We start from the raw sequence: 56123 nt of genomic DNA, 5'->3' as shown, positions 1-56123 counted from the left end.
GCGGGCCGTGCGGTCTCGGAGCCGGACGGCTCGTACTGGCGCAGGAAATCGAGGTCGTCGTCGGTGACCGAGCCGTCGGGAGCGTCGGTCTCGAACGAGATCCGCCCCTGGGAATCCATCCGGCCAGGGCGATGTGCGGAATAGGACATCCCTACAGAGTAGGAAATCCCGGCTGTGCGACTCCCGGATGATCCCTGCGAGCGGTTCACAGAAAGGCGTGCGGCGAGTGGCCGCAGGTGCCAGGCTGGACGCCATGAAGACGCTGCTGCTCGCCCGCCACGCGAAGTCCGACTGGGGCGATCCGTCGGTGCGCGACCACGACCGCCCGCTCAACGCCCGCGGTCTGCGTGATGCGCCGGCCATGGCGTCCCGCCTGCGCGACGAGGGTGTGCGGCTGCGGCACATCGTCTCGAGCACGGCGCTGCGCGCCCGCACCACCGCCGATGAGTACGCGGCCGTCTTCCATCTCGAGGTGGCCGATGAGCCGGCGCTGTACGCCGCGTCGCCGCGCACGATCCTCGCGGTCGCGGCCGAGCTGCCCGACGAGGCCGAGGTGGCGATGCTCGTCGGTCACAACCCCGGGATGACGGATGCCGTGGCCGAGCTCACCGGTGACCACGTCGAACTGCCCACGTGCGCGGTCGCCGAGTGCGCGATCGACATCGACGCGTGGGCCGAGTTGATCGAGGGATCGGGGCGCCTGATCGCCCTGCGCACCCCTCGCATGTAGTCGGGAGTCAGACCAGTGCGGCGGCCTCGGCCTCGTCCTCGCTGGTGGCGACGAGCTGGCCGCAGGCCCCGTCGATCTCCTTGCCGCGGGTATCGCGCAGGGTGGTCGGGATGCCGGCGTCGTTGAGTCGGCGCACGAACTCGTTCTGCACGTCGACCTCGGATGCCGTCCAGATCGACCCCGGTGTCGGGTTCAGCGGGATGGGGTTCACGTGCACCCAGCCGCGACCGCGGGAGTTGAGCTTCGAGGCGAGCAGATCCGCACGCCACGGGTGGTCGTTCATGTCCTTGATCAGGGCGTACTCGATCGACACGCGACGGCCGGTCTTGTCGAAGTACTCGCGGGCGGCATCCAGCGCCTCGCCCACCTTCCAGCGGGAGTTGACCGGGATCAGCTCGTCGCGCAGCTCGTCGTCGGGGGCGTGCAGCGACAGCGCGAAGGTGACCGGGATGTCCTCGTCCGCGAGCTTCCTGATGGCCGGCACGAGGCCGACGGTGGAGACCGTGATGCCGCGGGCGCTCATGCCCAGGCCGTCTGGCTGCGGTGCGACCATGATGCGCACCGCGTCCATCACGCGCTTGTAGTTGGCCAGCGGCTCGCCCATGCCCATGAAGACGATGTTCGACACCCGCTCCATCGAGTGATCGTTCGCCTTCTTGCCGCCGAGCTCGCCGTCGGCGATGGCCCGGTTGGCCCGCACGATCTGCTCGATGATCTCGGCGGTCGACATGTTGCGCGTGAGTCCCGCCTGTCCGGTGGCGCAGAACGGGCAGTTCATGCCGCAGCCGGCCTGCGATGAGACGCAGAGGGTGATGCGGCCGGGGTAGCGCATGAGCACCGACTCGACGAGCGCCCCGTCGTGCAGGCGCCAGAGGAACTTGATCGTGTCGCCCTTGTCGGTCTCGAGGCGCTTCACCTCGGTCATCAGGGGCGGCAGCATGCCGGCGACGAGCTCGTCGCGCTGCGCGGCCGGGAGATCGGTCATGTGCGCCGGGTCGGAGGTGTAGTGCGTGAAGTAGTGGGTCGACAGCTGCTTGGCGCGGAAGCCGGGCAGGCCCAGCTCCTTCACCTTCTCGACGCGCTCGGCGGGCGTCAGGTCGGCGAGGTGCACCGGTGGCTTGCCGCGCTTGGGGCTGGCGAACTGCAGGAGCGGGCGCCCCTCGGCATCCTTCTGCTGCGTCCATCCCTCGGTCGCGGGGCGCACCTGGGTGCCGCGGGCGGGCCCGGTCTTGCGCACGGGCGTGCTGCGGGAGGGCGGCGTCTTGTCGGATGCGGGCATGAGTCCAGGGTACGGCGTGCCGGCTGGGAGACTGGAGGGCATGGAGATCTGGGCGTGGGTGCTGCTGGCCTTCGCCGCACTCATCGCCGGACTCGGCAAGACGGCGCTGCCGGGCAGCTCGACCCTGGCGGTGGTGATCCTGGCATCCGTGCTGCCCGCCCGCACGTCGACCGCGGCGATGCTGCTGCTGTTCATCGTCGGCGACGTCTTCGCGCTCATCGCATACCGGCGGCACGCCGACTGGCGCACGCTGCTGCGGCTCGCACCTGCGGTCGTGGTCGGCCTGCTCGTCGGCGCCGCGTTCCTCGCCTTCAGCACCGACGGCGTCGTGCGCCGCACGATCGGCGTGATCCTGCTGGTGATGGTGGCGATCACCCTGTGGCGCAGACGGCGAGCGAGCGCCCCGGCATCCGGTCGGCTGGCCGCCGGCGGCTACGGGACGCTCGCCGGGTTCACGACCATGGTGGCGAACTCCGGCGGTCCGGTGATGTCGATGTACTTCCTCGCGACCCGCACCCCGGTGAAGGTGTTCCTGGGCACCTCGGCGTGGTTCTTCGCGATCGTCAACCTCACCAAGGTGCCGTTCCTCGCCGGCATCGGACTGCTCACACCCGAGGTGCTGCTGCTCGATCTCACCCTCGCGCCGATGGTCGTGATCGGGGCGCTGCTCGGCATCCGGATCGCCAGGCGGATGCCGCAGCGGCTGTTCGACCGCCTCGTGATCGCGCTGACGATCGCCGGGTCGGTCTACCTGCTGTTCTGACTCCGCCGGCGCTGGTCGCGACCCACCCCCTGAACACCCTCACCCATGGTTCAGGTCGCGATTCGTCCCGGAAAGCCGGCGGGAAAGCGGGACGAATCGCGACCTGAGCGGCGTAAAGCACGCCCTCAGTCGAGGAAGATGTCGGGGAACAGGCGGTCGTCGGGGGTGCCGGCGACGGCGGCGTACTTCGAGAAGTCGGTGACGCCGTCGGCCTCGAGCACATCCTCGACGATCAGGGTCTGGCCGGAGTACTCGCGCGCGGGCTTGGTGATCACCGAGTACGCCGCGTCGGCGTAGATGTCGGCGGTGCGGCTGGCCGCCATCACCCTATCGCCGCCCAGCAGGTTCTGCACGGCGGCGGTCGCGATCGTGGTGCGCGGCCACAGCGTGTTGGCCGCGATGCCGTCATCCGCGAACTCGGCCGCGATGCCCAGCGTCGCCATCGTCATCCCGTACTTCGCGAGCGTGTACCCGGTGTGCGCGCCGAGCCACTTCGGCGAGAGGTTCAGCGGCGGCGACAGCGACAGGATGTGCGGGTTCGCAGACTCGCGCAGCACCGGCACGGCCGCGCGGGAGAGCATGAACGTGCCGCGCACGTTGACGTCCTGCATGAGGTCGTACTTCTTCGCGGAGAGGTCGAGCGAGCGCGACAGGTCGATGACGCTGGCGTTGTTGATGACGATGTCGATGCCGCCGAACTCGCCCTGCGTCTTCAGCACCGCCTCGGTGACCTGGGCGTCGTCGCGCACGTCGCCGACGATCGGCAGCGCCTGCCCACCCGCGGCACCGATCGCGTCGGCCGCCGAGTGCACGGTGCCCTCGAGCTTGGGATGCGGGGTGTCGGTCTTGGCCAGCATGGCGATGTTCGCGCCGTCGGCCGCGGCACGCAGCGCGATCGCGAGGCCGATGCCGCGGCTGCCGCCCGACATGAGGATGGTCTTGCCTGCGAGGGACATGTTCTCTCCTTACTTCGGCGCCATGCGGATGGCGCCGTCGAGACGGATGGTCTCGCCGTTGAGGTAGCCGTTGGCCACGATGTGCTCGACGAGCGCGGCGTACTCGTCGGGTCGGCCGAGCCGCGACGGGTACGGCACCTGCTGGCCGAGCGAGTCCTGTGCGGCCTGAGGCAGGCCGGCGAGCATCGGGGTCTCCATGATGCCGGGGGCGATGGTGCAGACCCGGATGCCGTGGCGCGCGAGCTCGCGTGCGATCGGCAGGCTCATGGCGTGCACCCCGCCCTTCGACGCCGAGTAGGCGGGCTGGCCGATCTGACCGTCGAACGCCGCCACGCTCGCGGTGTTGACGATGACGCCCCGGTCGCCGCCCTCGGTCGGCTCGGTCTGCGCGATCACGGCCGCCGCCTGGGAGATCACGTTGAACGTGCCGACGAGGTTGATGCGGATGACGCGCTCGAACGCGTCGAGGTCGGCGGGGTTGCCGTCGCGGTCGAGCACCTTGGCGGGCGGGGCGATGCCCGCGCAGTTGACGACGACGCGAAGCGGTGCGACGGCGTGGGCGGATGCCACGGCCGCCGCCACCTGCTCGGAGCTGGTCACATCGGCCGGCAGGAACAGCCCGCCGAGCTCGGCGGCGATCTCCTCGCCGGCGGAGGTCGGCAGGTCGATGATCGCGACCCGCGCTCCCGCGCCGGACAGCCGGCGTGCCGTGGCGAGGCCGAGTCCGCTGGCGCCGCCCGTGATGAGCGCGCCCTGTCCCGTGATCTGCATCGTGTTCTCCTTCGAACGGCTCGGCGCCGGTCGGACGCCGAATGCGACTGAGTCTCAGCATACGTGGTTCTGAGTATCCACCTGGCGGGCGACCGCGAGCGGGTGGATGCTGAGGTCATGGACCTTCGTCGAAAACGAGCCTACGACAGCGCCTCCCCGGACGACGGGTACCGCGTTCTCGTCGATCGGCTGTGGCCGCGCGGGGTGTCGAAGGAGCGGGCGGCCATCGATCTGTGGGCGAAGGACATCGCCCCGTCGACCGCGCTCCGCCACGAGTGGCATGCACCCGGAGCCGACTTCGACATCAGCGCCGCCCATTACCGGGCGCAGCTCGAGGGTGAGTCGGCGGAGGCGCTCGCCCGCCTCGTGGACGAGCTGCGCGGGCATCCCGTCGTCACCCTCGTCTACGCCGTCAACGACACCGAGCACAACCACGCCGTCGTGCTCGAGAGCGTGCTGCGGCGGATGATCGACTGAGCCCTGGTCGGCTGCAGACGAGCCGGTCGACTCCGACGAGCCGGTCAGCTCCAGACGAAGCGGAAGACGCCTGCCGCGACGGCTGCGGCGATGGCGAGCGCCATGATCGCGACGCCGCCGAGCAGGGCGGCACCGTCTCGCAGGTGCAGGCGCGACGGCCGCGACCAGGTGCGCTCGATGCCCGACCCGAAGCCGCGCGCCTCCATCGCCATCGCGAGCTTCGTGCCGCGGCGCACGGCGAAGACCAGCAGCACGAACGCCATCGAGAAGAATCGGCGCAGCACGCCGTGGTCGCCCACACCGCGAGCGCGGCGCGCCAGCGCCATCGTGCGCCAGTCATCGAGGAAGAGCCCCAGCATCCGCGTCCCGGCGAGCGCGCCGAGCACGAACCGGCTGGGCAGGTGCGCGACCTGCGCGAGCGCATCGCCCAGCTCGGTGGGGTCGGTGCGCCCGAACAGCAGGATCGTCGGCAGCCCGAGCGCGATCACGCGCAGCGTCACCGCGACGGCGAGTGCGATCGACCCCTCGCTGATGGCGGCGAAGCCGAAGCTGAAGAACACCTCCCCCTCCGGTTCGGCGTACAGCAGCATGCTGAGCCCGGCGATCGGCGAGAACAGCGCGATCGGTGCCAGGCGCAGCAGCACGGTGCGCACCGGCAGCCCGGTCAACGGCAGGCACAGCAGCTGCAGAGCGATCGCGACGAGCGCGCTCACCGGGTCGATCGACGCGAACAGCGGCACCGACAGCAGCAGCGCCAGGACGATCTTCGTGACCGGGTTCACGCCGTCGAGCCACGCCGGGCGGGGGCCGGGGAGCAGCGGGGACGTCGGAGCAGATCGGTGCATGGTGTTCGTCATCGCCGCTCCCTCTCGATGCCGGCGAGCGGCGCCCGGTCGCCGTCTGCGGAAACCGTCCCGAGAGCGATGCGGTGCCCGCCCAGATGGTGCACCACGGCGTCGTCGTGACTGACGGCGATCACCGTGCGCCCCGCCGCGACCTCGGCCTGCAGCAGCTCGACGAGGCCGATCCACCCCCGCCGGTCCTGACCGAAGGTGGGCTCGTCGAGCACGAGCACCTCGGGGGCGGCGGCGAGCACCGTCGCCACCGAGAGGCGTCTCTTCTGCCCGCCGCTGAGGGTGAACGGGTTCGCGAGCGCGAGCGGTGCGAGCTGCAGGCGCTCGAGGAGGTCGTCGACGATGGCGCCGACCTGCGCATCCGAGAGTCCGAGAGCACGCGGACCGACGGCCAGCTCGTCGCGCAGGGTGCGGGCGAGGAACTGGTGCTCCGGCTCCTGGAACACCGTGCCGATGCGGGTGAGCAGCTCGCGGGACTTCCAGCGTGAAGGCCGACGGCCGGAGCGGCCGGCGAGATCGGATGCCGCGAGCACCGACCCCTCGAGCTCGGGGAGAAGACCCGCGAGGGTGAGCGCGAGCGTCGACTTGCCCGCCCCGTTGGGACCGGTGACGACCGTCGCCGAGCCGCGCGGGATCCGGATGCCGAGCCCGCTCTGCACGGCGAGGCGGCCGTCGCGCGACACCGCGAGGTCGACCGTCTCGAGGACTGAAGGCGCAGCGGGGTCGGCGGGTGGGAGCACGGGAACGTCGATCTCGTGATGCGGCACCCACACGCCCGCCGCGGCGAGCGCGTCGCCGTGCTGCGCGAACACCGTCGACGGTGGGCCGTCGGCGAGCAGCCCGCCGTCTGCGGCGACCACGATCACGCGTGTCAGCAGGTCGAGCCACACCTCGGTGCGGTGCTCGACGACGATGAAGGTGGCGCCGGTGGCATCCAGCACCCGTCCGACACTGTCACGCACCTCGCGCACACCCGCCGGATCGAGGTTCGCCGTCGGCTCATCCAGAAGCAGCAGTCCCGGCTGCATGGCGAGAACACCGGCGAGCGCGAGGCGCTGCTTCTGGCCACCCGAGAGGGCCTTGGTGGGGCGATCGAGCGGCACATCGAGTCCGACTGCGTCGAGCGCGGCATCCACCCGCGCGGCGATCTCGCCTGCCGGGACGCCGAGGTTCTCGCAGCCGAAGGCGACATCGTCGCCGACCTTCGACAGCACGACCCCGGCATCCGGATCCTGCAGCACGAGGCCGACGGCGCCGCGGCGCGACTCCGGGGCGGCCCCGTCGATGAGGAGGGTGCCGGTGCGCTCCCCCTCGTCGGCGTCGCCGAGGACACCGGCGAGGCCGGCGAGCAGCGTCGACTTGCCCGCGCCCGAAGCTCCGAGCAGCAGCACCCGCTCGCCGGGCTCGATGGTGAACGACACATCGCGCACGGCCGGCAGTCGTCGGCCGGCGTAGCGCCAGCCCCACCCGTTCGCGGTGACGCGAGCCGGAGACGACACGCTCAGACCTCCTGGCGGGCTTCCCGGCCGGCGGCGAAGCGGCTGAGCGCGCCGGTCGAGGCGAGCGCGCGCACGAGCAGCCATCCGACCACGCCGGCGAGCAGCGCACCCGAGATGACGAGTGCGCCGAGGTAGATGGCGTTGAACTCGATGCTCTTCAGGATGTTCGGCGACGAGCCGTAGAACATCTCGAAGATCCACGCGGCCACAGCCGCGCCGATGCCCGAGAGCGCGGCGACGACGACGCCGAAGCGGCGGTACAGGAACAGCGCGAAGATCAGCTCGGCGCCGAGTCCCTGCACGAGTCCCGACAGGACGGTCGAGACGCCCCACACGTTGCCGATGAGCATCGAGATGATCGCGGCGATCACCTCGACGACGAGGGCGGCGCCGGGCTTGCGGATGACCAGCCCGCCGATGACGCCGCCGATCAGCCAGATGCCGACGGCGATGCCCCCGAAGCCGGGGGTCAGCGCGTCGGCGGCTCCGAACCAGGCGCCGCCGATGATGTTCCAGCCCCAGAAGACGAGGCCGATCGCGACGCCGAGCACGGCGGCGACGACGATGTCGACGACCCGCCAGCGCAGGGTGCGAGGGGCGGGTGCGGGGGTGGTCTCCGCGACGGATGCGGACATGGACGTACTCATCTGAACTCCTCCCTGCGCCGGCATGATCCGGATCAGGTTCGACGGTCGAAGCGCGTGTCGCTTCCTCTCAGCCCGGCTTCCCGGACTCCCGTGGTGATGGCTCGATCATAGCTCCGCCGGCTGAGCCCGTGGCGGCTATTTCGTCCCGTGAAACACCGGCCTGTAGCGTGGTCGGGTGACACCTCCCCCCGAGTCGACGCGCCCTCTGACGCGCCGCGCAGTGCGCGAGCGCGGCCGGGTGCGCGGTGACCGTTCACCCGGTGCCGCCGCAGCGCTGCCGAAGTTCGGCGACAGCCTCGGCCCGGAACTGGCCGCGACCAGGGATACTGACGCTGTGGATGCCAGGGGACCCGCTCAGCGAGACGCGCACGTCGGCGCTGCTGAAGAGGCTCCGCCGGCACCCGCCGAAGGCGGCCCCGCGCAGGCCGAGGAGGCGACGACGGCGTGGGCGGATGCCAGCCGTCCGCCGACGGCGCTGACCTGGCTGGAGGCATCCGCCGTGCTCGACGAGCACGCTCTCGAGACGCCGCCCCGGCCGCTGTTCGACGGCGCGCGGCTGACCCCCGAGTGGCGGCGCCCGCGCGTGCTGCTCCCTCTCGGCATCGTCGCCGCCCTGTGCGGTGCGTACATCTCCACCACGCTGCTGTGGCCACTGCACGAGGTGGCTCCGACGGCGCAGGCGACCACCGTCACGATCGCCCCCGCTCCCCCGGCATCCGTCGCATGGCCCGCGAAGGGAAGCGCGGCGGTCGGCATCCAGGGGCTGACCCCCGTGGCGTCCACCACCGCGGCCGACGAGATCGCGAGCATCTCGAAGGTCGTCAGCGTGATGATGGTGCTCGACGAGCTGCCGCTGGAGATCGGCGAGCAGGGGCCGAGCTTCTCCTTCACCTACGCCGATTCACGCGAGTACTGGCGCTACCGAAGCTCGAACCAGTCATCGCTCGACGTGCCGGTGGGCGGCAGCCTGACCGAGTACCAGATGCTGCAGGGCATCATGCTGGGCTCGGCGAACAACTACATCGACCGACTGTCCGACGAGCTGTGGGGCTCCGACCGCGCCTTCGCCGAAGCCGCAGCGCAATGGCTCAGCGACCGCGGCATCGAGGGCGTCAGCCTCGTCTCTCCGTCGGGCTTCAGCCGAGAGAACGTGGCATCTCCCGCTGCGCTGATCCAGATCGCCGAGCTCGCCATGGCGAATCCGGTGTTCGCCGAGATCGTGGGCACCCGCACCGCCGAGATTCCGGGGGTCGGCACGGTCACCAACACCAATCAGATGCTTGAGGATCGCGGTGTGGTCGGTGTGAAGACCGGCACCCTCTCGCACTGGAACCTGCTCACCGCGAAGGACGTCCCCGTCGGCGACTCGACCGTGCGCCTGTTCGCCGCGGTGCTCGGACAGGATGACAACAAGCAGCGCTTGGCGGTCACCCGCCAGCTGCTCGCCGGGGTCGAGAAGGACCTCGTCGAGCAGCCCCCCTCGGTTGCGGCGGGCACCGTGGTCGGGCACGTGAGCACCGAGTGGGGTGAGCGCATCGACATCGTGACGGATGCCGAGACCCGCGTGCTGCTGTGGAACGGCGCCGAGGCGACGTCGTCGACCTCGTTCTCGCTCGGTGACCGGACCGAGGCGGGCGCGAAGGTGGGCACGCTCACCGCTGAGGGGCCGCTCGGCACCGCGGCGACATCCGTGTCGCTCGCCGAGGAGATCACCCCGCCCAGCCCGTGGTGGCGTCTGACGCACCCGCTCGAGCTCTTCGGCCTCGACAACGACTGAGCCTCCTCGTCGCCGAGGCGCTCCCCCGCTCCCCCCGCCCCGCCCCGCCCCGCCCCGCCCCGCCCCGAGACTTCCGTTCCAGCACGAGACACGGTGCACGGGCGCAGGTCTCGTGCTGGAGCAGAAGTCTCGCGGCCGGTGGTTCGCATGCAGAAGCGCCCGCCCCGCTTCCGGGACGGGCGCTTCTGCGTGTGCGGGGTTCAGTCGCGTCGAGGGTCGGATGCCGTGGACTCGGCCTCCTTCACGGCTTCGCCGAGCTGCTGGGCGTCAGCCGCGGCGACGACCTGGTGCTCGGCGACCGCCTCGTGCGCGTTCTCGGCGTCACCGGTGACGATCACCGGCACGGAACCGGTCAGCGCCTCCTCCGCGTCGATGTCGGTGGCGGCCTGCTCGAACTGCGACTGATACAGCCGCCAGTACGCTCCCTGCGCGGCGATCAGCTCGTCGTGGTCGCCCTGCTCGACGATGTCGCCGTGCTCCATCACGAGGATGAGGTCGGCGTCGCGGATCGTCGACAGGCGGTGGGCGATCACGAACGACGTGCGCCCCTCGCGGAGGGCCGCCATCGCCTGCTGCAGCAGCAGCTCGGTGCGGGTGTCGACCGCACTGGTCGCCTCGTCGAGGATGAGGATCGACGGCTGAGACACGAAGGCGCGCGCGATCGTGATCAGCTGGCGCTCACCCGCCGACACGTTCGACGCGTCCTCGTCGAGAACGGTCTCGTACCCGTCCGGCAGGGAGTGCACGAACCGGTCGACGTAGGTCGCCTCGGCCGCCGCGGTGATCTGCTCGTCGGTGGCCGCGTCGTTGCCGTAGCGGATGTTCTCACGGATGCTGCCGGCGAACAGCCACGGGTCCTGCAGCACCATGCCGGTGCGGCTGCGCAGGTCGTCGCGGCGCATCTCGGAGATGTCCTGCCCGTCGAGCAGGATCCGCCCCGAGTTCAGCTCGTAGAACCGCATGATGAGGTTCACGAGCGTGGTCTTGCCGGCGCCCGTCGGGCCGACGATCGCAACCGTCTGCCCCGGCTCCACCCGGAACGACAGGTCCCGGATCAGCGGCCGATCGTCGCTGTACGAGAAGGCGACGTGCTCGAACTCGATGACGCCCTTGCCCTCCGGCGCCGACGGCGCGTCATCGGCATCCGGATCCTGCTCCTCCGCGTCGAGCAGGTCGAAGACCCGCTCGGCCGAGGCGGTGCCCGACTGCACGACGGCGGCCATGCCGCCGAGTTCGCTGAGCGGCTGGCTGAACTGCTGCGAGTACTGGATGAACGCCTGCACGTCGCCGAGACGCAGGTCGCCGCCAGCGACGAGCAGACCGCCGAGCACCGCGATGCCCACGTACTGCAGGTTTCCGACGAACATCATCGCGGGCATGATGATGCCCGAGAGGAACTGCGCCTTGAACGCCGCCTGGAACAGCTCCTCGTTCTCGACCTGGAAGCTCTCGAGGGCGTCCTTCTCGCGACCGAACACCTTCACCAGCGCGTGGCCCGAGAAGGCCTCCTCGACGCGGGCGTTCAGCCGGCCGACCTTGCGCCACTGCGTGCCGAAGGCCTTCTGCGAACGCGGCCCGATGATGCCGAAGATCACGCCCATCAGGGGCAGCGAGATGAGCGCGACCAGCGCCAGCTGCCACGAGATCGAGAACATCATGACCAGCACGCCGACCACCGTGAGCACGCTGGTGAGAGCACCCGACAGCGACTGCTGCATGGTCTGGGTGATGTTGTCGATGTCGTTCGTGACGCGCGAGATCAGCTCGCCGCGCTGCACCTTGTCGAAGTACGACAGCGGCAGGCGGTTGATCTTCGCCTCGACGTCTTCACGCAGACGCCACATGGTGCGCACCATGATGACGTTGATCACGTAGCCCTGCAGCCAGCTCAAGATGGCGGAGACCACGTAGATCGCGAGCACGGCGATGATGATCCAGCGCAGGCGCTCGAAGTCGACGCCGTCGCCGACCGCGAAGTCGTCCATCGCCGAGATCATGTTGGCGAACTCGTCCTGGCCCGCCCCGCGCAGCGCCTCGACGACCTGGTCGCGGCTGGTGCCCTGCGGGAACCCCGGTGCTCCGCCGAAGCCCTGGCCGAGCACGCTCGAGATGAACCCCTCGTAGACGACGTTGGTCGCCTCGCCGAGCACCTTGGGCGCTGCCACGGCGAGCACGACACCGACGGCGCCGAAGAACGACACCAGCGCGAACCACCACGCCGACGGCTTGAGCAGCCCGATCATGCGGAAGAAACTGGGGCCGAAGTTGTCGGCCTTGCCGGGCGCGGGGCCGTCCCACATGCTGCCGCCCTCGAGGCGCGCCTTCTCGGCGAGCTCGGCCTCCTCCTTCTCGGCGGCGGTCATCTCGGGCTCTGCGACGGCGGTGGCGGATGCCCGTGCGGCGAGCGCGCGCTCGCGACGCGACATCCGGTTCTGCTCCTGCTCGCTCATGCGTCCACCCCCAGCTGCGACTCGACGATCTCCCGGTACGTCGGGCTGGTGACGAGCAGCTCGTCGTGCGTGCCCACGCCGACCACAGCGCCGTCGTCGAGGACGACGATCCGGTCGGCGTCGGTGATCGTCGAGACGCGCTGCGCGACGACGATCTTGGTGACGTCGGGCAGCTCCCGCCACAGGGCCTGGCGCAATCGGGCATCCGTCGTCAGATCGAGGGCCGAGAACGAGTCATCGAACACGAGGATGCGCGGCCGGTGCACGATGGCCCTGGCGATCGCCAGGCGCTGACGCTGACCGCCCGAGACGTTCGTGCCGCCCTGCGCGATGCGCGAGTCGAGCCCATCGGGCATCGCCTCGACGAAGTCGCGCCCCTGGGCGATCTCGAGAGCCGCCCACAGCTCCTCGTCGGTGGCATCCTTCCGCCCGTAGCGGAGGTTGGACGCCACCGTGCCGGAGAACAGGAAGGGGCGCTGCGGCACGAGTCCGATGCCCTGCCACAGCGTGTCGAGGTCGGCCTCGCGCACGTCGACGCCGCCGACCTGCACCACACCGCCGGTCGCATCGAACAGGCGCGGGATCAGCGAGACCAGCGTGGTCTTGCCCGAACCGGTCGATCCGATGATCGCCACCGTCTCGCCCGGCCGGGCCTCGAACGTGATGTCGCTGAGAACCGGCACCTCGGCGCCCGGATAGGTGAACTCGACGTTGCGGAACGCGACCGCACCCGGCGCGGGGAAGTCGGTGACGCCGTTCTCGGGGCGGGTCATGGACGACTCCGCGTCGAGCACCTCGGTGACGCGCTCGGCCGAGACCGCAGCGCGCGGGATCATCATCGCCATGAAGCTCGACATGATGACGCCCATCATGATCTGGCCGATGTACTGCATGAACGCGAAGATCGTGCCGATCTCGGCGTTGCCGGCGTTGATCTCGACGCCGCCGAACCACACCACGGCGACGATGGTGACGTTGAGCACGAGCATGAACAGCGGGAACATCAGCACGAACAGCGATCCGATGTTGCGGCCGAGCACCATCAGGTCGGTGTTGACCGTTCGGAATCGGCGCTCTTCGATTCGCTCGCGCACGAAGGCGCGCACGACGCGCACGCCGGTGAGCTGCTCGCGCATGATGCGGTTGACATCGTCGAGCTTGGCCTGATTGCGCCGGAACAGCGGCACCATCCGCCCGATGATCACGACGGCGATGACCAGCAGCAGCGGCACCGACACGGCGATCAGCCAGCTGAGGCCGACGTCGGTCTGGATGGCCTTGATGATTCCGCCGATCGCCAGCAGCGGAGCGGTGACGAACATCGTCGCGCCCATCATCGCGAGCATCTGCACCTGCTGGACGTCGTTCGTGTTGCGGGTGATCAGCGAGCCGGCGCCGAACTGCGACACCTCCCGCTCGGAGAATCCGCTCACCCGCTCGAAGACGTCGGCGCGGATGTCGCGACCGGCGCTCATCGCCATGCGGGCGGCGAAAAGGGTGGCGAGGATCGAGGCGAGGATCTGCCCGAGCGACACGAGCAGCATGAAGCCGCCGCGGTTCCAGATGTAGCCGATGTCGGCCTTGGCGACGCCGTTGTTGATGATGTCGGCGTTGATCTCGGGCAGGTTCAGCGAGGCCATCACGCTGGCGAACTGCAGCACGACGATCGTGATGAGCAGCGGCCAGTATCTGGCCAGATAGCGCATGAGGAGTTTTCCGAGCACAGGTGGTCTTCCTTGTGAGAATTCGGAGGGCCGAAACGCGGCCATCACACATGGTGCCACCAACCGCCGACATCCGTATCCCCCTGAAGGCTGACCTTCGCTGTCAGCGGAAAGCCGCCGAGCGCACGAGCCCTGAATAGACTCGCTGTCATGCCCGCTGAGAACGCCGCCCACGTGCTGATGGTGTGCGACTACTCGCTGCGCTACCTCGGCGGTGCACAGACGGCTTTCATCCGTCAGGCGCAGGCTCTCGCCGGCGAAGGTGTGAAGGTCGTCGTCCTGGCGCCGGATGCCGATGCGCTGGCATCGGACGGCATCATCACCGTCTCCCCGCCCCGCCGCGGCACCATCCCGGTGCTCGACCTGCCGCTGCTCGGCCGCGCCCGCGACCTCGAGCCGCTGGTCGCGGCGACCATCCGCCGGCATCGGATCGGCGCGGTCGTCGTACATTCGGAGTTCGCCCTCGCGGCGGCGGCGATCGACGTGGCGCGGCAGCTGGGCCTCCCGTCTATGCACACGGTGCACACCTTCTTCTGGCGGGCGCCTGCTGCACTCGCCCCGTTCGCGCCGGTCGTGGCGCGCGTGCACTCCGCGCTAACGGGCATCCGGAGCGGCGGTCGCTTCACGGGCAGTCACCCGCTCAACAACGCACTGCGCACCATGACGCTGCGAATCGCCGAGCGGGCCGACATCGTGCTGTCCCCGTCGAAGCACCAGGCCACAGCTCTTCGCAACGCGGGTGCGGGGCGCGTCGAGGCCTTCTCGAACGTCGCGCAGCCGCTGCAAGTGGCCCCCGCTCCTGACGGCGGGCCCCTGCGACTGCTGTGGGTGGCGCGCTTCGCGCCCGAGAAGCGCGTCGAGGTCGCGCTCGACGCGATGCGTCTCGTGATCGATCGCCTGGGTGAGGGCCGGGTGCACCTCGACGTGGCCGGCGGCACGCACCGACCGGTGCCCGGCGTGACATTCCACGGGCCGGTTCCGGGTGGGCGGGTCGGCGAGCTGATGGATGCCGCGGATGCCGCGCTCATCACCTCACTGGGCTTCGACAACCAGCCGATGGTCGCGCTCGAGGCCTTCGCGCACGGGCGTCCGGTGATCGTCAGCGACCCCGTGCTGGCGACCGAGTTCGGCGACGCCGCGCTGGGTACCCCCAGTCCGGATGCTGAGGGCCTGGCCGACTTGATCGTCCGGCTCGAGGCCGACCGCTCGCTGCTCGCGGCTCCGCGTGAGGCCGCGGTCGCGTACGCGAGCGAGCGCGTGGCATCCGCCCATGTCGCCCGACTGCTCGAGCTCGCCGCCTCGATCTGATCGATCGCCTCCCGCGGACGACCGTGCTCGCACGGATGTCGGCAGATCGCACGCGTGCAGGTCGAATCGGCGGCTCCGCGCCGACATCCGTTCATTCCGCCGACATCCGTCCTGGTGCGGGATCGGCAGCCCTCATGACAGCGCCCGCCTCAGAACAGCGCCGGCTCCGGCACGTACGCGCGTGCCGGCGCACCGGCATCCGACGGCAGCTCGGCGACCGTAGCGGGGTACCACTTCGGGCTGCGGTCCTTGTCGACCAGCTGCGCCCGGATGCCCTCGACGAGGTCGGGGTGGTTGTGCCCGAACCACATGACCCGGCGGTACTCCCCCTCGAGCGCCTCCCGGACGCCGCTCATCGCCCGCGCCTCGCGGACCGCGTCGAGGGTGACGGCGAGCGCAGTGGGTGAGAGCTCTTCGAGAGTCGCGAGGGCAGTCGTTGCATCCGCGGCATCCGATTCCCGCAGCCGCTGCATGATCTCCCCCACGGTGTCGGCGGAGAAGGCCTCGTCGATCCACGCCCGCGCGGCGGGCAGTGCGGACGGCTCGGGCGTCTCGTCGAACAGCAGCGTCAGCTCGTTCGCGGTGCCGGGGTCGGCACGGGTCGCGAGCGCGTCGCGCAGGCCGTCGAGATTCTCCGACGGCACGTAGTGATCGGCGAAGCCCAGGTACAGGGCATCCGCCGCGTTCATGCTCTGCCCGGTGAGGCCGAAGTACTCCCCCAGCCGGCCCGGCGCCCGACCGAGCAGCCAGGTGCCGCCGACATCCGGGGTGAAGCCGATGCGCGTCTCGGGCATCGCGAGCCGCGAGCGCTCGGTCACGATGCGCACCGCGGCGTGCCCGGCGAGGCCGATGCCGCCGCCCATGGTGATGCCGTCGGCGAAGACGACGATCGGTTTCGGGTACTCGGCGATGAGCGCGTTCATCGCGTACTCGGCGCGGAAGAAGTCGGCGATGTGCTCGGGGTGGCCGGCCGTGATCGACTCGTACAGTGCGCGGACGTCGCCCCCGGCGCACAGGCCACGGTCGCCTGCGCCGTCGATCAGCACCGTCTGCACGTCGGTGTCGTCCACCCACGCGGTGAGAGCCCCGGTGATCTGCTGGATCATGCCGAGATCGAGGGCGTTGATCGCGCGGGGGCGGTTGAGCGTGATGCGCCCGAGCGAGCTCTCGGTGCGGACGCGGACGGTGTCGGCTTCGGTGTCGGTCACGCCTGTCAGGCTACTCCGCTTCGCGATCTGCCCTGATCTGGCCACCAGGATGGGCGCTTTCGGCAGGTGAAGCCGCGATTTCCGCGGATTTCCGAGAAGATGGAAGGAATTGTCCCGAAGAGGAGAGGTCGGCCATGCCCGAAGGACAGGTGCTCGAGTTCAGCCAGGTCACGAAGCGCTTCGGCGCGGTGACCGCCGTTTCCGACCTCTCCGTGCGCGTGGAGCCCGGAGCGGTCACCGGTTTCCTCGGACCGAACGGCGCCGGCAAGACGACCTCGCTGCGCATCCTGCTGGGTCAGATCCGCCCCACCTCCGGCAGCGCGACGATCGGCGGCGCCAACTACTCCGAACTGCGTCACCCGCTGCGCACCGTCGGCGCGGTTCTCGAGGAGTCGAGCTATCGTCCGCGCCGCACGGCGAGCCGTCAGCTGATGATCGCTGCGAAGGCGAACGGCATCCCGTCGGCTCGAGTGGATGAGGTGCTGCGACTGGTGGGCCTGCAGGATGACGCCGACACCAGGCTGGGCAGCTACTCGCTGGGCATGCGCCAGCGCCTCGCGGTCGCGTCGGCGCTGCTGGGCGACCCGGGCGTGCTCGTGCTCGACGAGCCGGCCAACGGGCTCGACCCCGAGGGCATCCGCTGGATGCGCCTGCTCATGCGTCGTCTTGCGGACGAGGGTCGCACGGTGCTGGTTTCGTCGCACGTGCTGAGCGAGATCGAGCAGGTCGCCGACGACGTCGTGGTGCTCTCGAAGGGCCACGCGGTTCACGCAGGCCCGATCTCCGAGCTGGCGGACTCCTCCGGCGGCGCCGTCGTGGTGGATGCCGAGAACCGCGCCCCCCTGATCACTGCGCTCTCGGCCGCCAAGCTCGACTTCGATGTGCTGCGCTCGGGCGTGACCGTGCGCGACTCCGACTCGGCGACGGTGGGTGCCGTCGCCGCGGCCGCGGGGGTGCCCCTGACGATGCTGCAGCAGCGCGGACCGAGCCTGGAGGAGGTCTTCCTCGACCTCGTCTACGGGCGCCGCGCCGACAGCCCCCGTCTCGACACGTCGGCCAACCCCGTCGCGCACGCGCCGCAGAGTTCGAGCGATGACCGCGGTGCGGCGGACGCTGCGCTGGTGGCGGGCGGCGTGCCGCTGGCCGGTGCCGCGGCGGTCGTCGCGGACGGCGGCATGGTCGTCGCCGCCGGCGCCGGGTACGGCACCGGACCGATCGAGACCGTCGCGGCGGACGACTCGGATGCGGCGGATGCGGATGCCGGGGTTGCGGCTGACGCGGAGACGGACGAGCCGGCCGAGCAGGTTTCGGCGAACGAGCAGGGCGAGCCGCAGCAGGAGTCGGACCAGGCCGACGAAGGCGACCAGACCGAGTCGGCTGAGGAGAGCGAGCAGGCCGAGCGCGACGAGTCCGGTGCGGACGCGTCCGACGATGCAGACGGGGACGAGTCCTCATCGTCCGACGAGGCGCGCGCTGCGGAGTCGAGCGATGACGACCTCGTCGACGGCCTGATCGAGGACGCGCCGATCGCGGACGGCGCTGCCGGCGACGACGAGAGCGGGGATGCCGCCGACACCCAGAACGACGCCGACGAGCCTGAGACCCCTGAGGCCGACGATCCGGCAGGCGACGACGCCGAGTCGGTTTCCGAGCATCCGGTCGCCGACACGGACACCGACACCGACGCAGACGCAGACACAGACGCAGATGAGGCGAGCACCGACGAGCCGTCCGACGAGACCCGCCGGCTGATCCTCCCGCTCGCGACCGAGGCGGTCACGCTTCCGGGTACGACGGTCGAGCCCACGTTCACCGAGCTGATCACTGGCCTGCCCGCATCGGTCACTGTCGAGGGCGCTGACAGCTCGGTCCCGGCCACCGAGGCCATCGCCATCGTGACGCCCGAGCTGTCGCACGACGAAGACGATGACACGATCGACGACGGTGACGACGACCCGCGTCTCGCCGCGATGCGCACCTCGCTGTCGGCCGCCGCCAGTCGCTTCTTCGACGGCCCCGCTCCGGACTACCCCTACAGCTCACGCGCCGCGCGACGCGAGGAGGGAGCCGGCGCGGCCGGCACCGACGCGTCCGCCGACGCCGCGGAACCCGACGCCACCGAGAAGCACGACGAAGAGCAGCAGCACGACGAACAGCACCACCGGCACGGCTGACGCTCTCGCGTGCCGGCCCGCGACGGGCCACCTGCTCAGGCCGTGCGCGGCCGGGGACGGATCACCGGGCGCTGACGCTGCTTCGGCACCGGCACCGATCCGGTCGCGATGTCGACGACGTCCTCAGGCTGGTCGCCGACCTCGAGGCGCAGGGCCTGGGTCAGGGCGAGTCCGTGACGCGTCGTGAGGATCAGCCGCTGGAACTGCGGGTCGCCCTCGAGGTCGATGACCACACCGGGCTTCCGGCGGCGGATCAGCACGAAGTCGGTCGTCTCCGCGGCCTTCCACGTGCCCGCGGCGAGGATGCCGGGGATGTGCGTGCCGGGGCCGGGAACCCCGCGAAGCCAGGTCCAGGCATCCTGAGTCAGCTGCACCTTGGTGATGTGATCGCGCTGAATCCGCACGTTCTCGCGGTGAAAGGTCGACGCTCGCTCGATCGGCGAGAGCACGACCTCGAGCCGTGTCTGATCCAGCAGCAGGGTGACCATGCGTCCAGTCTGCCAAAGAGCACCGACGACACGCACGCGACTTGCTGACAGGACGACAACGATCCCGTTGTGCTCATCCGGCAATCGCCGATGTCACGCCGTGACGACGGAAGGGCGGGTCAGGCGGATGCCGCTGCTGCCGCCGCCACGGGCAGCGCCGCCTCGATGGCGGCGAGCTCCTCTTCGCCGTGGGCTGCGGTGAGGAACCACGCCTCGAACACGCTCGGGGGCAGCGCGACACCCTGCTCGCGCATCGAGTGGAAGAACGGCGCGTACCGGAATGACTCCTGTGTCTGCGCGATCGCGTAGTCCCGCGGCGCTTCCGGAAGGAAGGCGACGCCGAACAGGTTGCCTGCTCGGGGCACGGAGTGCACGACCCCGGCGTCCGTCAGCGCGGCGTCCAGCGCCGCAGACAGCCGTTCAGCCGAGGCGTCGATCCGCTGGTACACCTCGGGCGTCGCCAGCCGCAACGTCGCGATGCCCGCGGCGACCGAGAGCGGATTCCCCGACAGGGTGCCCGCCTGGTAGACGGGGCCCACGGGAGCGAGCATGTCCATGACCTGCGCGCTGCCGCCGAGGGCTGCCAGGGGCATCCCGCCGCCGACGACCTTGCCGAAGGTGATGATGTCGGGAACGTAGTGCTCACCGCCCTGCTGCTGCAGACCCCAGAACCCGGCAGGGTGCACGCGGAAGCCGGTGAGCACCTCGTCGAGGATCATCAGGGCGCCGTGCGCGTGAGCCGTGTCGGCGATGAGCCTGTTGAACCCGGGCAGCGGGGCGACGACGCCCATGTTCGCCGAGGCGGCCTCGACGATCACCGCGGCGATCCGGTCGCCGTGCTCGGCGAAGACCGCGGCCAGGGCATCCGGGTCGTTGTAGTCGATGACGAGGGTCTGCGCGGCGATCGGCGCGGGCACACCCGCCGAGCCGGGAAGGGCGAGGGTCGCCACGCCGGAGCCCGCGGCGGCGAGCAGTCCGTCGGAGTGCCCGTGGTAGTGCCCGGCGAACTTCACCAGCAGGTCGCGGCCGGTCGCGCCGCGGGCGAGACGGATCGCGGTCATGGTCGCCTCGGTGCCCGTCGACACCAGTCGCACCCGCTCGACCGGTCGCACGTCGCCGTGGCGCACGCGCTCGGCGATCAGCTGCGCCAGCTCGACCTCCCCCTCGGTGGGGGCGCCGAACGAGAGGCCGCGGGTCGCGGCATCTTGAACCGCCTGCACGATCTCGGGATGCGCGTGCCCGAGCAGCGCCGGGCCCCACGATGCGACGAGGTCGATGTACTCGCGCCCGGCGGCGTCGGTCACCCGGGCGCCGGACGCGGATGCCAGGAACCGCGGCGTTCCGCCGACCGAGCCGTAGGCGCGCACCGGGGAGTTCACTCCGCCGGGGATCACAGAGCGGGCGGTGTCGAACAGGGAGTCGTTGCGGTCCATGCATCCAGCCTACGGATGCCGGCTATGAGCGGCTCCGGCGACGATCGCAGACGCGGATGCACAGTCATCCCCGAACAGCACACACCTGCAGCGAATCCGTGTGCAGAACGGGGAGAAGTGTGCGCGCGCGTCAGCGCAGCCAGCGTGCGGCTTCGACCGCCCAGTAGGTCAGCACGGCGTCGGCACCGGCCCGGCGGATCGACAGGAGCGACTCGAGCACAGCCGCGCGGCGGTCGATCCAGCCGTTGCCTGCGGCGGCCTCGATCATCGCGTACTCGCCCGAGACCTGGTAGGCCCACACGGGGACGTCGACGGCGTCTCGCACCTCGCGCAGCACGTCCAGGAAGCCCATCGCAGGCTTGACCATGACGATGTCGGCGCCCTCGTCCTGATCGAACAGGGCCTCGCGCACGCCCTCGCGTCGGTTGCCCGGATCCATCTGATAGGTGCGCCGGTCGCCCTGCAGCTGCGAGTCGACGGCCTCGCGGAACGGGCCGTAGAACGCACTGGCGTACTTCGCCGAGTACGCGAGGATCATGGTGTCGATGAAGCCCTCGTCGTCGAGCGCGTCCCGGATGACGGCGACCTGACCGTCCATCATGCCGCTCAGGCCCAGCAGCTGGGAGCCTGCGCGCGCCTGGGCGAGCGCCATCGACGCGTAGCGCTCGAGGGTGGCGTCGTTGTCGACCGCTCCGTCGTCGGCCAGCACGCCGCAGTGACCGTGGTCGGTGAACTCGTCGAGACAGAGATCGGTCTGCACGACCAGCGCGTCGCCGACCTCGGCAGCGAGCGCGGCGGTCGCGACGTTGAGGATGCCGTCGGGATCGTCGGCGCCCGAGCCGATCGCATCGCGTACAGCAGGCACACCGAACAGCATCACGCCGCCGACGCCGGCCTCGGCCGCCTCGACCGCCGCACGACGCAGAGAGTCGAGAGAGTGCTGCACCACACCGGGCATCGAGCCGATCGGCGCGGACTCGGTGAGCCCCTCGCGCACGAACATCGGCAGCACGAGCTGCCGCGGCTCGAGAGACGACTCGCGCATCAGATCGCGCACGGGTGCCGACTGCCGCAGGCGGCGCAGACGCGCCTCGGGGAACCGGCTCACGGCGCGAACTCGTCTGCCGCGTGCGGAAGCGTGAAGCGCGAGACCGTGTCGATTAGCGCGTCGACCGTCTGCTTGTCGGCGATGGCCGTGACCGGAAGGCCCACCTTCTCGGCATCCCGCGCTGTCCGCGGGCCGATCGCGGCGAGCATGGTCGTGTCCGGGATCTCGGGGAACTGCTCGCGCACCTGCTTGGCGACCGAGCCGCTGGTGATCAGGATCGCGTTGATGCGGCCGTTCTCGACGTCGCGTCGGATGCGGTCGGTGACCGGCACGCCCACCGTGCGGTAGGCGACGACGCTGTCGACGTCGTGACCCGCCTCGGTGAGCATGACCGACAGCACGGGCTTCGCGATCTCGCTGCGCAGGGTGAGGATGCGCTGCGCGTCGGGCTCGATCGAGATGATCTTCTCGGCCATCCCGGCCGCCGAGTTGTCGAGCTCGGGCATCAGGGCGACGTCGTATCCGACCGCTTGCAGCGCTGCAGCGGTGGTCTCGCCGACGGCGGCGACCTTCGTCTTCGACGGGATCTCGACGCGATGGGCGTACAGCACGTCGACGGTCGTGGCGCTGGTGATGGTCAGCCAGTCGTACTCTCCGGCCTGCAGGCGCTCGAGCGCCGCGTCGAGCGCGTCCTGGTCGGTGGTCGGGGCGAAGTTGATCAGGGGCGCCACCACGGGCACCGCGCCCATCGCGCGCAGGCTGGCGGCGACGCCGTCGCCCCACGGGCCGCCTCGGGGCACGAGAACTCGCCAGCCGTCGAGCGGCCTGGCGGTCTTGGTTTCGGAAGCAGTCATCTCGATCACTCTCAGGGGAGGAGGTCGGCCGCTCCCTGTTCGAGCAGCCGATGGGCCGCAGAGTCGCCGAGCTCACGAGCCGTGCGCATCGGGTCTGCACCATCGGCAGCATCCGCTCCGTTGCCGCTGCCGTTCCGTCGAATATACCCCCTGCTCAGGGACTCGGTGACGTCGAGTCCGATCCGGCGTCCGCCACCCGGCTCGTACACGACGGCGCGCACCCGGATCTCATCTCCGGTGACGACCGCGTGGGCGGCCATCGGCGCCTGGCATCCGGCCTCGAGCCCAGCGAGCACCGCCCGCTCCACCGTGACGGCGATGCGGGTGTCGCGGTCGTCGAGCAGGGCGAGAGCCTGCAGCAGCTCGGCGGGCGCGTCGGCCGTGGTCTCGACCGCGAGGGCGCCCTGACCCGGCGCCGTCGGCCACTCGGCGAGGCCCAGCTCTTCCCGGCGCAGGGTCGTCTCCGATCCGAGGCGGGTGAGACCGGCTGCTGCGAGGATGACGGCATCCAGCTCACCTGACGACACCCGCTCCAGACGCGAGTCGACGTTGCCGCGGATGTCGACCACCTCGGCGTGCGGCGCCCGACGCCGCACCTGGGCGATCCGGCGCGGAGAGCCGGTGCCCACCGTGCTGCCGCGGCGCAGCTCGTGCAGCGGTGTGCCACCGCGCGTGATGACGACGTCCCTGGCATCCGCGCGCGGCGGCGTGGCCGCGATGACCAGCTCGGCCGGAACGGCCGTGGGCAGATCCTTCAGCGAGTGCACGAGGATGTCGCACTCGCCCGCGATCAGCGCCTCGCGCAGACGGTTGGCGAAGATGCCGGTGCCGCCGATCTCGGAGAGGGATGCCCGGTTCGTGTCGCCCTCCGAGACGATCGGGACGAGCTCCACCGGCCGGCCGGAGACCGCGGCGAGCGCATCCGCGACGTGACCGGACTGCGCCTGCGCGAGTGCGCTGCGACGGGTGCCGAGGCGGATCGGGGCGGACGTGGTCACTGCGGCGCTGCTCACTGAAGCACTTCGGCGATCTCGTCCAGACGCAGGCGGCGCCCAGTGTAGAAGGGCACCTCCTCCTTCACGTAGCGACGGGCCTCGGTGTAGCGCAGGTCGCGCATCAGGTCGACGAGCTCGGTCGGCGAATCCGACTCGAGCGGCAGCAGCCACTCGTAGTCGCCCAGCGCGAACGCGGCGACCGTGTTGGCGATGACGCCGGTGAACGCGGCTCCCTTGCGACCGTGGTCGGCGAGCATCTTGCGGCGCTCGGACTCGTCGATCAGGTACCACTCGGGCGTGCGCACGAACGGGTAGAGGCACAGCCACTGCTTCGGCTCGACGCCGCGCAGGAAACCGGGCACGTGCGCCCGATTGAACTCGGCATCGCGGTGCACACCCATGACGTTCCACACGGGCAGAAGGTGACGCAGCAGGTCGGTGCGGCGCAGGCGGCGCAGGGCGCGCTGCAGGTCTTCGACCGTGTCGCCGTGCAGCCACACCATGAGATCAGCGTCGGCCTTGAGACCGCTGACGTCGTAGAAGCCGCGGACGGTCACACCGGAGTTCTCGATGTGGCCGATGAGCACCTCGAGCTCGCTCGTCTCGGCCTCGATCGCGGGAGCAGCGGGGTTTCGGCCCCAGACGGCCCACAGGGTGAATCCGGACGGGTTGTCATCGCGCATTTCCGACATGCTTCCAGTCTGCCCCTTCTCAGCGAGGGCGGCGAACCGAGAGCGTGATGCGGCGACGTCAGCGCGAGATCGCTCGGGCGATCACCCACACGAGTCCGCCGACCGTCGCCGCGGCGGCGACGACCGCGGCGCCGGCGCCCACCGGGTTGCGGTGCGCGAACGACCGAGCGCGCACGACACCCCGTGCGGTCGCCTTCTCGATGCGGCGCGGGAAGTTGCCCCGCACCTCGATCGCGGCGAGGGCTGCACGCAGCTCGGCACGGGCGGACTGGACCGGATCGGTGATCCCGTCCGGCACGACCGTGCGCGGCAGAGGGCTCTGCACGACGTCGGCATTGCGAGCGATCTCGGCGTTGCGTGCGCGCTCGTCGCGGCGTGCCACCTCGAGGTTCTCAGAGTCGGTCATGGTCAGGGCCCCCCTTGATGAGACGCACATCGGTGGCGACCGCCTGCCCGGGGTTCTCGCGCTTGACCACCTTGCGGAAGCGTGCGAGACCCATGAGCGCGAAGATCACGATGAAGACGAGCAGGAAGCCGAAGACGGCGAGCGCCGAGACCCATGCCGGCCACCAGGAGCTGAGTCCGATGATGCCGAACGCGAGCAGCACGGGAATCGACCAGAACAGCAGGAACAGGACGATGACGAACCACAGGCTGCCCATCCCGGCGTCCTTCGCCGTGCGCGACACCCATGCCTTGGCCGCGTCGATCTCAGCCGTGATGAGGTTGCGCACCAGCTCGGGCAGATCTCCGAGCAGGGTCAGCAGGCTGTCGTCGGCGCGGTCGCGGTATCCGCGGAGCATCCGTCAGGCCTTGTTCTTGGGCGTGGTGCCCTCAGAGCCGACCGGCTTGGCAGGAGGCATCGTGCCGCTCGCCGTCGTGCCGTTCGACTTCGCGTCGTGAGATTCCTTGGCGTCGGCGACCTTCTCGGCGGCGTCCTTCGTCGCGTCGATGGCGCCGTCGAGCTTCTCGCCCGGGGTGGTGCCGGACTTCGAGACGGCTTTGACCACCTTGACCGCACCGGTCCAGACGGCACCGGGAACCGCAGCCGCCTGGGACTTGGCGAAGTCCTGCACGCGCGACACCTGCTCCTGCACCGGGTCGAGGTTCCAGACCTTCAGCCACTGCGTCTTGATCTGCTCGTAGCGCTCGCGCCCTGCTCGACTGCCGAGGACGTAGCCTGCGCCGAGTCCGATGACGAGTCCGATCTTCCCCTTCATGAGGGCCTCCTGACGTTGGTTGCGGCCTCTTTCGCGTTCCAGGGTAACCGCATATTCCCGATTCGGCATCTGCCCTTGCGCCGGGCGGCAGTTCGATGTAACAGAGGGCTGTGCGGTCAGTCCCAGAGCAGACCGGCGCGCAGCCGATCGGCCTCGGCCAGGGCATCCGGAATCACCTGCGCCAGTCCGGTTCCGGCGACCCACGCACCCACGACCGCGAGACCCGGCACGGCGGCCACGGCGGCGCGTACGGCGGCGCGGCGCTCCGTCGCGCCGATCAGCGACGTCGGCTGCGCCTGCACGTAGCGCGCGCGGTGGGCGGCGATCAGCTGCGGTGCGCTGAGGGTCACCCCGAGCAGGGCGGATGCCTCGGACAGGGCGAGCGCGGCCGCCGCGTCGTCATCGAGGTCGGCGGTCGCTGCCGGTTCACCCTGGCTGCCGAACGACACCCGCACGAGGTGACGGCCCTCAGCCGCCTCGCGCACCCAGGCCCACTTGACGGTGGAGTGTGTGAGGGCCTTGGCCGTGTGGCTGCCCGGTACGGTCAGCACCCCGCTGCCGCGCGGTGCGGCGTCGAGCTCGGGGGCGTCGAGCAGCAGCGTGACGATCTCGATCTCGGGCGCCGCCCCGGCGTCGCCCAGGCCCGTCACATGCGGGTCGATGAGGTGGCGTGCAGAGGGCTCGGCGGTGGCGACGACGACGCCGCCGGCGGTCAGGAGGGTCTCGCCTTCGGCATCCGGGTCGTCGGCCGACGGCGCGATCTCGACCGTCCACGCCTCGCCGTCGCGATCGATGCGGGTGACCGCGGTGCCGGTGCGCACGTCGACCCCGTACGCGGCGAGGTCGGCGCGCAGCGCCTCTACCAGCCGCCCCATACCGCCGACGAGACCGAGCACCGCGGCCCCGGGAGCTGCGCCCTTGCGCTCGGCTGCGAGCAGGCCCACCGCTCCGGTCAGCGAGCCGATGCGGGTGAGCGCGGCGTTGAGTCCGGGCGCGGCGACGTCGGTGTCGACGTCGTCGGGGTCTGCAGAGTAGACCCCGGCCGTGACGGGAGCGACGAGGCGGTCGCGCACGCGGGCGCCCATCTGCGAGCCGACGAGCTTGCCCAGGCTGCGCTCGTGGCCGATCGTCAGCGGCGGGCGCAGGCGGTCGAGGTACGCGCGCCAGGCCCCGCGCCAGCCGATGATGCGGCGCACGTCGTCCTGGAAGGGGTTGGCCGGGATGCCGAGCAGGCTGCCCTTGGGCAGGGGCGCGTCGGGGGCATCCGGGATGCCGCTCAGCCACGCGCCACCGCCCTGCGGGGGAACCACCGCGTCAGCGAGGCCCAGCTCGTCGACCAGCGCGCGCACGTGGCCTCCGCGGGTGGCGAAGCTCTCGGCGCCCACGTCCACGGTGATGCCGTCGAGCTCGGCCGTGCGGATGCTGCCCCCCAGGGCCTCGGATGCCTCCAGCAGCGTCACCCGCATGCCGACCTTCGCGCATTCGCGGGCGGCGACCAGACCGCCGATCCCTCCGCCGACCACGACGACATGCTGCTGCGCCGCTCGCGCGGCGAGTTCGGGGGAATGCTCGGAGGTCATGCTGCGATTCTTCCATCGCGCCCTGTGCGGGTCAGATCTCGCCGTGGGCGAGCTGCACGATGCGGGTCAGCTGATCAGGGTCGGTCTCCGGCGGCACGCCGTGACCGAGGTTGAGGATGTGCCCCTTCGCACCGCGGCCGCGCGCGATCACGTCGCGCACGTGCGCCTCGAGCACCGGCCACGGGGCCTGCAGCATCGCGGGGTCGATGTTGCCCTGCACGACGGTGTCGGGTCCGACGATGCCGATCGCCTCGTCGAGCGGCATCCGCCAGTCGACGCCCACGGCGTCGGCCACACCGTCCAGCCGCATGTCGGCGAGGAAGGGTCCGGTGCCCACGCCGAAGTGGATGCTCGGCAGGCCGATGCCCTCGAGCGCCGCCTTCGAGTGCGGGGCGATGTGCGCGCGGTAGTCGGCTGTGCTGAGGGACCCTGCCCACGAGTCGAAGAGCTGCACGACCGAGGCACCCGCGTCGCGCTGGATCTCGAGGAAGCGACGTGAGATGCGCGACAGCCATCCGGCGAGCGCGTTCCACGCCTCGGGGTCGGCGTGCATCATGGCCCGGGCGCGCAGGTGCTCCTTCGACGGGCCGCCCTCGATCAGGTAGGCGGCGAGCGTGAACGGCGCTCCGGCGAAGCCGATCAGCGGGGTCTCGCCAAGCTCGGCGACGGTCAGGCGCACGGCCTCGGCGACCGCGGTGCCGTCGAGATCGGCGGGGTCGATCTGCGTGATCTTCGCGACATCATCGGCGGTGCGCACGGGCCTGGCGAAGACCGGACCGCGGCCGGGCTCGATCTCGACGTCGACGCCGGCCAGTCGCAGGGGGATGACGATGTCGCTGAAGAACACCGCCGCGTCGACCTTGTGACGGCGCACCGGCTGCAGGGTGATCTCGGATGCCAGGTCGGGGGTGAGGCAGGCATCCAGCATCCGGGTGCCGACGCGCAGCTCGCGGTACTCGGGCAGCGACCGCCCGGCCTGACGCATGAACCAGACGGGGGTGCGCTCGGGGGTCTCACCGGCGAGCGCGCGCAGCAGATCACTCATGCCGCCATCCTCGCATCGAGCGCCTATGCACCGGCCGGGATGCCGCGGTTAGGTGGCCCTTGGATGCCACCCACAGCAACGCGGCGTAGACTCGGTCTGTGCTGCTCTGCGTGACGGCGAGTCACAAGACCGCCTCTTTCGAACTGCTCGAACGCCTCAGCCGCCACCCCGAGACCGTCGCCCCCAGCCTGATGGCTGCCGGCGTGCAGGGAGCCGTCGTGCTCGCCACCTGCAACCGATTCGAAGCCTATGTCGAGGCCGATGAGGTGGACTCGGAGGCGGTGATCGAGACGGTCGCGCAGGCCACCGGCATCCCCTCCGCAGACCTCGACGGGTCGTACCAGGTCGTCGCCGACCCGCACGTCGCCGAGCACCTCTTCTCGGTCGCATCCGGCCTCGAGTCGGTCGTGTCGGGCGAGGGCGAGATCGCAGGTCAGGTGCGTCGAGCTCTGAGCGGAGCGCGCGAGCAGGGCACCACCTCGCCACAGCTCGAGCGCCTGTTCCAGCGCGCCAGCCAGGCGCAGCGCAAGGTGAAGAACGTCACGGCCCTGCATCGCGCCGGACGCTCGCTCGTGCGCCTCTCGCTCGATCTCGCCGACAGCCGCATCGCCGACTGGAGCACCGAGCGCGTGCTGCTCGTCGGCACCGGTTCGTACGCCGCGGTCACTCTCGCGTCGCTGCGCGAGCGCGGCGCCGTCGACATCTCGGTCTACTCGCCGTCGGGTCGCGCCGTGCCGTTCGCCAAGAAGCACGGCATCCGTCCGGTCGCATCCGAGGACTACGCGGCGATGGCACAGCGCTCATCGCTGCTGATCACCTGCACCTCCACCGAGATGGTGCTGGGTCCTGCTCAGTTCGATCGTGCGGCGGGAGCCCCCGCCGGATGCCCGGTCGGCACCCACTCGCAGCTCGTGATCGACCTCGGGATGCCGCGCAACGTCGATCCCGACGTGGCACACCTCGAAGGGGTGGCTCTGCTCGACCTCGAGACGATCCGCCTGCACGCGCCGCTGGAGGAGCTGCACGCCACCGACGCCGCTCGCGACGTGGTGCGCGAGGCGGCCGAGAGCTTCCACCTCGACGGCTCGCGGCAGAGCGTGACCCCCGCGGTCGTCGCGCTGCGCACCCACATCTTCGGTCTGCTCGAGGCCGAGATCGACCGCGCCCGGCGTCGCGGCGACGAGAACGGACTTGTCGAGCAGGCGATGCGCCACCTGGCCGGCGTGCTGCTGCACACTCCGACGACGCGCGCTCATGAGCTCGCGGCCGAGGGCCGTGCCGACGAGTTCCACGCCGCGCTGTCGACGCTCTACGGCCTGTCGGCCGGGGCCGACACCGCGCCCGACGCCGCCACCGCCTGATCACACGACGACCCGCCCCGTGCCGTTCGAGACGTGCGACGCTGGGAGCATGACGCAGCGCACACCCCTGCGAGCGCGACTGCTCACCGCGCTCAGCGGCGACCCGAACGGAACGCCGCGGTGGGTGCGTGAGCTCGCCGAAGGAGACGACGACGGCTGGTTCGCGGAGGATGGTGCCGCGTGGACGGTGCACGCCGGGATGGGCACGCTCGTCGCAGGCATCCGGGCGCTGCTGATCCAGGCCCTGCACCCCGGGGCCATGGCCGGCGTGCACGACTTCTCGCGCTACCGCGAAGACCCGATCTCGCGCCTGAACGGCACGGTGCGGTGGGTGCTGAGCGTCACCTACGGCTCGCGGGAGCAGGCCGAGCGCGAGACGGGGCGAGTGGCGCGCCTGCACCGCCGCGTCGCCGGCGACTACGTCGGCGGAGACGGCGTGGAACGTCAGTACAGCGCCTCCTCCGCCGACCTCGTCGAATGGGTGCATCTCGCGTTCGCCGACGCGTTCCTCACCGCACACGAGGTGTGGGGCGGCCCGATCCCCGGCGGGGCGGACGCGTACGTCGCGGAATGGGCGACCGCCGGACGCCTGATGCACGTGCCGGATCCGCCGACGAGCGCGGCGGAGCTGAGGGAACGACTGCACGGGTTCCTCGAGCGGGGTGAGCTGCGCGCCGATGAGCGCACCCGCGAGGTGGTGGCGTTCCTGCGCCGCCCGCCGTTCGCCGGAGCCATGGGCATCGCCTACCGGGTGCTGTTCGCCGCGGCAGTCGCCACGATCCCGCGCCGCTACCGCCGCATGCTGGGCGTCCGGCGCAGCATCCTCCCCGTCGTCACCGGCACCCGCCTCGTGCTCGCCGTTGCCGAGAGATCGCTCGGCTCGGGCCCGCGCGCGCAGGATTTCGCGCGACGCCGGCTGGCTCGCCTGTCGCTCTCGCGCCCTGCCGGCGAAGCCGCCTGAGCGCGGGTCGGAGCCCGCGCGGGCACTGCGCGCGCCTGCCACACTGGAGGCATGGCCCTTCACATCACCGGAGACACCGCCGCCGACGACCTGCTGACCAACAATCCGCTCGCGCTGCTGATCGGGATGCTGCTCGACCAGCAGGTGCCCATGGAGACCGCGTTCGCCGGCCCGCTCAAGATCGAGCGGCGCACCGGAGCCGCGGACGCCGCCGCGATCGCAGGGATGGATCCGGATGCCTTCCTCGAGGCGTTCCGGCAGACCCCGGCCGTGCATCGCTTCCCGGGTTCGATGGCCACCAGGGTGCAGACGCTCTGCCAGACGCTCGTCGACGAGTGGGGCGGAGACGCCTCGGCCCTCTGGACCGACGGCGACCCCGAAGGATCCGAGGTGCTGAGGCGCCTGAAGAAGCTGCCCGGATTCGGAGAGCAGAAGGCCAAGATCTTCCTCGCACTGCTCGGCAAGCAGTACGGCTTCACCGGTGCGGGGTGGCGGGAGGCATCCGCTCCCTACGGCGAGGCGGACGCCTACCGCAGCGTCGCCGACATCGTCTCCCCTGAGTCGCTGACCAAGGTGCGCGAGCACAAGAAGGCGATGAAGGCGGCGGCCAAGGCCGCGAAATGATTCCCACCGGTGATGATGTCGCGGGGCTGATCGCCCGCTCCGCTCCGGCGATCCGAAGACGGGATGCCGAGACGCTGACCGCCCTGATGCAGGAGGTCACAGGCCGCGCGCCCGCGACCTGGGGCACGATCATCGGATTCGGTCAGGTGCACTACCGTTACCCCACCGGCACCGAGGGCGACACCGGTCTGCTCGCCTTCGCACCGCGCAAGACGGCGACGACGATCTACCTGCTGGACGGTGTGGACGCTCATGCCGAAGCACTGGCGCATCTCGGCCCGCACACGTCGGGAGCCGGATGCCTATACATCAAAGACCTCGAGCAGATCGACCTCGACGTGCTGCGGGGCATCCTCACCCGCTCGCTCGCCTGGGCGGAGTCCGGGGGCGGCGACGGGATGCAGCTCACCGTCGTCAGCTGACGGCAAGCCCCCGCAAGCGCCCGGGGGCCCTCAGCTCTGCGAGGCGAAGACCACGGTCTCGCCGGGCGCCGGACGCAGCGCCAGCACCAGAGCGACCACGCCGAGGAAGGCGACGGCCGACGCGGAGATCAGGCTGATCACCGCGAAGAGCGCACCCAGCAGGGTCTGATCGCTGATCGACCCCGCAGCGGCGATCAGGTTCGGAATCAGCTGCGCGACCACGATCGCGCCCAGCGCCCACAGCGGCGCCCAGTTCCACGGCTTCGGCACGATCGCGATGCGGCCGATCTGCACGGCCGCGATGATCGCGAGCACGAGGCTGACCACCTGGTCAGCCGTGCCCACCATCGCGGCGGTGGACAGGTAGCCCGCGTCTGTCGGTGCCGCCGAGTTCACCAGCATCCACGCCACAGGGACCATGATCAGCGACCAGACCGCCAGTGCGATGATGGCACCGGTGCCGAGGGTGCGCCGGCCGGTCACGCTGCCACCGCGCCCGAGCCCGATCGCGAACACCACGGCACCGGCATGGAACAGCAGCTGCGAGATACTGAACGGCAGCCCAGGCACGGTGACCATGCCCAGACCGAGCAGCGCGGACGCCACGAACATCACGCCACCGGTCATCCACGTGCGCCGGCGCGAGCGCGTCGTGTCGGCGGCAGTCACGTCGATCATGCGGTCACCCTAGCGGGCGCGGCCGCCGGCAGCCTCACCCGCGAGCGAGTCTCTCGGCTTCCTTCGCGGCGACGATCTTGCGCAGGCCCGAGCTCGAGAAGCGGTGGTTGCGGCTGTTGAAGTACAGCTCGATGCCCGCCTCCTCGCAGTAGCTGCGGCCGGTGAAGTCACGCTCTTCGTACTCGTCGCCGACGATGCGCACGTCGAGCTTGAAGGAGCGCAGGATGTCTTCGAGGTCCTGCTCGGTCGAGTAGGGGACGATCTCGTCGACGTACTCGCAGCCGCGGAGCTGGATGTAGCGCTCGACGACCGTCTGCGTCGGCGCGTTCTTCTCGGGACGATCGAGCGTCGGGTCCATCTGCAGACCGCAGATCAGGTAGTCGCACTGCCGCTTCGCCTCGGCGAGCATCATGATGTGCCCGGCGTGCAGCAGGTCGAAGGTGGAGAAGGTGATCCCCACCCGGGGACCGGGGTTGTAGTCCTGGTGCTTCTTGACGGTCTCGCTCATGGCGTCCTTCCGTATGGCTTCAGAAGATTCTATTGGGGCGCAACCCGGGTAGACGACGCCGGGCACCCGCCGGTCGCAGCGATCGGGCCGACGGTCGTGGGATACGCTCGACCGAACCGGGGCGAGCCTCCGACAGGATGACCGCCTCTCCCCCGCCACGCCATGCCGCGAAGGAGCGACAGCGATGTCCGCCACCTCCCCTCTCCGCTTCGGGGCGAACTACACGCCGTCCACGAACTGGATGCACTCCTGGCTCTCGCTGAACCTCGATGACGTCCGCCGCGACTTCGCCGGTCTCGCAGAGCTGGGTCTCGACCACGTGCGCATCTTCCCGCTGTGGACCGTGCTGCAGCCGAACCGCTCGCTGATCCGTGCCGAGGCCGTGGCCGACGTGCGTGCTGTCGTCGACGTCGGCGCCGAATTCGGACTCGACGTCAGCGTCGACGTGATCCAGGGGCACCTGTCGAGCTTCGACTTCATCCCCTCATGGCTGTACACCTGGCACGACAAGAACATGTTCACGCACCGCGACGCACTCAGCGGGCAGGTGGCGCTCGTCGAGCGCCTCGCCGAGTCGCTCGGCGACGCGAAGAACTTCCTGGGGTTCACGACCGGCAACGAGACCAACCAGTTCTCGGCGTCGGTGCACCCCTCTCCGTGGCCGGTGACCACCACCGAGGCGGCGAACTGGATCAGCACGCTGCTCGACGCCGCCGAGTCGACTGCCCCTGATCAGGAGCATGTGCACAGCGAGTACGACGCCGCCTGGTACCTCGACGGGCACGGCTTCACGCCGGCTCTCGCCGCACGTCTGGGGGCGATGACCACCGTGCACTCATGGATCTTCAACGGCACGGCGCAGCGGTACGGCGGCCGCTCCGCAGCATCCGACCGCCACGCCGAGTACATGATCGAGGTGTCGCGCGCCTTCGCGACCGACCCGCGGCGGCGCACCTGGCTGCAGGAGGTCGGCGCCCCCTCGAACTGCCTCACCGACGACGAGATGCCGGGCTTCCTCGAGGCGACCGTGCGCAACGCCGCCCGCACCGACGACCTCTGGGGCGTGACCTGGTGGTGCTCGCACGACGTCAGCCGCTCGCTCGTCGACTTCCCCGAGCTGGAGTACTCCCTCGGCCTGATCGACCAGTCGGGCGCCGCCAAGCCGATCGGGCGGCGCTTCGCCGAGATCATCCCCGAGCTGCGCGAGCGCGGGCCGCGGGTGCCCCGCGAGCTGGGCATCGTCATCGAGGTCGATGGTGACGACACCCCGGTCAACCGTGGCGCCCTCGCGCCGGGCGGTCCGATCTTCGAGGCGTGGGTCCAGGCGTGCGAGAGCGGCCTAGACGCCGCCTTCGTGACATCGACCCAGGCGGCGGATGCAGCCGTGCTCGCCTCCCGCGGGATCACCGAGCTCGTGCATCCCGATCTCTCGAAGCCGGTCGCCGCCTACTCGTCCAACAACACCGTCGTCTGAACAACACCGTCGTCTAAGCGAGACGATCCCACCGCAAAGGACCCCGATGCACGAAGAGACCTCGCTCACCGTAGGACGCGTCAACCGGGTGCTCACCGAGCGCGTCCGCCCGGCCATCCACTCGGCCCGGGTGCCGCTCGAGATCGCCACGCACCAGCTGCCCGGCGAGCCGATCACGCCCGCCGAGGGACTCGCCCTCGACTTCCAGCCGTTCACCGCGGGCAGCGCGTGGGGGCCGGCCTGGGGCACGACCTGGTTCCGCGTGCGCGGCGAGGTGCCCGCCGAATGGGGCGGCAAGAAGGTCGAAGCGCTCATCGATCTGGGCTTCGACATCAACATGCCGGGATTCCAGTGCGAGGCACTCGTCTACCGTCCCGACGGCACGCCGGTGAAGAGCATCAATCCCCGCAACCAGTGGGTCCCGGTCGACGCGGTCGCCGGGCACCCCGTCGAGCTCTTCCTCGAGGGTGCGGCCAACCCCGTGCTGCTCGACTACCACCCCTTCCTGCCCACGCAGGAGGGAGACATCCGCACCTCCTCGCCCGAGCCGCTGTACCGCGTGCGCCACATGGACCTCGCGGTCTTCGAGCCCGAGGTGTTCGACCTCTCCCTCGACCTCGAGGTGCTGATCGAGCTGCAGGCAGAACTGCCCGAGACGAGCCCACGGCGTATGCGCATCCTGCAGGCCCTCGACAATGCGCTCGACGTGCTCGACCTGCAGCGCATCGTCGAGACGGCGGGTGACGCCCGCGCGCAGCTGGCAGAGGTGCTCGCCTCTCCCGCCGACGCGAGCGCGCACCGCATCGCCGCGATCGGTCACGCGCACATCGACTCGGCGTGGCTGTGGCCCGTGCGCGAGACAATCCGCAAGGTGGCCCGCACCACCTCGTCGATGACCGCACTCATCGACGAGCAGCCTGACTTCCTCTACGGCATGTCGAGCGCGCAGCAGTACGCGTGGATCAAAGAGCACCGCCCCGAGGTCTTCGAGCGCGTGCGCGCCGCGGTCGCCGACGGCCGCTTCCTGCCGCTCGGCGGCATGTGGGTCGAATCCGACACGGTGATGCCCACCGGCGAGTCGCTCGTGCGCCAGTTCTCGCACGGTCAGCGCTTCTTCGAGCGCGAGTTCGGCATCCGGTCGAAGGGCGTCTGGCTGCCCGACAGCTTCGGCTACTCCCCCGCCCTGCCGCAGCTGATGCGCCGGGCGGGCTTCGAGTGGTTCTTCACGCAGAAGATCTCGTGGAACCAGCGCAACGTCTTCCCGCACCACAGCTTCCTGTGGGAGGGCATCGACGGGTCGCGCATGTTCACCCACTTCCCGTCGATGGACACGTACAACTCGCAGCTCTCGGGCATGGAGGTCGCGAAGGCCTCGCGCCAGTTCAAGGAGAACCGCGTCGCGACCATGTCGATCGCCCCGGTCGGCTGGGGCGACGGCGGTGGCGGCACCACCCGCGAGATGACCGGCAAGGCCGCACGCCTGGCCGATCTCGAGGGCTCGGCGCAGGTCGAATGGAAGCATCCGGATGCCGTCTTCGACGACGCCAAGGCCGAGCTGACCGACCCGGCCGTCTGGGTCGGCGAGCTGTACCTCGAGCTGCACCGTGGCACGCTCACCAGCCAGCACGCCACCAAGGCGCTGCACCGCTGGGCCGAGCAGGCGCTCATCGAGGCCGAGCTGTGGGCGGCGACCGCCGCGGTGCGACTGGGCGCCGAGTACGACTTCGAGGAGTTCGACCGGCTGTGGCAGCTCGTGCTGCTGCACGAGTTCCACGACATCCTGCCCGGCACCTCGATCGCGTGGGTGCACCGCGAGGCCGTCGAGGTGCTCTCGCAGGTGCTGGCGGATGCCGAGGAGCTGTCGACCGCGGCACGGCAGGCGCTCGCGGGCGAAGGCGATCGCGCCCTCGTGTTCACTCCGACCTCGGTCGGCGGCGGACGTGCGCTGGGCTCGCGAGCCCTCGAGGCCGGCGCGCAGGCTGTCGAGGTCGCACTGCCGGAGGTCGCACTGTCGGAGGTCGACGGCGGATACCGTCTCGAGAACGACCTCGTGATCGTCACCATCTCTCCCGAAGGCCTGATCACCTCGGCGATCGACAAGGCAACCGGGCGCGAGGCGATCCCCGCCGGCAAGCCCGCCAACCTGTTCCAGCTGCACCAGGACTTCCCGAACATGTGGGACGCGTGGGACATCGACCGCTATTACAAGAACCGCGTCGACGACCTCACCGCCGTCTCGTCGTTCTCGGCATCCGTCGTCGACGGCGCCGCCGTCGTGAAGGTCGCCCGCGAGTTCTCGCAGTCGACCATCGCGCAGACGATCGTGCTGCCGGCGGGCTCGCGCACGGTCATGCTGCGCAACGACATCGACTGGCACGAGACCGAGAAGCTGCTCAAGCTCGCGTTCCCGCTCGACGTCTTCGCGCGCGAGACCCTCGCCGAGACGCAGTTCGGTTTCCAGCGCCGCGTCACGCACGTGAACACCAGCTGGGAGGCGGCCAAGTTCGAGACCTCGATGCACCGCTTCGTGCTGGCGCAGGAGGACGACGGATTCGGCGTCGCGCTGGTCAACGACTCGATCTACGGCTTCGACACCTCGCGTGACGTCGACGGAGACGACGTCACCACCACCGTTCGCCTGTCGCTGCTGCGCGCTCCGCGCTTCCCCGACCCGGACACCGACCACGGTCACCACGAGATCGAGGTGGGTCTTGTGATCGGAGCAGATGCCGAGATCGCGACCGCCGAGGGCATCAAGCTCAACGCGCCGGCGACGGTCGTCCGCGGCGCGAACGAGGTGGAGCCGCTGGTCTCGGTGACCGGCGCTGGCATCATCATCTCGTCGGTGAAGCTCGCCGACGACCGCTCCGGCGACGTGATCGTGCGCGTCTACGAGTCGCTCGGCCGCCGCACCACCGGCACGCTCTCGGTGGCGTTCGAGCACACGGGCATCCGCGAGGTGAGTCTGATCGAGGACGACCTCGACGACCCGCGCACCGGCGGTGAGCTGGCGCTCAAGCCGTTCGAGGTGCGCACCCTGCGCATCACCCGCGCCTGACACCCCACTTCTCGCTCCCGTATGAGTACGTGAGCGTGGTGGGCGGGCGACCTCTTATCGCTGCGGAAGGAACGGGGGATCTTTCGGGCGCGGACGGGTGCAAGAAACGGGCTCTCTCGGCGAGGCTGGATGCAAAGCCACCCACGCGCGAAGGAGCCGCACAATGGACCGCGAGAACGACCTCATCGACACCGACGCCCTGCTGCACATCGGCCGCCCGTACTGGTTCGACCGTCATCCGTCGCAGGCCGAGGGCGAAGACTTCTGATCAGGCGCTGATCTGTGAACGGGCCGCCTCCGGAGACCCCGGAGGCGGCCCGTTCACGCGTGTGCAGCGCGAAGGTCGACCCGCGTCAGCGTCTGCTGCGGGACGAACGGTCGGCGAGCGCACTCCCGATCAGGAACAGCAGAAGCACCGCCACGATGCCGCGCACGATCCACAGACCCGGCTCCCAGATCACCTCGTACTCTCCGGGCAGGCCCAGGATCGCCGCGACGAGCGGGACGGCCGCCGCCTTCCCGACCGCAGCGAAGTCGGTGGACAGCGCACCCACGATGCACAGCGCGGCCAGGAGCAGCAGCACGACCGGCCAGACGTACATCCCGGCCGTCCCCTCGCCACGCACGGTGGCGCGGACGGCTTTCACCAGCAGGGCGATCGGGAACACGATGAAGAACCACACCAGCGCCCCGAGGAGCATGGCGAGCGCGACGAACACCGGGATCCAGATCAGCATCCATGGGCCGTCGCTCAGGAAGTAGTCCGGCTCCCGCACCACGGCGACGCAGGACCCCGCGAGGATTCCCGCCGGCAGCACACCGGCGATCCACCACAGGAACGAGCGGCGCACACGAGGAGCACCCGGCATCTCCTCGAGCGTCCGCATCGGCCGCTCCAGGCGGACGGCTGTGACTGCCGACATCCACAGCTGAATCACGATCGCCGACGCGATCATGGGGATGCCGAACATCCCCATCATCGACGCCGCACCGTCTGCGTCGCGGAGATCCACCACGGTCAGCAGCAGCCAGGCGACGGCGAGCGCGAGCACCACGACCACCGCCGTCGGGCGGGTGATGGACACCGACTTCGCATCAGGGGTCCGTGCGGACTTCGCCCCACCGATGCTGGTTCGAGCCGACCTCGTCCTGCGGGCGCTCACCGGATCCCCCACCCGGCCGGTCAGGCGCCGCGCAGCCGCTCCACGAGGTAGGCCTCGAGGCTTTCGAGCGGCACTCGCTCCTGGCCCATGGTGTCGCGGTCGCGCACGGTGACGGCGCGATCGTCGAGCGAGTCGAAGTCCACGGTGACGCAGAACGGCGTGCCCACCTCGTCCTGACGGCGGTAGCGGCGGCCGATGGCGCCGGCGTCGTCGAAGTCGACCGTCCACGTGCCGCGCAGCGTGTCGGCCACCTCGCGCGCCAGCGGCGACAGCCGCTCGTTGCGCGACAGCGGCAGCACGGCGACCTTGATCGGGGCGAGGCGCGGGTCGAGCTTGAGCACGGTGCGGGTGTCGGTGCCGCCCTTGGCGTTCGGCACCTCCTCCTCCTCGTACGCGTCGACGAGGAAGGCCATCATCGCGCGGGTGAGCCCGAACGACGGCTCGATCACGTACGGCGTGTACCGCTCACCGGAGGCCTGGTCGAAGTACGTCAGCGACTGACCCGACGCCTCGCTGTGGCTGGACAGGTCGTAGTCGGTGCGGTTGGCGACGCCCATCAGCTCGCCCCACTCCGAACCCTGGAAACCGAAGCGGTACTCGAAGTCGATGGTGCCCGCCGAGTAGTGCGCACGCTCGTCTTCGGGCACGTCGAACTGACGCATGTTCTCGGGGTCGACGCCGAGGTCGATGAACCAGTTCCAGCAGGCCTCCACCCAGTGGTCGAACCACTGCTTCGCCTCCGCAGGCGGCACGAAGTACTCGATCTCCATCTGCTCGAACTCGCGGGTGCGGAAGATGAAGTTTCCGGGCGTGATCTCGTTGCGGAACGCCTTGCCGACCTGGCCGATGCCGAACGGCGGCTTCTTGCGCGATGCGGTGAGCACGTTCGAGAAGTTCACGAAGATGCCCTGCGCCGTCTCGGGACGCATATAGTGCAGGCCAGACTCGTCGTCGACGACGCCGAGGTAGGTCTTCACCAGACCCGAGAACGACTTCGGCTCGGTCCACCGGCCGCGGGTGCCGCAGTCGGGGCAGACGATGTCGGCGAGACCGTTCTCGGGCTGCCGGCCCTTCTTGGCGACGAACGCCTCGACGAGGTGGTCTTCGCGGTGGCGCTTGTGGCACTGCAGGCACTCGACGAGCGGGTCGGTGAAGGTGGCGACGTGACCGGATGCCTCCCACACGCGCTTGGGCAGGATGATCGACGAGTCCAGGCCGACCATGTCGCCGCGGCCGCGCACGAACGTCTGCCACCACTGGCGGCGGATGTTCTCCTTCAGCTCGGTGCCGAGGGGGCCGTAGTCCCAGGCCGAACGCGAACCGCCGTAGATCTCACCCGCTTGGAAGACGAACCCGCGGTGGCGGGCGAGGGCGATGACCTTGTCAAGACGGGACTGTTCGGCCACGGTGGCTCCAATGGTCGGATGCTGCGGGTGAGAGGCCCGTGAGCACGGGCATCCCAATCCTACCCGCGACGCTCTTCCGGCATGCCTGGCGCGGGTGGGATGCTGGGGCGATGGATCAGCGCGTGAGCTTCATCACCCTCGCCGTCGCCGACGTCGCCCGCACGCGGGCGTTCTACGTCGACGGGCTGGGCTGGCAGCCGATCTTCGAGGCCGACGAGGTCATCATGCTGCCGGTCGCGGACCGCGTCATCCTGTCGCTGTGGAGCGTTGCGGGATTCACCGCCGAGATCGGCGCGGCACCGGCATCCGGAATCGCTCCGATCACCCTGGCGCACAACCTCGCCACCGAGGCTGAGGTCGATGCCGTTCTCGCAGAGGCTGCGGCGCTCGGCGCGACAGTGACGCCGGCCACCCGGCGCGATTGGGGCGGCTACTCGGGGTACTTCGCCGACCCCGACGGATTCCGGTGGGAAATCGCCGTCAACCCCGGCGAGACCGGGGCGTTCGTGCTGCCGCCTACTCGGTGAAGAGGTAGCCGCGCTCGGTGTCGAACCCGGCGATGCGCAGGCCGCGGCCGAGCAGCTCCTCCATCTCGCCGCGCAGGCGCAGGCGCCACTCGTGCGCGGCCTCGGGGTCGCTCACGCGCATCGCCTCGACATCGGAGGGGATCTCGAGCGTCGCGACCACCGATTCGGATGCCGGGGGCTTGGCGATGTCGGCCAGTGCCCACTGCACGTCGAGGCGGTCGCTCTCGTCTCCGGCATCCCCGCCGCCGAAGATGCCGTAGCGGTTCACCGAGTACCCGCTCACCCGTGCACCGAGCACGGTGAGGAAGAAGTGCGCGTTGCGCGCGACGAGCGGATCGTACGTCCACGTGATGCGACCGACCTCGCGCGAGAACGCCCACTGGCGCTGGTGCTCCTTGAGCTCGCGCCCCCATCCGCGGCCGCGGTACTCGGGCAGCAGGGCGGTGATGTGCGAGTGCATCGTGCGCCGCGCCGGCTCGCCGAAGAAGGCGATCGACGCGCCGACCATGCGCTCCTCACCGTCGCTGTCGTCGAACAGGCCGACGACGTAGTTGCCCGAGTGCTGCAGGGCGCGCAGGGTGCCGGCGTCGATGACGCGGTTCTCACCGCGGATCGAGTCCAGCAGCTCCTGGGCGTCGATGATCAGTTCAACGGTGTCGAGATCTCGGATCGTGCGCACGATGTCAGTCTGTCCCTCTCGGAGCGATTGCGGAAACGCGGCCGGATGCCCGGGCGCCGCGTCAGCGGACGAAGCGGATGGTCATCGGATACTCGTACGGCCACCCGCCGTTGGCCTTGACCGCGGCGATGATGCTGAAGACGATGTTCAGCACCCAGGCGGCGAGCATGATCAGCAAGCCGACCAGCACGATCGAGAGCAGAGCGCCGACGAAGTACGCGATCAGCAGGGTGAGCTGGAAGTTCAGCGCGTTCGCGGTGTGCGCGCGCACGAACGGCCCGCGATCCTTCAGCACCAGGTAGCCGATCAGCGCCGGCAGGAACTGGAACAGGATGCCCCCGACGTGCACCAGCGTCGACCACATCTTCTCGTCCGACGGACTCATCGGCTGAGGTGCTGCCGCGTAGGGCCCGTACTGCGGCGGGGGAACATTGCTCATGCCGTCAGCGTACCGGGGCGCTCCCTCGGCCGGTAAGGTCGACGCCATGAACAGCACCGGACGCGACATCGCACGGCAGGCGACCATCATCGCCGCGGCGGTGTTCATGCTGATCGGGGCGGCCGTCGGCGGCGGGGCGTTCGGCGGCGAGGCGGTGGCCGAGCTGCAGAACGGTGCACTGTCGGCGCAGGGCTCGTACCTGGCTCCCGCCGGCCCGGCGTTCGCGATCTGGTCCGTCATCTACCTCGGCCTCGCCGCCTACACGATCTGGCAGGCGCTGCCCGCGCAGCGGGCCAACCCGCGACAGGTGCGCACCGGATGGTGGATCGCGCTGTCGATGGTGCTGAACGGCCTGTGGCTGGTCGCCGCCCGCTATCTCACCCTGCCCCTGACCGTCGTGGTCATCGCGCTGCTGCTCATCGTGCTGGCAGTGGTGATCGTGCGCCTCGGCCGGCGGGCCGCCGGTTGGCTAGAGCTCATCCTGCTCGACGGCACCATGGGCCTGCACTTCGGCTGGGTGACCATCGCCACCGTCGCGAACGCCGCGGCCTGGCTCACGCAGTCCCTGCCGGACGACCTCGCGGAGCAGGCGGACGTATGGGGTGTGGCGGTCCTCGTCGTCGTCACGATCATCGGCGCGCTCAGCGCGCTGGTCACCCGTCGGATCGCTCCCGCTCTCGCGACCGCGTGGGGGCTCGCGTGGCTCGCCGTCGGACGTCTCACCGGCGAGCCGCACAGCACGGCGATCGGCATCGCCGGAATCGCGGCCGCCGTGGTCATCGTGCTGGCCGGGATCGCCGGCCGCGCCCGCGTCCGCGAGCCCGCGGCGCGTACCCTGGAGGGATGACGACCGAGTCCTCCGCCGACCAGTCGGCGCACAACGACACCCGATTCTTCGGACAGCCGCGCGCCCTCGCTCATCTGTTTGGCGTCGAGATGTGGGAGCGCTTCAGCTTCTACGGCATGCAGGGCATCCTGCTGATCTATCTGTACTTCAGCGTCACCCGGGGCGGGCTGGGACTCGACGAGGCGGTCGCGGGCGGCATCGTCGGCGCGTACGGCGGATCGGTCTACCTCTCCACCATCCTCGGCGCGTGGCTCGCCGACCGGCTCTTCGGCTCGGAGCGGGTGCTGTTCGGCAGCGCCGTCGTCATCGTCGCCGGTCACCTCTCTCTCGCACTGCTCCCGGGGCTGCTCGGCGTGGCGGTGGGCCTGGTACTCATCGCCCTCGGTTCCGGAGGACTGAAGGCGAACGCGACCTCGGTCGTCGGCACGCTGTACTCTGCCGAGGATCCGCGCCGCGACGCGGGCTTCTCGCTGTTCTACCTGGGCATCAACCTCGGGGCCTTCTTCGGACCGATCCTCACCGGCCTGCTGCAGTCCACCGCCGGCTTCCACTGGGGCTTCGGACTCGCTGCCGTGGGCATGACCGCGGGACTCATCCAGTACTCCTTCGGCCGACGCGGTCTGCCCGACTCCGCCCGGGAGGTGCCCAACCCGCTGCCGCGCGGTCGCTACCCTCTCGTCGCCGTGATCGCTGTGGCCGCACTGGCACTGATCGCCGTGCTCGTGCTGACTGGCGTCGTGCGCGCCGACAACCTCGCCACGATCGTGATCATCGCCGCACTGGCGGCCACCGTGGCCTACTTCGCCGTCATCCTCTCCAGCAGCCGCATCACCGCCGTGGAGCGCTCGCGGGTGTGGGCGTTCCTGCCGCTTTTCGTGACGAGCGTCGCATTCTGGTCGCTGTACCAGCAGCAGTTCACGGTGCTGACCGTGTACTCCGACAAGCGGTTGGATCGCACTCTGTTCGGCTGGGAGATGCCGGTGTCGTGGGTGCAGTCCATCAACCCGGTCTTCATCATCGTGCTCTCCGGCGTGTTCGCGGCACTGTGGACGCGGATGGGCAAGCGTCAGCCGGCGACCCCGCTGAAGTTCGCGCTCAGTGCGATCGTCATGGGCGGTGCGTTCCTGCTGTTCCTGCCCTTCGCCGGCGGCGGCCCGAACTCCACTCCGCTGCTGGCGATCGTCGGCATCCTGTTCGTGTTCACGGTCGCCGAGCTGCTGCTGTCGCCGATCGGTCTGTCCGCCGCCACCAAGCTCGCTCCGGCCCGCTTCCAGACCCAGATGGTCGCGCTGTTCTTCTTGTCGGTCTCGCTGGGCACGGCGATCTCGGGATGGCTGGTGAGGTTCTACGATCCGACGAATGAAGTGCCCTACTTCACCATCCTCGGCCTCATCGCCGTCGCCGTCGGCGTGGGTCTGGGGATCTCGGCGAAGCCGGTGCTGAAGCTCATGAAGGGCGTCAGCTGACAGGCATCCGCATCCGGCGTCGCCGTGAGCCGGTAGCCTTCTTCGGTGGGCGGTGCGGATGACAGAGCGAGGAAGCGGCTCTCCCGCACACCGTCGCGAGGGGCGATCGTCGCGGTGCTGGCGTTCGTCGGCCTGTGCTCGGCGTTCATGTTCACCCTCGTCGTGCCGCTGCAGGCCGAGCTGCCGAAGCTGCTGAACGCCTCACGCGAGGACACCAGCTGGGTGGTCACGATCACCCTGCTCGTGGCCGCGGTGGCGACTCCGATCTCGGGCCGCCTCGGCGACATGTACGGCAAGCGACGCGTCGTGATCGCGCTGCTCGCCCTGCTGGCCGTCGGCTCGATCGTCGCCGCACTGTCGACGTCGATCATCGGCGTGATCATCGGCCGCGCACTGCAGGGCGCGACGACCGGGGTCGTTCCGCTGGGCATCGCGATCATGCGCGACGTGCTGCCGCCCGAGCGGCTCGGCACGGCGGTGGCGCTGATGAGCGCGACCATGGGGGTCGGCGGCGCGGTCGGGATGCCGGTGGCGGCGTTCGTCGCCGAGAACGCCGACTGGCACGGACTGTTCTGGCTCGCCGCCGCGCTCGGTGTGATCGGGCTCGCGCTGGTGCTGCTCGTGGTTCCGGATGACGTGCTGCTCGCGCCGGGACGACTCGACGTCATCGGGGCGCTGGGCCTGGCCGCCGGCCTCACCGGCCTGCTGCTGTACGTCTCGCGCGGAGCAGAGTGGGGATGGACCTCGCCGTTCGCGCTCGCCTGCCTGATCGGCGGACTCGTCGTGCTGGGCGTCTGGGCCTGGTATCAGCTGCGGGCGAAGGAGCCGCTGCTCGACCTGCGCGTCGCCGCGCGCCCGGCCGTGCTGTTCACGAACATCGCCGCGATCGGCATGGGCTTCGCACTCTTCTCGTCGAACGTGACCTTCCCGCAGATGCTCGAGCTGCCGCGCGAGACGGGATCGGGCCTCGGCCTCGACATGTTCGCCGCGGCCATGGTGGTCGCGATCTCGGGCGTGATGATGATGATCATCTCGCCGCTGTCGGGGTGGCTGGAGCGCACCGTCGGCCCTCGACCGCTGTTCACCGTCGGCACCGCCGCGATCGTGCTGGCCTATGCGTTCGTGCTGATCTGGTCGACCGAGATCTGGCACTTCGTCGTCGCGAACGTGCTGATCGGCATCGGCATCGGGTTCGCCTTCGCCGCCATGCCGATGATCATCATGCGCGCCGTGCCCGCACACGAGACCGGCGCGTCGAACGGGCTGAACGCCCTGTTCCGCTCGGTCGGCACCTCGACCGCGTCGGCGGTGATGGGCGGGGTGCTCGCCGCGATGAGCATCGAGGTCGGCGGGCGCGCGATCCCCACCCGTGAGGCGTTCGAGGTGTGCTTCTGGCTGTCGATCGTCGCCGGGGTGATCGGCTTCGCGCTGACGTTCCTGATCCCCAGGCATCCGGCGGCGGAGGCGCATCCGGCCCTTCCCCGTTGATTCGACGGACGGCGTCCGCCGGACACGCACCCGGCGTTCAGCCGACCTGACGAACTCGAGCGCGGTGATGGTCAGCGGGCGAGAGTCCGGCCGTCCGAGTCGCCGGCGACGGCCGGGCGAAGCCGCCGGGGCGCGGGCCAGGGCAGCGTGAGCTGGTCGGCGGGCGGCCGCTGCATGTCGCCGAAGTCGTCGACCTTCACGACGATCCGGCCTGGTTCGTCCGTCGGCGGCGTCACCTCGACGAAGCGCACCCGCAGCGGCTCCGCCGCCTCGCCTTCGAGCATCCAGACGTCGGCGAGCCAGGCGAGGCCGACGGCTTCGAGCGCGGCTTCGGCGTCGAGCCAGTCGACAGCCGCGGATGCGGGGCGGCCGAGCACATCGATCGCGACCCACGCGTCCGCCTCAGGGCGATGGGGATGTTCGGGTCGGATCCAGCCGAGCAGCTCGCCGTCATCGCGGCGATGCGGGATCCAGTCTTCGGGCAGCATCCCTCGACAGTAACGGCGTACGCACCGTCGCGCTTCAGTGGGTGTACTCCATCAGGTCGGTGCCGAGCACGCGGGACGCGTCGTGGGCGCGCAGCCGGTGGCTGATCGAGAGATCGTCGAAGCAGACCGTCAGCGCGTAGGCGACTCCGGCACGGGGCCCTGCCAGCACGCCGGCCTCGGCCCGCACGCCGCGGTCACGACCGGTCTTGTTGATGAAGAGCAGGCCGTGGGCGTCGTCGTCGTGCGCGAACGGGTCGAGCCCGGTGGCGGATGCGACGAGGCTGAGGTCCTGGTTCAGGCTGAGCCATTCCGCGACCTGCGCGCTGACCGCGGCGTCGACCACTCGCGAGTCGACGAGCGCTGCGAAGAGGCGGGCGAACTCGCGGGTCGTGCCGACGGCGACGTGCGGGGCGTCGTCGGGCCCGCGCTGATCGCGGAATCGATCGAGCACGGCGCTGCGAGGCATCCCGAGCGACACCATCCGGGCCTGCACGCGCTCGTGGCCGACCGCGTCGAGCAGGGCGTTCGCGGCGGTCGGGTCACCGGCGACCGCGGCGAGCACGGCCAGGTCGACGAGCGGCAGAGCCGGCGCGCGCAGGTGCCGCCACAGGCCGGATCTCGTGACGAGCTGCTCGTCGACCCGGTCGATGATGCGCAGCGGGTCGATCGCGTGCGATGCGAAGCCGGCCGCGACCTCGACGAGAACCGGCACCACGCCGAGACCGGCGATGGGCAGCGGCACGTGGTCGTCACCGGAGAGCACCACTCGGCCGGAGTCGAGCTCGGCGACGTGCACCGACACCTGCGCTCCGCTCTGCGCCAGCTCTTCGAGTCGGCGCAGCGTGGGCGCGAACGAGCGGCGGTCGACGGCCGCGCGCCGCGGGATGCCCCGGCCCCCGCGGGCGCCGCGTCGACGAGTACCGGGCACGCCGGATGCCGATTCGGGGCCGGATGCGGACGACGGGACCACGCGCGGTGTCCTAACAGCGAGAAGCGGAGGCGGCGGCTGCGAGGATCCACCCCTCCCGGGGATCCCCCTATGCCGCCGTCATCCTATCCGCGCGTCCTGAACGCCGGAACCGACCTCACCAGATGGTGACGCGCTGCTCCTCGGGCAGGTACAGAGCATCGCCCTCGTTCACCTCGAACGCCTCGTAGAAGGCGTCGATGTTGCTGAGGATCTGGTTGCAGCGGAACTCGTTCGGCGAATGCGGGTCGATCGTGAGCAGCCGGATCGTCTCGGCCTCCCGGCTCTTCTGCTGCCACACCTGCGCCCACGACAGCAGCAGACGCTGGATGCCCGTGTACCCGTCGATCACGGGCGGCTCCTCGCCGCCGAGCGAGAGCTCGTACGCCTTCAGTGCGATGCCCAGCCCGCCGAGATCGCCGATGTTCTCACCGATCGTCAGCGCGCCGTTCACGGTGTTCTCCTCGCTCAGGCCCAGCGGCACGAGCGCGTCGTACTGGGCGATGAGCGCCTTGGTGCGCTCTTCGAACGCCGCACGATCGGCATCCGTCCACCAGTCCTGCAGGCGACCGTCGCCGTCGTACCGGCTGCCCTGGTCGTCGAAACCGTGGCCGATCTCGTGACCGATCACCGCTCCGATGCCGCCGTAGTTCGCGGCCGCATCGCGCTTCGGGTCGAAGAACGGGTACTGCAGGATCGCGGCGGGGAAGACGATCTCGTTCATCAGCGGGTTGTAGTACGCGTTGACCATCTGCGGCGGCATGAACCACTCGTCGCGGTCGATGGGCTTGCCGACCTTCGAGACCTGGCGGTCGTGCTCGAACACCGTCGCGCGGCGGGCGTTGCCGACGAGGTCACCGGGGTCGATGTCGACGCCGTCGTAGTCGCGCCACACGTCGGGGTGACCGATCTTCGGACGGAAGGTGTCGAGCTTGGCGAGCGCCTTCTCGCGCGTCTCGGGGCTCATCCACTCCAGCTTCCGGATGCTCTGGCGGTACGCCTTGATGAGGTTCGCGACCAGCTCGTCCATGGCGGCCTTCGACTCTGCCGGGAAGTGCCGCTCGACGTAGATGCGGCCCACGGCGTCGCCCAGCGAGCCCTCGACGAGCGAGACGCCGCGCTTCCAGCGCTCGCGGATCGACGGGGTGCCGGTGAGCTCGGTGCCGTAGAACGAGAAGTTCTCGTCGATGAAGTCATCGGTGAGGTAGCCGGCCATGCCGTGCACGACCTTGGCGCGAAGCCAGGCCTTCCAGTCGTCGAGGCGCTCGGCGACGAGCAGCGCACCCAGGCCCTCGAAGAAGCTGGGCTGGTAGACCACGAGCTCGTCGAAGGCGCTCGGGTTCGCCGCCGCCACCGCATCCCGCCAGGGGGCGAGGTCGACCCCGACCAGCGACTGGAACTCGTCCCAGGTCTTGAGGTTGTAGGTCTTCACCGCGTCGCGGGAGGCCACGTTGTCCCAGTGATGACCGGCGATCTCGTGCTCGAGGCCGAAGGCGCGGTCGGCCTGGCCCGCCGGGTCATCGATCTCGGCGAGGGTGAGGATGCGCTCGAGGTGCGCGCGGTAGGCGGCGCGGGTGCCCTCGAAGCTGTCGAGGCGGTAGTAGCTCTCGTCGGGCAGCGACAGGCCCGCCTGCACGGCGAACGGCACGTAGCGCTCGGGGTTACCGGGATCGGGTTCGATGAAGACGCCGATCAGCGCGGCGATGCCGTCGCGGTCGAGCGTGCCCACGGTCTCGAGGAACGACGGGATGCTGTCGATCGCGTCGGCCTTCGCCAGCTCAGCCTGCAAGGGCGCGAGGCCGACCTGGGCGATGCGATCGGTGTCCATGAAGCTGCGGAACAGGTCGCCGACCTTGCGCTCGAGGGTGCCCTCGGCGGCGTCCTGCGACTCGACGATGATCTCGCGGACGTCCTTCTCGGCCTGCTCGGCGAGCATGTGGAACGACCCCCAGCGCGCCTTGTCGGCCGGGATCTCGGCGGCCTCGAGCCACGCGCCGTTGACGTGGCGGTAAAGGTCGTCCTGCGGGCGGATGTCGGAGCTGAACTCGGAGACGGCAAGGCCGGAGGGCAGTACGTCGGTCATGCCCTCCACCCTATGCGGCGGCGCCGACCTCGGGCCCGCGGCGACCTGGCCTCGCGCGGGTGGGCGCCGTGGTGCACGCCGCCGTGAGCGCGGTGAGGGATGGGAAACGCCGGTGACCGGGCATCCGCACCGGCGTTTCCCATCTCTGAACCGGCGAGGCGCGCGGATCCGCGGATCGATCGGCGCGGAACTCAGCCGCCGGACTTCCGCCGGTCCTTGATCCGCAGACCTCCGGCGGGCAGCGCTTCGACGAGGAAGAGATCCGTCGCGCGAACCAGCTCAGAGAGCTTCGCGTAGCCCCAGTTGCGAGAGTCGAAGTCCGGCTGCTGCTTGCGGAGCAGACCGCCGACCGCTGCGAGGTTCGCCCAGCCGTCTTCATCGGACGCAGCGGTGATGCTCGTGCGCAGCCCGGAGATCAGCTTGGTGTCGCCGCGCAGTCTTCCCTGAGGTACCGCCTCGATCACTTCGGAGGCGCGCTCGGCTGTCGGCTCGTCGAGCACCTCGAGGTAGGTGAACCGGTCGCAGGCGTTGCGGAATGCCTCGGGTGTCTTCTTCTCGCCGAAGCCGTAGACGGTGATGCCCTCTTCTCGGATACGAGCGGCGAGGCGCGTGAAGTCGCTGTCGGACGACACGATGCAGAAGCCCTGGAAGCGCGCCGTGTAGAGCAGGTCCATGGCATCGATGATCAGTGCACTGTCGGTCGCGTTCTTCCCCACGGTGTTCGCGAACTGCTGGATCGGCTGGATGACGTGCTCACTCGCCGCCGACTTCCACGTGCTGAGCTGCGGGCGGGTCCAGTCGCCGTAGATGCGTTTGACGGATGCCGTGCCGATGCTCGCGATCTCTGCGAGCACCGCGCCGATCTTCGTCGGCGACACGTTGTCGGCATCGATGAGCACGGCGAGAAGGTCACGGTTCTGTGGCATCCGATCGGTCACAGTACGAGTAATAGCAGACGCGTCGCATCAGCGCCGCCACCAGCGTCGAGCGCGCCGCGGCTCGGCATCCGGAGCTGTCTCGCCGCGGGCATCCGCCTGCCGCGCCGCCCGGCGTTCGCGCCAGGCCGCCACCTCCGCCTCGACGTCGCGCGGCTGCGTGACCACCGGTGGGCCGCCGAGCAGCTGCCGGCGCGCCTCGATCACGCGGCGATTGAAGTCGGCGAGCACACCGCGCACATCCTCTTCGCGGCCGAGCTGATCGAGCTCGCCGTCGAGCTCACGATCCTCGACGCGCAGCATGAGCGCGGGAGGACCGAGACCCGACAGATTCTCGGTCTCGATCTTGCGACGGATCCACCAGTCGGGGTCATGGTGGGTGCCGAGTCCCTCGAGCGGCTTGCCGGCGCCGGGCAGGTTGTCGAACTCGCCGCGACGGATCGCGAGCTGGATGGCCGTCTCGACGAACTCCGCCTTACTCTGCGAGTTCAGCACCGTCGGCGCTTCGTTCTCCGGCTCGGCCTCCATACCGTGGCCGGCGTCGCGGCGCGCGCGGTAGCGGGCGGCATTGCTCATCGCGTCAGACATGGCGGGCACCTCCGTGCGATCCAGCGTACGCGGGCGTCGGTGGCCGGGCGTAGATTTCCTTCTCATCGGAGGGGTGGATGCTTTCGCATATAGTTTCGACAGTCGTGGAGAAGTGGTACAGTTTTCTTCGTAGTTTTGCTTGACTTGCGGCTGGTCGGCGTTTAGGCTTTTCACATGTCAGCACCCGCTCTGGACCCGTTGCGAGAAGCCGTCACGGCCCTCGCCGGGGTGTGGGCGGATGCCGGCTCCGCGGCCGACCTGGACCGGTCGGACCTCGTGTCGATGACCCGCGCCATCGGCTCGGCGCGGCGGGCGCTGGATGCGCTTCAGGCCGACGTGGCCGCGGCCATCGCGCACGAATCCCGGCCAGAGCTGGGAGCGGACTCGCTGGCGAAGCAGCAGGGGTTCCGCAACACCGCGCAGCTGATCGCGACCACCACCGGCACCAGCGCCGGAGATGCGGCGCGGCTGGTCAAGGTCGGGGAAGCCATCGCGCCACGGCAGAACCTGCTCGGTGAACCCGCCCCGGCGAAGTACCCGGCCGTGCAGGGTGCCGTCACCTCCGGCCGGTTGGGCGGCGCCGGGGCGGCAGTGATTGTGGAGTTCCTCGACCGGGCCCGCATCGGGGCCGACAAAGGCCTTGTGGCGGATGTCGAGCAGCAACTCGTCGACCGGGCGGTCGGGCTGTCGCTGGATGACGTGCGCCGACTCGTCAAGCGCGCCGAAGCCGTGCTCGAAGCCGACCGGCTCGAAGCGCGGGAGGAAGAGCGCCGGGCGGCGCGGTCGCTGAGCATGTTCGAACGCGACGGGATGCTGCGCCTGAACCTGATCACTCCCGTCGAAGAAGGCGCCGCCATCAAGGCGGCGATCGACGGGTACGTGACCGCGCAGTTCCAGGCCCGCAAGAACATGGCCGACGTCGGCGTCGTCGATGCGGATGGGGTCGATGCCGATGCGGTGGATGCGGATGGGGTCGATGCCGATCGGCGCACCGTCACCATGATGCGCGCCGACGCCCTCGCCCTGTTCTGCGCCCACGTGCTCGACTGCGACAGCCGGATGCCCGTCAGCGGCGCCACCGTCATCGTGCGGATCAACGCCACGGACCTCGAAGCGGGCACGGGAGCGGGAAGCATCGACGCGCTCGATCAGCCGATCTCCGTCACCGCGATCCGGCGGATGGCTGCCTCCGGTGGGGTGATCCCCTGCGTGCTCGACAGCGCCGGAGAGATCCTCGACTGGGGACGCGAGAAACGCCTGTTCACCAGGGCTCAGAAACTCGCCCTCGTCGACAGAGACGGCGGATGCGCCATGTGCGGACTCCCACCGAACATGACCGAAGTGCACCACATCGACTGGTGGAACCGAGACACCGGACCCACCGACCTTAACAACGGCATCCTGCTGTGCTCGACCTGCCACCACCGCATCCACGACAACGCCTGGGAAATCCGCATCGAGAACACCGACACCCACTCCGGCACCAGAGGGCGAGTGTGGTTCATCCCGCCACCCCACATCGACCCCACCCGCACACCCCGCCCCGGCGGCAGAGCCCGCTACGACATCGCCGCCTGACCTCACCGGCGGGACCGCACCCGCGTGGCCTCACCCGCGGGACCGCACCCGCGTGACTTCACCCGCGGGACCGCGTCCGACCCACCCCATAGGCTCGTGAGGTGGCATCCACCGCATCCCCCGCGCCTTCCCCCGCATCCCCGTCCCCCGCGCTCAACCGCGAGATCCTCCGGCTCGCCGTGCCCGCGCTCGGCGCGCTGGTCGCCGAGCCCGCCTTCCTGATCCTCGACTCGGTGATGGTCGGCCACCTCGGCACGTCGCCCCTCGCCGGCCTCGGCATCGCCAGCGCCGTGCTGCAGACGATCGTCGGGCTGATGATCTTCCTCGCGTACTCCACCACGCCCGCCGTCGCCCGCCGGTTCGGCGCCGGCAATCCTGGCGACGCCGTCTCGGTAGGCATCGACGGCATGTGGCTCGCCCTCGGGCTCGGCGCCGTGCTCGCCGCCGCCGGAGCGCTCGCGAGCCCTGCGCTGATCGCCGCATTCGGGGCATCCGACGCCGTCTCCACCGAGGCGCAGACCTACCTCACCATCTCGATGTGGGGCCTGCCCGCGATGCTCATCGTCTTCGCCGCCACCGGACTGCTGCGCGGCATGCAGGACACCATGACCCCACTGTGGATCGCCGGGCTCGGCTTCGGCGCCAACGCCGTGCTCAACTGGATCTTCATCTACGGGCTCGGCTGGGGCATCGCCGGTTCCGCCTTCGGCACCGTCACCGCGCAGTGGGGCATGGTCGCCGCCTACGTCGTCGTCATCCGCCGCCTCGCCCTCCGGCACGGCGCTTCGGTGAAGGCGCAGCGCAGCGGCATCCGCGGCACCGCCCGCTCGGGCGGATGGCTGTTCCTGCGCACCGTCAGCCTCCGCATCGCGCTGCTCGCCACCGTCGCCGTCGCGACCGGCATCGGCACACGCGAGCTCGCCGGGTGGCAGATCGCCTTCACCATCTTCTCGACCGCCGCGTTCGCGCTCGACGCCCTCGCCATCGCCGCCCAGGCGATGATCGGCAAGAGCCTCGGCTCGGGCGACCTCGAACAGGTGCACCGGGTGCTGCGCCGCACGGTCGCGTGGGGCGCATGGTTCGGCGTCATCGTCGGCGCCGCCATCGCCGCCCTGTCGGGGGTGATCGGCGTCGTCTTCACCGGGGATGCCGAGATCGGCGCGCTCGTGCAGCCCGCGTTCCTCGTGCTCGCCGTCGCGCAGCCCGTCGCGGGGATCGTGTTCGTGCTCGACGGCGTGCTGATGGGCGCCGACGATGCCCGCTACCTCGCGGTCGCCGGCCTGCTGAACCTCGTGCCGTTCCTGCCCGCGCTGTGGGTCATCGCCGCCACGGGCGTCGACGGCACCCCGGGCCTCGTGTGGCTCGCCGTCGCCTTCTTCGGCATCTACCTGCTCGCACGCCTCGGCACCCTCGGCTGGCGCGTGCGCACCGACACATGGACGAAGGTGGGAGCATGAGCCTCTGGAACCGACACGACGACAAGAGCTGGGTTCCGGATGCCTGGCCCGGCGACTCCGCGACCGTCGAACGCCGCCTGCGTGACGAGCTCCTCACCGAGATCGCCGACAGCCCCGACATGCGCGTCTCCGGCATCGACGACATCCGCACCACCGTCGATCTCGACGGCACCGAGATCACCCACCTGCTCATCGACGCCACCGGCGTGAAGCTGAAGATGAAGCCCGCGCCCGGCGCGACGCCGCGACCGGAACCGGACGCCCGACCCGAGCCGGACGTCATCGCCCGCACCCCGGGGATGCTGCGCTTCGCCCGCATCACCGCCGATCCGGTGAACATCCAGGGATATGACGTCCGCATCGACGCGACTCTGCAGAACGTCGCCTTCGACTGGGCCCGCTACGCGACGCCCGTGCGCGCGGACCGACCGGCGACGGCGTTCGCAATCGCGGATGCCGACGACCCGGGCAACCCGAGCGGCGCCTTCTCCGTGCGCATGCGCGCCGACGACCTGGGCCCGATGATCGAGTCGGTCGCACGCCCGCTGCTGAAGGAGTCGGGCATGCGGCTGCGCAGGCTCGACACGACCGTCACCGCCGACGCCGAGCAGAACGTCGCGGTCGACGCCGTCGCGGGGGTGCGCTGGAAGATCTTCTTCGCGACCGTGCGCGCCCATGCCGAGGTGCACGTCGAATCCGACGCGATCCTCACCGTGAAGACCGTGCGCCTGAGCAGCCGCAACCCGCTGATCGCCCTGGCGCTGCGCCTCATGCGCGAAGAGCTGCGCGAGGCCGAGGGTCGGCGGATCGATCTCAACGCCGAGGCGGCCGCCGACGGCGCGAGCCGCACCATGTGCGTGCACGACCTGCGCGTCCGCGTCGCACAGCACATCGAGGTCTCCGGCCGCATCGGCTGAGTCCACGCGTTCGCCTGCCTCGGCGGTCAGACCACCTCGCCCGCCGCGACCGTCTCAGCGAGCATGTGCACGCGCGGCAGGTGGTGCGCACCGTAGAAGTCGGCCGAGACGAGGCGTGCGGCGTCCGCAGCATCCGGAGTCTGGTGCGCCAGCACAGCGGCGACCGCGAGGGCGTGCATCCATCCCCCGGCCAGCGTGCCGAGCAGCATCAGGTACGGCACGCTGACGCCGTAGGCGTCGCGGGTCACACCGAAGCCTACGACGGCTGCCGTCGCGCGACGGGCCGCGTCGACCGCGCGCTCCAGTCGGTCGGCGGTCCGCCGCGCGACCTCGTTCTCCCGGCCCCGAAGCGCCCCGACTGTCTCACCGATGAGACCGAAGAGCGCCTCGGCCGTCGCTCCGCCGTCGCGGATCACCTTGCGCCCGATCAGGTCGTTCGACTGGATGGCCGTGGTGCCCTCGTAGATCGGCATGATGCGAGCATCCCGGTAGTGCTGCGCGACGCCGGTCTCCTCGATGAAGCCCATGCCGCCGTGCACCTGGATGGCGTCACTGGTCAGCGCGACGGCGTCTTCGGTGGCCCAGCCCTTGAGAATCGGCACGAAGAACTCGGCGAGCGCTCCCGTGCCGTCTGCGTCGGCCCGATCGAACAGGTCGCCGACGTAGACGCCCAGCGCGCGCATCGCGAACAGGCGGCTCTGCATCGACAGCAGCAGACGGCGCACATCCGGGTGCTCGGCGATCGGCGTACCCGCGGGGCGGTCGAGCACCGGGCCCTGCAGACGACCCGCGGCATACTCGACGGCCTGCTGGTAGGCGCGGTCGGAGATGCCGGTCGCCTGGAAGCCCATGCCCGCTCGCGCGGAGTTCATCATCACGAACATGCCCGCGAGCCCGCCGCCGACCTCCCCGACGAGGTAGCCCGTCGCATCCTCATAGGCGAGCACGCAGGTGGGGCTGCCGTGGATGCCGAGCTTGTGCTCGAGCGCCACCGTCGTGACGGCGTTGCGCTCCCCAGGCTCGCCCGACGCGTCGGGCAGGAACTTCGGCACGACGAACAGCGACAGGCCCTTCGCGCCGGCCGGTGCATCCGGCGTGCGCGCGAGCACGAGGTGCACGATGTTCGACGCGACGTCGTGGTCACCCCAGGTGATGAAGATCTTCTGGCCGCTGACGCCCCACGTGCCGTCGCCGCGCGGGGTGGCGATCGTGCGGATCGCGCCCAGATCCGTGCCGGCATCCGGCTCGGTGAGGTTCATCGTGCCGGTCCACTCACCCGAGACGAGCTTGGTCAGGTAGGTCTCGCGCAGCTCGTCGGACGCCGCGGCGTCGAGCGCATGGATCTGTCCGGCGGTCAGCAGCCAGCACAGCGCGAAGGCAGCGTTCGACGCGTTCCAGATCTCGCCCAGCCCCGCGCGGATCGAGCCGGGCAGCCCGTCGCCGCCGGCCGACTCGGGCGCCTCGGCGCTCACCCAGCCCGCCTCGACGAACGCCTGGTACGCCTCGGCGAACCCGGCCGGCAGGCGCACCTGGCCGTCTTCGATGCGGGCGCCCTCGCGGTCGCCGCTGGTCTCGAGCGGCGCGAGGACGGATGCCGCGAACTCGCCGGCACCCGCGATGATCTCGGTCGCGTCCTCGGCCGTGAACGCACCGCCCGTCGCGCGGGCGGGCAGGTCGAGACCGAACGCCTCGCCGAAGAGGAACCGGTAGTCGTCGACCGGGGGGACGTAGTCGGATGCCATGGCGCACTCCATTCGCGTGAGACTGAGAGTCAGTTTACGCGAGACTGCGTATCAGCGAAACGGCGGCGAAGGCGCGAGTCCTGTCGTCAGGGATGCCTTGCGTCGGTTCACGCGGCCGCCGACCGACGCGAGGCATCTACGAGCGCGTGCGCACCGCGCCCGTCGCCCGCCGGCTCGCGCTCAGGCGTACCGGCGGCACCACTCGTACATCACCACGGCGGCCGCCGCGCTCGCGTTGATCGAGCGGGTCGAGCCGTACTGGGTGATCTCGATGTGACCGGATGCGGCGGCCAGC

General features: G+C 70.2%; 53 protein-coding genes and 1 riboswitch (2 of these 54 running past the window's edge). Of the genes, 19 read left to right on the top strand and 34 right to left on the bottom strand.

What is annotated here, in order from left to right:
* Positions 1–149: the 5' portion of a DUF4407 domain-containing protein gene (locus V2S04_RS02135; protein WP_413636874.1), read on the bottom strand. The gene continues 1429 nt to the left of window position 1, outside the view; the window shows 149 of its 1578 coding nt (coding positions 1–149); the start codon lies at positions 147–149; its stop codon lies off the left edge, out of view.
* A gap of 104 nt (positions 150–253) precedes the next feature.
* On the opposite strand from V2S04_RS02135, the gene V2S04_RS02130 reads away from it, so the two are divergent.
* Positions 254–730: a SixA phosphatase family protein gene (locus V2S04_RS02130; RefSeq protein WP_413636873.1), complete on the top strand. Its 477-nt coding sequence runs from the start codon at positions 254–256 to the stop codon at positions 728–730.
* Between the two features lie 7 nt (positions 731–737).
* Here V2S04_RS02130 and rlmN read toward each other — a convergent pair whose 3' ends face one another.
* On the bottom strand, positions 738–2009 hold the full coding sequence (gene rlmN, locus V2S04_RS02125; RefSeq protein ID WP_413636872.1) for a 23S rRNA (adenine(2503)-C(2))-methyltransferase RlmN: 1272 nt from the start codon (positions 2007–2009) through the stop codon (positions 738–740).
* On the opposite strand from rlmN, the gene V2S04_RS02120 reads away from it, so the two are divergent.
* Entirely contained in the window at positions 2008–2772 is a 765-nt protein-coding gene (locus tag V2S04_RS02120; protein ID WP_413636871.1) for a sulfite exporter TauE/SafE family protein, read from the top strand. The genes rlmN and V2S04_RS02120 overlap by 2 nt on opposite strands.
* Before the next feature lie 125 nt (positions 2773–2897).
* On the opposite strand, the gene V2S04_RS02115 is transcribed toward V2S04_RS02120, so the two are convergent.
* A complete protein-coding gene (locus V2S04_RS02115; protein ID WP_413636870.1) occupies positions 2898–3728 on the bottom strand; it encodes an SDR family oxidoreductase in 831 nt (276 codons plus the stop codon).
* A gap of 9 nt (positions 3729–3737) precedes the next feature.
* Positions 3738–4499 (bottom strand): SDR family NAD(P)-dependent oxidoreductase, encoded by a 762-nt coding sequence (locus tag V2S04_RS02110; RefSeq protein WP_413636869.1) that lies wholly within the window; start codon positions 4497–4499, stop codon positions 3738–3740.
* A gap of 63 nt (positions 4500–4562) precedes the next feature.
* Between V2S04_RS02110 and V2S04_RS02105 the strand changes: the two genes are divergently transcribed.
* Positions 4563–4976 (top strand): DUF488 domain-containing protein, encoded by a 414-nt coding sequence (locus V2S04_RS02105; RefSeq protein ID WP_413636868.1) that lies wholly within the window; start codon positions 4563–4565, stop codon positions 4974–4976.
* Positions 4977–5020: 44 nt separating this feature from the next.
* Here V2S04_RS02105 and V2S04_RS02100 read toward each other — a convergent pair whose 3' ends face one another.
* The 3 genes from V2S04_RS02100 to V2S04_RS02090 all read right to left on the bottom strand — a co-directional run bounded on the left by V2S04_RS02100 (position 5021) and on the right by V2S04_RS02090 (position 7976).
* Entirely contained in the window at positions 5021–5833 is an 813-nt protein-coding gene (locus tag V2S04_RS02100; protein ID WP_413636867.1) for an energy-coupling factor transporter transmembrane component T family protein, read from the bottom strand.
* A complete protein-coding gene (locus V2S04_RS02095; RefSeq protein WP_413636866.1) occupies positions 5830–7413 on the bottom strand; it encodes an ABC transporter ATP-binding protein in 1584 nt (527 codons plus the stop codon). The genes V2S04_RS02100 and V2S04_RS02095 overlap by 4 nt, the downstream gene beginning before the upstream one ends.
* A complete protein-coding gene (locus tag V2S04_RS02090) occupies positions 7332–7976 on the bottom strand; it encodes an ECF transporter S component (RefSeq protein ID WP_413636865.1) in 645 nt (214 codons plus the stop codon). Before V2S04_RS02090 ends, V2S04_RS02095 begins: the two co-directional genes overlap by 82 nt.
* Positions 7969–8078, bottom strand: a riboswitch (TPP riboswitch). Its footprint overlaps the gene before it by 8 nt.
* Positions 8079–8151: 73 nt before the next feature.
* Between V2S04_RS02090 and V2S04_RS02085 the strand changes: the two genes are divergently transcribed.
* Positions 8152–9753: a D-alanyl-D-alanine carboxypeptidase family protein gene (locus V2S04_RS02085; RefSeq protein WP_413636864.1), complete on the top strand. Its 1602-nt coding sequence runs from the start codon at positions 8152–8154 to the stop codon at positions 9751–9753.
* Positions 9754–9953: 200 nt separating this feature from the next.
* Here the strand turns inward: V2S04_RS02085 and V2S04_RS02080 are convergent, their stop codons facing one another.
* Positions 9954–12203 (bottom strand): ABC transporter ATP-binding protein, encoded by a 2250-nt coding sequence (locus tag V2S04_RS02080; protein WP_413636863.1) that lies wholly within the window; start codon positions 12201–12203, stop codon positions 9954–9956.
* Complete coding sequence (locus V2S04_RS02075; protein WP_413636862.1) at positions 12200–13927, bottom strand: ABC transporter ATP-binding protein; 1728 nt, start codon at positions 13925–13927, stop codon at positions 12200–12202. The genes V2S04_RS02080 and V2S04_RS02075 overlap by 4 nt, the downstream gene beginning before the upstream one ends.
* A 150-nt stretch (positions 13928–14077) precedes the next feature.
* On the opposite strand from V2S04_RS02075, the gene V2S04_RS02070 reads away from it, so the two are divergent.
* Positions 14078–15235, top strand: coding sequence for a glycosyltransferase family 4 protein (locus tag V2S04_RS02070; RefSeq protein WP_413636861.1), 1158 nt, complete (start codon positions 14078–14080; stop codon positions 15233–15235).
* Positions 15236–15384: 149 nt separating this feature from the next.
* On the opposite strand, the gene V2S04_RS02065 is transcribed toward V2S04_RS02070, so the two are convergent.
* Positions 15385–16443, bottom strand: coding sequence for an enoyl-CoA hydratase/isomerase family protein (locus tag V2S04_RS02065; RefSeq protein ID WP_413636860.1), 1059 nt, complete (start codon positions 16441–16443; stop codon positions 15385–15387).
* Positions 16444–16577: 134 nt separating this feature from the next.
* On the opposite strand from V2S04_RS02065, the gene V2S04_RS02060 reads away from it, so the two are divergent.
* The gene (locus V2S04_RS02060; protein WP_413636859.1) at positions 16578–18617 is read left to right on the top strand and encodes an ATP-binding cassette domain-containing protein; all 2040 of its coding nucleotides are present in this window, start codon (positions 16578–16580) and stop codon (positions 18615–18617) included.
* Between the two features lie 35 nt (positions 18618–18652).
* Here V2S04_RS02060 and V2S04_RS02055 read toward each other — a convergent pair whose 3' ends face one another.
* The 11 genes from V2S04_RS02055 to hemE form a co-directional block, all read right to left on the bottom strand.
* The gene (locus V2S04_RS02055; protein ID WP_099197195.1) at positions 18653–19105 is read right to left on the bottom strand and encodes a hypothetical protein; all 453 of its coding nucleotides are present in this window, start codon (positions 19103–19105) and stop codon (positions 18653–18655) included.
* Between the two features lie 119 nt (positions 19106–19224).
* Positions 19225–20538: a glutamate-1-semialdehyde 2,1-aminomutase gene (gene hemL, locus V2S04_RS02050; RefSeq protein ID WP_413636858.1), complete on the bottom strand. Its 1314-nt coding sequence runs from the start codon at positions 20536–20538 to the stop codon at positions 19225–19227.
* 130 nt (positions 20539–20668) lie between these two features.
* Complete coding sequence (gene hemB, locus V2S04_RS02045; protein ID WP_413636857.1) at positions 20669–21646, bottom strand: porphobilinogen synthase; 978 nt, start codon at positions 21644–21646, stop codon at positions 20669–20671.
* On the bottom strand, positions 21643–22440 hold the full coding sequence (locus V2S04_RS02040) for a uroporphyrinogen-III synthase (RefSeq protein WP_413636856.1): 798 nt from the start codon (positions 22438–22440) through the stop codon (positions 21643–21645). The genes hemB and V2S04_RS02040 overlap by 4 nt, the downstream gene beginning before the upstream one ends.
* An 11-nt stretch (positions 22441–22451) precedes the next feature.
* Entirely contained in the window at positions 22452–23438 is a 987-nt protein-coding gene (gene hemC, locus V2S04_RS02035; protein ID WP_413636855.1) for a hydroxymethylbilane synthase, read from the bottom strand.
* An 11-nt stretch (positions 23439–23449) separates the two neighbouring features.
* The gene (hemQ, locus tag V2S04_RS02030; protein ID WP_413637276.1) at positions 23450–24118 is read right to left on the bottom strand and encodes a hydrogen peroxide-dependent heme synthase; all 669 of its coding nucleotides are present in this window, start codon (positions 24116–24118) and stop codon (positions 23450–23452) included.
* A gap of 67 nt (positions 24119–24185) precedes the next feature.
* Complete coding sequence (locus V2S04_RS02025; protein ID WP_340085832.1) at positions 24186–24533, bottom strand: hypothetical protein; 348 nt, start codon at positions 24531–24533, stop codon at positions 24186–24188.
* Entirely contained in the window at positions 24520–24930 is a 411-nt protein-coding gene (locus tag V2S04_RS02020; RefSeq protein WP_340085831.1) for a phage holin family protein, read from the bottom strand. The genes V2S04_RS02025 and V2S04_RS02020 overlap by 14 nt, the downstream gene beginning before the upstream one ends.
* Before the next feature lie 3 nt (positions 24931–24933).
* The gene (locus tag V2S04_RS02015; protein WP_413636854.1) at positions 24934–25347 is read right to left on the bottom strand and encodes a hypothetical protein; all 414 of its coding nucleotides are present in this window, start codon (positions 25345–25347) and stop codon (positions 24934–24936) included.
* Positions 25348–25463: 116 nt separating this feature from the next.
* Entirely contained in the window at positions 25464–26927 is a 1464-nt protein-coding gene (hemG, locus tag V2S04_RS02010) for a protoporphyrinogen oxidase (protein WP_413636853.1), read from the bottom strand.
* A 31-nt stretch (positions 26928–26958) separates the two neighbouring features.
* Positions 26959–27972: a uroporphyrinogen decarboxylase gene (gene hemE, locus V2S04_RS02005; RefSeq protein WP_340085825.1), complete on the bottom strand. Its 1014-nt coding sequence runs from the start codon at positions 27970–27972 to the stop codon at positions 26959–26961.
* A gap of 98 nt (positions 27973–28070) precedes the next feature.
* Between hemE and V2S04_RS02000 the strand changes: the two genes are divergently transcribed.
* The 4 genes from V2S04_RS02000 to V2S04_RS01985 are packed head-to-tail and all read left to right on the top strand — an operon-like array spanning position 28071 to position 31340.
* A complete protein-coding gene (locus V2S04_RS02000; protein ID WP_413636852.1) occupies positions 28071–29333 on the top strand; it encodes a glutamyl-tRNA reductase in 1263 nt (420 codons plus the stop codon).
* Between the two features lie 49 nt (positions 29334–29382).
* Positions 29383–30294, top strand: a complete 912-nt coding sequence (locus V2S04_RS01995) for an oxygenase MpaB family protein (RefSeq protein WP_413636851.1) — start codon at positions 29383–29385, stop codon at positions 30292–30294.
* A 51-nt stretch (positions 30295–30345) separates the two neighbouring features.
* Positions 30346–30918: an HhH-GPD-type base excision DNA repair protein gene (locus tag V2S04_RS01990; RefSeq protein WP_413636850.1), complete on the top strand. Its 573-nt coding sequence runs from the start codon at positions 30346–30348 to the stop codon at positions 30916–30918.
* Positions 30915–31340: a DUF1801 domain-containing protein gene (locus tag V2S04_RS01985; RefSeq protein ID WP_413636849.1), complete on the top strand. Its 426-nt coding sequence runs from the start codon at positions 30915–30917 to the stop codon at positions 31338–31340. Before V2S04_RS01990 ends, V2S04_RS01985 begins: the two co-directional genes overlap by 4 nt.
* 30 nt (positions 31341–31370) lie before the next feature.
* Here V2S04_RS01985 and V2S04_RS01980 read toward each other — a convergent pair whose 3' ends face one another.
* Together V2S04_RS01980 and V2S04_RS01975 are read right to left on the bottom strand one after the other, a co-directional pair.
* The gene (locus V2S04_RS01980; RefSeq protein WP_413636848.1) at positions 31371–32018 is read right to left on the bottom strand and encodes a hypothetical protein; all 648 of its coding nucleotides are present in this window, start codon (positions 32016–32018) and stop codon (positions 31371–31373) included.
* Between the two features lie 34 nt (positions 32019–32052).
* A complete protein-coding gene (locus V2S04_RS01975; RefSeq protein WP_071642064.1) occupies positions 32053–32526 on the bottom strand; it encodes an adenylyltransferase/cytidyltransferase family protein in 474 nt (157 codons plus the stop codon).
* Positions 32527–32710: 184 nt separating this feature from the next.
* Here V2S04_RS01975 and V2S04_RS01970 point away from each other — a divergent pair, with 184 nt between their 5' ends.
* Both V2S04_RS01970 and V2S04_RS01965 read left to right on the top strand, forming a co-directional pair.
* The gene (locus V2S04_RS01970; RefSeq protein WP_413636847.1) at positions 32711–34000 is read left to right on the top strand and encodes a glycoside hydrolase 5 family protein; all 1290 of its coding nucleotides are present in this window, start codon (positions 32711–32713) and stop codon (positions 33998–34000) included.
* A 46-nt stretch (positions 34001–34046) separates the two neighbouring features.
* A complete protein-coding gene (locus V2S04_RS01965; protein WP_413636846.1) occupies positions 34047–37058 on the top strand; it encodes an alpha-mannosidase in 3012 nt (1003 codons plus the stop codon).
* 353 nt (positions 37059–37411) lie between these two features.
* Here the strand turns inward: V2S04_RS01965 and V2S04_RS01960 are convergent, their stop codons facing one another.
* Complete coding sequence (locus tag V2S04_RS01960) at positions 37412–38143, bottom strand: hypothetical protein (protein WP_413636845.1); 732 nt, start codon at positions 38141–38143, stop codon at positions 37412–37414.
* A 98-nt stretch (positions 38144–38241) separates the two neighbouring features.
* On the bottom strand, positions 38242–39627 hold the full coding sequence (locus V2S04_RS01955) for a glycine--tRNA ligase (RefSeq protein WP_413636844.1): 1386 nt from the start codon (positions 39625–39627) through the stop codon (positions 38242–38244).
* A 122-nt stretch (positions 39628–39749) separates the two neighbouring features.
* Between V2S04_RS01955 and V2S04_RS01950 the strand changes: the two genes are divergently transcribed.
* Positions 39750–40154, top strand: coding sequence for a VOC family protein (locus V2S04_RS01950; RefSeq protein ID WP_413636843.1), 405 nt, complete (start codon positions 39750–39752; stop codon positions 40152–40154).
* On the opposite strand, the gene V2S04_RS01945 is transcribed toward V2S04_RS01950, so the two are convergent.
* Together V2S04_RS01945 and V2S04_RS01940 are read right to left on the bottom strand one after the other, a co-directional pair.
* Positions 40144–40833 carry a GNAT family N-acetyltransferase gene (locus V2S04_RS01945; RefSeq protein ID WP_413636842.1) on the bottom strand — a complete coding sequence of 230 codons (690 nt, stop codon included), beginning with the start codon at positions 40831–40833 and terminating at the stop codon, positions 40144–40146. The genes V2S04_RS01950 and V2S04_RS01945 overlap by 11 nt on opposite strands.
* Positions 40834–40894: 61 nt before the next feature.
* The gene (locus tag V2S04_RS01940; protein ID WP_413636841.1) at positions 40895–41272 is read right to left on the bottom strand and encodes a DUF4870 domain-containing protein; all 378 of its coding nucleotides are present in this window, start codon (positions 41270–41272) and stop codon (positions 40895–40897) included.
* A 46-nt stretch (positions 41273–41318) separates the two neighbouring features.
* On the opposite strand from V2S04_RS01940, the gene V2S04_RS01935 reads away from it, so the two are divergent.
* From V2S04_RS01935 to V2S04_RS01925, 3 genes are read left to right on the top strand one after another with little or no spacing between them, the layout of a single operon-like run.
* Entirely contained in the window at positions 41319–42119 is an 801-nt protein-coding gene (locus V2S04_RS01935; protein WP_413636840.1) for a TspO/MBR family protein, read from the top strand.
* The gene (locus V2S04_RS01930; RefSeq protein WP_413636839.1) at positions 42116–43585 is read left to right on the top strand and encodes a peptide MFS transporter; all 1470 of its coding nucleotides are present in this window, start codon (positions 42116–42118) and stop codon (positions 43583–43585) included. The genes V2S04_RS01935 and V2S04_RS01930 overlap by 4 nt, the downstream gene beginning before the upstream one ends.
* A 45-nt stretch (positions 43586–43630) precedes the next feature.
* Positions 43631–45073: an MFS transporter gene (locus V2S04_RS01925; RefSeq protein WP_413636838.1), complete on the top strand. Its 1443-nt coding sequence runs from the start codon at positions 43631–43633 to the stop codon at positions 45071–45073.
* Positions 45074–45144: 71 nt separating this feature from the next.
* Here V2S04_RS01925 and V2S04_RS01920 read toward each other — a convergent pair whose 3' ends face one another.
* The 5 genes from V2S04_RS01920 to V2S04_RS01900 form a co-directional block, all read right to left on the bottom strand.
* Positions 45145–45561 carry a hypothetical protein gene (locus V2S04_RS01920; protein WP_413636837.1) on the bottom strand — a complete coding sequence of 139 codons (417 nt, stop codon included), beginning with the start codon at positions 45559–45561 and terminating at the stop codon, positions 45145–45147.
* A gap of 34 nt (positions 45562–45595) precedes the next feature.
* Positions 45596–46531 (bottom strand): serine hydrolase, encoded by a 936-nt coding sequence (locus V2S04_RS01915; protein ID WP_413636836.1) that lies wholly within the window; start codon positions 46529–46531, stop codon positions 45596–45598.
* Between the two features lie 115 nt (positions 46532–46646).
* Entirely contained in the window at positions 46647–48611 is a 1965-nt protein-coding gene (locus V2S04_RS01910) for a M13 family metallopeptidase (protein WP_413636835.1), read from the bottom strand.
* Positions 48612–48802: 191 nt separating this feature from the next.
* Positions 48803–49537 (bottom strand): NYN domain-containing protein, encoded by a 735-nt coding sequence (locus V2S04_RS01905; protein ID WP_413636834.1) that lies wholly within the window; start codon positions 49535–49537, stop codon positions 48803–48805.
* Between the two features lie 39 nt (positions 49538–49576).
* A complete protein-coding gene (locus V2S04_RS01900) occupies positions 49577–50134 on the bottom strand; it encodes a DUF1992 domain-containing protein (protein ID WP_413636833.1) in 558 nt (185 codons plus the stop codon).
* Between the two features lie 174 nt (positions 50135–50308).
* Here V2S04_RS01900 and V2S04_RS01895 point away from each other — a divergent pair, with 174 nt between their 5' ends.
* The 3 genes from V2S04_RS01895 (at position 50309) to V2S04_RS01885 (ending at position 54086) form a co-directional block, all read left to right on the top strand.
* A complete protein-coding gene (locus tag V2S04_RS01895) occupies positions 50309–51712 on the top strand; it encodes a DUF222 domain-containing protein (protein WP_413636832.1) in 1404 nt (467 codons plus the stop codon).
* Positions 51713–51813: 101 nt separating this feature from the next.
* Complete coding sequence (locus V2S04_RS01890; RefSeq protein WP_413636831.1) at positions 51814–53169, top strand: MATE family efflux transporter; 1356 nt, start codon at positions 51814–51816, stop codon at positions 53167–53169.
* Positions 53166–54086 carry a hypothetical protein gene (locus tag V2S04_RS01885; protein WP_413636830.1) on the top strand — a complete coding sequence of 307 codons (921 nt, stop codon included), beginning with the start codon at positions 53166–53168 and terminating at the stop codon, positions 54084–54086. The genes V2S04_RS01890 and V2S04_RS01885 overlap by 4 nt, the downstream gene beginning before the upstream one ends.
* Before the next feature lie 26 nt (positions 54087–54112).
* Here V2S04_RS01885 and V2S04_RS01880 read toward each other — a convergent pair whose 3' ends face one another.
* Together V2S04_RS01880 and V2S04_RS01875 are read right to left on the bottom strand one after the other, a co-directional pair.
* Positions 54113–55828, bottom strand: coding sequence for an acyl-CoA dehydrogenase (locus V2S04_RS01880; protein WP_413636829.1), 1716 nt, complete (start codon positions 55826–55828; stop codon positions 54113–54115).
* Between the two features lie 180 nt (positions 55829–56008).
* Positions 56009–56123 carry the final stretch of a TrmH family RNA methyltransferase gene (locus V2S04_RS01875; RefSeq protein ID WP_413636828.1) on the bottom strand. 506 nt of this gene lie beyond the right edge of the window, so the window shows 115 of its 621 coding nt (coding positions 507–621); the start codon falls outside the window, past its right edge — the gene reads right to left on this strand; its stop codon occupies positions 56009–56011.

It is taken from the genome of Microbacterium sp. OR21, from assembly GCF_047306785.1.
Classification (GTDB): Bacteria; Actinomycetota; Actinomycetes; order Actinomycetales; family Microbacteriaceae; genus Microbacterium; species Microbacterium esteraromaticum_E.
The sequence above is the reverse complement of the archived record's forward strand: the minus strand, read 5'-3'. Positions and strand labels throughout refer to the sequence as shown.

What these genes read in the sequence shown, in the direction of transcription:
- V2S04_RS02095 (WP_413636866.1), bottom strand. Translation starts at nt 7,413, where the DNA reads ATGGCTGCTCGTGCGCGCGCTCGCCTCGACCGGCGCGCTCAGCCGCTT.
- V2S04_RS02055 (WP_099197195.1), bottom strand. Translation starts at nt 19,105, where the DNA reads ATGGTCACCCTGCTGCTGGATCAGACACGGCTCGAGGTCGTGCTCTCG.
- V2S04_RS01905 (WP_413636834.1), bottom strand. Translation starts at nt 49,537, where the DNA reads ATGCCACAGAACCGTGACCTTCTCGCCGTGCTCATCGATGCCGACAAC.
- V2S04_RS01995 (WP_413636851.1), top strand. Translation starts at nt 29,383, where the DNA reads ATGACGCAGCGCACACCCCTGCGAGCGCGACTGCTCACCGCGCTCAGC.
- V2S04_RS02100 (WP_413636867.1), bottom strand. Translation starts at nt 5,833, where the DNA reads ATGACGAACACCATGCACCGATCTGCTCCGACGTCCCCGCTGCTCCCC.
- rlmN (WP_413636872.1), bottom strand. Translation starts at nt 2,009, where the DNA reads ATGCCCGCATCCGACAAGACGCCGCCCTCCCGCAGCACGCCCGTGCGC.
- V2S04_RS01990 (WP_413636850.1), top strand. Translation starts at nt 30,346, where the DNA reads ATGGCCCTTCACATCACCGGAGACACCGCCGCCGACGACCTGCTGACC.
- V2S04_RS01895 (WP_413636832.1), top strand. Translation starts at nt 50,309, where the DNA reads ATGTCAGCACCCGCTCTGGACCCGTTGCGAGAAGCCGTCACGGCCCTC.
- V2S04_RS02025 (WP_340085832.1), bottom strand. Translation starts at nt 24,533, where the DNA reads ATGACCGACTCTGAGAACCTCGAGGTGGCACGCCGCGACGAGCGCGCA.
- V2S04_RS01965 (WP_413636846.1), top strand. Translation starts at nt 34,047, where the DNA reads ATGCACGAAGAGACCTCGCTCACCGTAGGACGCGTCAACCGGGTGCTC.
- V2S04_RS02070 (WP_413636861.1), top strand. Translation starts at nt 14,078, where the DNA reads ATGCCCGCTGAGAACGCCGCCCACGTGCTGATGGTGTGCGACTACTCG.
- V2S04_RS02090 (WP_413636865.1), bottom strand. Translation starts at nt 7,976, where the DNA reads ATGAGTACGTCCATGTCCGCATCCGTCGCGGAGACCACCCCCGCACCC.
- hemQ (WP_413637276.1), bottom strand. Translation starts at nt 24,118, where the DNA reads ATGCGCGATGACAACCCGTCCGGATTCACCCTGTGGGCCGTCTGGGGC.
- V2S04_RS02110 (WP_413636869.1), bottom strand. Translation starts at nt 4,499, where the DNA reads ATGCAGATCACGGGACAGGGCGCGCTCATCACGGGCGGCGCCAGCGGA.
- V2S04_RS02060 (WP_413636859.1), top strand. Translation starts at nt 16,578, where the DNA reads ATGCCCGAAGGACAGGTGCTCGAGTTCAGCCAGGTCACGAAGCGCTTC.
- V2S04_RS01920 (WP_413636837.1), bottom strand. Translation starts at nt 45,561, where the DNA reads ATGCTGCCCGAAGACTGGATCCCGCATCGCCGCGATGACGGCGAGCTG.
- V2S04_RS01970 (WP_413636847.1), top strand. Translation starts at nt 32,711, where the DNA reads ATGTCCGCCACCTCCCCTCTCCGCTTCGGGGCGAACTACACGCCGTCC.
- V2S04_RS01910 (WP_413636835.1), bottom strand. Translation starts at nt 48,611, where the DNA reads ATGACCGACGTACTGCCCTCCGGCCTTGCCGTCTCCGAGTTCAGCTCC.
- V2S04_RS01930 (WP_413636839.1), top strand. Translation starts at nt 42,116, where the DNA reads ATGACGACCGAGTCCTCCGCCGACCAGTCGGCGCACAACGACACCCGA.
- V2S04_RS01940 (WP_413636841.1), bottom strand. Translation starts at nt 41,272, where the DNA reads ATGAGCAATGTTCCCCCGCCGCAGTACGGGCCCTACGCGGCAGCACCT.
- V2S04_RS02020 (WP_340085831.1), bottom strand. Translation starts at nt 24,930, where the DNA reads ATGCTCCGCGGATACCGCGACCGCGCCGACGACAGCCTGCTGACCCTG.
- V2S04_RS01975 (WP_071642064.1), bottom strand. Translation starts at nt 32,526, where the DNA reads ATGAGCGAGACCGTCAAGAAGCACCAGGACTACAACCCCGGTCCCCGG.
- V2S04_RS02120 (WP_413636871.1), top strand. Translation starts at nt 2,008, where the DNA reads ATGAGTCCAGGGTACGGCGTGCCGGCTGGGAGACTGGAGGGCATGGAG.
- V2S04_RS02130 (WP_413636873.1), top strand. Translation starts at nt 254, where the DNA reads ATGAAGACGCTGCTGCTCGCCCGCCACGCGAAGTCCGACTGGGGCGAT.
- V2S04_RS02115 (WP_413636870.1), bottom strand. Translation starts at nt 3,728, where the DNA reads ATGTCCCTCGCAGGCAAGACCATCCTCATGTCGGGCGGCAGCCGCGGC.
- hemE (WP_340085825.1), bottom strand. Translation starts at nt 27,972, where the DNA reads ATGAGTGATCTGCTGCGCGCGCTCGCCGGTGAGACCCCCGAGCGCACC.
- V2S04_RS01980 (WP_413636848.1), bottom strand. Translation starts at nt 32,018, where the DNA reads ATGATCGACGTGACTGCCGCCGACACGACGCGCTCGCGCCGGCGCACG.
- V2S04_RS01880 (WP_413636829.1), bottom strand. Translation starts at nt 55,828, where the DNA reads ATGGCATCCGACTACGTCCCCCCGGTCGACGACTACCGGTTCCTCTTC.
- V2S04_RS01900 (WP_413636833.1), bottom strand. Translation starts at nt 50,134, where the DNA reads ATGTCTGACGCGATGAGCAATGCCGCCCGCTACCGCGCGCGCCGCGAC.
- V2S04_RS02080 (WP_413636863.1), bottom strand. Translation starts at nt 12,203, where the DNA reads ATGAGCGAGCAGGAGCAGAACCGGATGTCGCGTCGCGAGCGCGCGCTC.
- hemG (WP_413636853.1), bottom strand. Translation starts at nt 26,927, where the DNA reads ATGACCTCCGAGCATTCCCCCGAACTCGCCGCGCGAGCGGCGCAGCAG.
- V2S04_RS02015 (WP_413636854.1), bottom strand. Translation starts at nt 25,347, where the DNA reads ATGAAGGGGAAGATCGGACTCGTCATCGGACTCGGCGCAGGCTACGTC.
- V2S04_RS02040 (WP_413636856.1), bottom strand. Translation starts at nt 22,440, where the DNA reads ATGACTGCTTCCGAAACCAAGACCGCCAGGCCGCTCGACGGCTGGCGA.
- hemL (WP_413636858.1), bottom strand. Translation starts at nt 20,538, where the DNA reads ATGGACCGCAACGACTCCCTGTTCGACACCGCCCGCTCTGTGATCCCC.
- V2S04_RS01985 (WP_413636849.1), top strand. Translation starts at nt 30,915, where the DNA reads ATGATTCCCACCGGTGATGATGTCGCGGGGCTGATCGCCCGCTCCGCT.
- V2S04_RS01935 (WP_413636840.1), top strand. Translation starts at nt 41,319, where the DNA reads ATGAACAGCACCGGACGCGACATCGCACGGCAGGCGACCATCATCGCC.
- V2S04_RS01885 (WP_413636830.1), top strand. Translation starts at nt 53,166, where the DNA reads ATGAGCCTCTGGAACCGACACGACGACAAGAGCTGGGTTCCGGATGCC.